This is a genomic window from Streptomyces sp. NPDC048825, from assembly GCF_043198355.1.
Lineage (GTDB): Bacteria > Actinomycetota > Actinomycetes > Streptomycetales > Streptomycetaceae > Streptomyces > Streptomyces xiangluensis.
The window spans coordinates 1-55,800 of the sequence record NZ_JBICUR010000015.1; the positions used below are offsets into that span (position 1 = coordinate 1).

General features: G+C 69.4%; 53 protein-coding genes and 3 pseudogenes (1 of these 56 only partly in view). 36 read left to right on the forward strand and 20 right to left on the reverse strand.

What is annotated here, in order from left to right; translation table 11 throughout:
* The coding region (locus ACGFNK_RS31310) for an NADP-dependent oxidoreductase (RefSeq protein ID WP_393421281.1) at positions 1 to 831 on the forward strand (831 nt) is incomplete at its 5' end.
* A gap of 32 nt (positions 832 to 863) precedes the next feature.
* The gene (locus ACGFNK_RS31315) at positions 864 to 1,814 is read left to right on the forward strand and encodes an alpha/beta hydrolase (protein WP_393421283.1); all 951 of its coding nucleotides are present in this window, start codon (positions 864 to 866) and stop codon (positions 1,812 to 1,814) included.
* 142 nt (positions 1,815 to 1,956) lie between these two features.
* On the opposite strand, the gene ACGFNK_RS31320 is transcribed toward ACGFNK_RS31315, so the two are convergent.
* Entirely contained in the window at positions 1,957 to 2,193 is a 237-nt protein-coding gene (locus ACGFNK_RS31320; protein WP_393421285.1) for a hypothetical protein, read from the reverse strand.
* An 89-nt stretch (positions 2,194 to 2,282) separates the two neighbouring features.
* Here ACGFNK_RS31320 and ACGFNK_RS31325 point away from each other — a divergent pair, with 89 nt between their 5' ends.
* The 3 genes and pseudogenes from ACGFNK_RS31325 to ACGFNK_RS31335 all read left to right on the forward strand — a co-directional run bounded on the left by ACGFNK_RS31325 (position 2,283) and on the right by ACGFNK_RS31335 (position 4,294).
* Positions 2,283 to 2,858, forward strand: a complete 576-nt coding sequence (locus ACGFNK_RS31325; RefSeq protein ID WP_393421287.1) for an SRPBCC family protein — start codon at positions 2,283 to 2,285, stop codon at positions 2,856 to 2,858.
* 64 nt (positions 2,859 to 2,922) lie between these two features.
* Positions 2,923 to 3,251, forward strand: a pseudogene (locus tag ACGFNK_RS31330) (IS110 family transposase); the annotation flags it as partial.
* A gap of 167 nt (positions 3,252 to 3,418) precedes the next feature.
* On the forward strand, positions 3,419 to 4,294 hold the full coding sequence (locus ACGFNK_RS31335) for an aldo/keto reductase family oxidoreductase (RefSeq protein WP_393421288.1): 876 nt from the start codon (positions 3,419 to 3,421) through the stop codon (positions 4,292 to 4,294).
* On the opposite strand, the gene ACGFNK_RS31340 is transcribed toward ACGFNK_RS31335, so the two are convergent.
* Positions 4,202 to 4,726, reverse strand: a complete 525-nt coding sequence (locus tag ACGFNK_RS31340; RefSeq protein ID WP_393421604.1) for a helix-turn-helix domain-containing protein — start codon at positions 4,724 to 4,726, stop codon at positions 4,202 to 4,204. The two genes, ACGFNK_RS31335 and ACGFNK_RS31340, sit on opposite strands and share 93 nt — an antisense overlap.
* A 187-nt stretch (positions 4,727 to 4,913) precedes the next feature.
* Between ACGFNK_RS31340 and ACGFNK_RS31345 the strand changes: the two genes are divergently transcribed.
* The 4 genes from ACGFNK_RS31345 (at position 4,914) to ACGFNK_RS31360 (ending at position 9,825) form a co-directional block, all read left to right on the forward strand.
* Positions 4,914 to 5,558, forward strand: coding sequence for an isochorismatase family protein (locus ACGFNK_RS31345; RefSeq protein ID WP_386344699.1), 645 nt, complete (start codon positions 4,914 to 4,916; stop codon positions 5,556 to 5,558).
* Positions 5,559 to 5,883: 325 nt separating this feature from the next.
* On the forward strand, positions 5,884 to 6,762 hold the full coding sequence (locus tag ACGFNK_RS31350) for an LLM class flavin-dependent oxidoreductase (RefSeq protein ID WP_393421290.1): 879 nt from the start codon (positions 5,884 to 5,886) through the stop codon (positions 6,760 to 6,762).
* A 315-nt stretch (positions 6,763 to 7,077) separates the two neighbouring features.
* Complete coding sequence (locus tag ACGFNK_RS31355) at positions 7,078 to 7,977, forward strand: alpha/beta fold hydrolase (protein WP_393421292.1); 900 nt, start codon at positions 7,078 to 7,080, stop codon at positions 7,975 to 7,977.
* A gap of 459 nt (positions 7,978 to 8,436) precedes the next feature.
* A complete protein-coding gene (locus ACGFNK_RS31360; RefSeq protein ID WP_393421294.1) occupies positions 8,437 to 9,825 on the forward strand; it encodes an erythromycin esterase family protein in 1,389 nt (462 codons plus the stop codon).
* Positions 9,826 to 10,516: 691 nt separating this feature from the next.
* On the opposite strand, the gene ACGFNK_RS31365 is transcribed toward ACGFNK_RS31360, so the two are convergent.
* From ACGFNK_RS31365 to ACGFNK_RS31385, 5 genes and pseudogenes are all read right to left on the reverse strand, one after another.
* Positions 10,517 to 10,888, reverse strand: coding sequence for a DUF4158 domain-containing protein (locus ACGFNK_RS31365; RefSeq protein ID WP_393421606.1), 372 nt, complete (start codon positions 10,886 to 10,888; stop codon positions 10,517 to 10,519).
* 260 nt (positions 10,889 to 11,148) lie between these two features.
* Positions 11,149 to 11,372: pseudogene (locus tag ACGFNK_RS31370) on the reverse strand (hypothetical protein); the annotation flags it as partial.
* A 1-nt stretch (position 11,373) separates the two neighbouring features.
* Positions 11,374 to 12,285, reverse strand: coding sequence for a MerR family transcriptional regulator (locus tag ACGFNK_RS31375; RefSeq protein ID WP_393421296.1), 912 nt, complete (start codon positions 12,283 to 12,285; stop codon positions 11,374 to 11,376).
* Between the two features lie 97 nt (positions 12,286 to 12,382).
* Positions 12,383 to 12,697, reverse strand: coding sequence for a helix-turn-helix domain-containing protein (locus tag ACGFNK_RS31380; protein WP_393421297.1), 315 nt, complete (start codon positions 12,695 to 12,697; stop codon positions 12,383 to 12,385).
* A 91-nt stretch (positions 12,698 to 12,788) separates the two neighbouring features.
* Positions 12,789 to 13,223 (reverse strand): amidohydrolase family protein, encoded by a 435-nt coding sequence (locus tag ACGFNK_RS31385; RefSeq protein WP_393421299.1) that lies wholly within the window; start codon positions 13,221 to 13,223, stop codon positions 12,789 to 12,791.
* A gap of 279 nt (positions 13,224 to 13,502) precedes the next feature.
* On the opposite strand from ACGFNK_RS31385, the gene ACGFNK_RS31390 reads away from it, so the two are divergent.
* Positions 13,503 to 13,886, forward strand: coding sequence for a hypothetical protein (locus ACGFNK_RS31390; protein WP_393421301.1), 384 nt, complete (start codon positions 13,503 to 13,505; stop codon positions 13,884 to 13,886).
* A gap of 129 nt (positions 13,887 to 14,015) precedes the next feature.
* Positions 14,016 to 14,853, forward strand: a pseudogene (locus ACGFNK_RS31395) (transposase family protein).
* 430 nt (positions 14,854 to 15,283) lie between these two features.
* Here the strand turns inward: ACGFNK_RS31395 and ACGFNK_RS31400 are convergent.
* The 3 genes from ACGFNK_RS31400 to ACGFNK_RS31410 all read right to left on the reverse strand — a co-directional run bounded on the left by ACGFNK_RS31400 (position 15,284) and on the right by ACGFNK_RS31410 (position 17,437).
* Entirely contained in the window at positions 15,284 to 16,270 is a 987-nt protein-coding gene (locus tag ACGFNK_RS31400) for a helix-turn-helix domain-containing protein (protein WP_393421303.1), read from the reverse strand.
* A 173-nt stretch (positions 16,271 to 16,443) separates the two neighbouring features.
* On the reverse strand, positions 16,444 to 16,755 hold the full coding sequence (locus ACGFNK_RS31405; protein WP_393421304.1) for a hypothetical protein: 312 nt from the start codon (positions 16,753 to 16,755) through the stop codon (positions 16,444 to 16,446).
* Positions 16,700 to 17,437, reverse strand: a complete 738-nt coding sequence (locus ACGFNK_RS31410) for a TnsA-like heteromeric transposase endonuclease subunit (protein ID WP_393421305.1) — start codon at positions 17,435 to 17,437, stop codon at positions 16,700 to 16,702. The genes ACGFNK_RS31405 and ACGFNK_RS31410 overlap by 56 nt, the downstream gene beginning before the upstream one ends.
* A 351-nt stretch (positions 17,438 to 17,788) precedes the next feature.
* On the opposite strand from ACGFNK_RS31410, the gene argC reads away from it, so the two are divergent.
* The 5 genes from argC to ACGFNK_RS31435 all read left to right on the forward strand — a co-directional run bounded on the left by argC (position 17,789) and on the right by ACGFNK_RS31435 (position 22,732).
* Entirely contained in the window at positions 17,789 to 18,817 is a 1,029-nt protein-coding gene (gene argC, locus ACGFNK_RS31415; RefSeq protein ID WP_393421307.1) for an N-acetyl-gamma-glutamyl-phosphate reductase, read from the forward strand.
* An 88-nt stretch (positions 18,818 to 18,905) separates the two neighbouring features.
* The gene (argJ, locus tag ACGFNK_RS31420; RefSeq protein ID WP_393421309.1) at positions 18,906 to 20,057 is read left to right on the forward strand and encodes a bifunctional glutamate N-acetyltransferase/amino-acid acetyltransferase ArgJ; all 1,152 of its coding nucleotides are present in this window, start codon (positions 18,906 to 18,908) and stop codon (positions 20,055 to 20,057) included.
* Complete coding sequence (gene argB, locus ACGFNK_RS31425) at positions 20,054 to 20,971, forward strand: acetylglutamate kinase (protein ID WP_393421310.1); 918 nt, start codon at positions 20,054 to 20,056, stop codon at positions 20,969 to 20,971. Before argJ ends, argB begins: the two co-directional genes overlap by 4 nt.
* A complete protein-coding gene (locus ACGFNK_RS31430) occupies positions 20,968 to 22,188 on the forward strand; it encodes an acetylornithine transaminase (RefSeq protein WP_393421312.1) in 1,221 nt (406 codons plus the stop codon). The genes argB and ACGFNK_RS31430 overlap by 4 nt, the downstream gene beginning before the upstream one ends.
* 7 nt (positions 22,189 to 22,195) lie before the next feature.
* Complete coding sequence (locus ACGFNK_RS31435; RefSeq protein ID WP_344393583.1) at positions 22,196 to 22,732, forward strand: arginine repressor; 537 nt, start codon at positions 22,196 to 22,198, stop codon at positions 22,730 to 22,732.
* Positions 22,733 to 22,784: 52 nt separating this feature from the next.
* Here the strand turns inward: ACGFNK_RS31435 and ACGFNK_RS31440 are convergent, their stop codons facing one another.
* From ACGFNK_RS31440 to ACGFNK_RS31470, 7 genes are all read right to left on the reverse strand, one after another.
* A complete protein-coding gene (locus tag ACGFNK_RS31440; RefSeq protein ID WP_393421608.1) occupies positions 22,785 to 23,522 on the reverse strand; it encodes an FAD:protein FMN transferase in 738 nt (245 codons plus the stop codon).
* 52 nt (positions 23,523 to 23,574) lie between these two features.
* A complete protein-coding gene (locus tag ACGFNK_RS31445; protein ID WP_393421314.1) occupies positions 23,575 to 24,708 on the reverse strand; it encodes an FMN-binding protein in 1,134 nt (377 codons plus the stop codon).
* Between the two features lie 19 nt (positions 24,709 to 24,727).
* Complete coding sequence (locus tag ACGFNK_RS31450; protein ID WP_386344677.1) at positions 24,728 to 26,107, reverse strand: ferric reductase-like transmembrane domain-containing protein; 1,380 nt, start codon at positions 26,105 to 26,107, stop codon at positions 24,728 to 24,730.
* A 162-nt stretch (positions 26,108 to 26,269) separates the two neighbouring features.
* A complete protein-coding gene (locus ACGFNK_RS31455) occupies positions 26,270 to 26,962 on the reverse strand; it encodes a L,D-transpeptidase (RefSeq protein ID WP_393421316.1) in 693 nt (230 codons plus the stop codon).
* Between the two features lie 146 nt (positions 26,963 to 27,108).
* Positions 27,109 to 28,905, reverse strand: a complete 1,797-nt coding sequence (locus tag ACGFNK_RS31460; protein ID WP_393421318.1) for a heme peroxidase family protein — start codon at positions 28,903 to 28,905, stop codon at positions 27,109 to 27,111.
* A gap of 261 nt (positions 28,906 to 29,166) precedes the next feature.
* Positions 29,167 to 29,754, reverse strand: a complete 588-nt coding sequence (locus ACGFNK_RS31465) for a pyridoxamine 5'-phosphate oxidase family protein (RefSeq protein WP_393421320.1) — start codon at positions 29,752 to 29,754, stop codon at positions 29,167 to 29,169.
* Positions 29,755 to 29,896: 142 nt separating this feature from the next.
* On the reverse strand, positions 29,897 to 30,790 hold the full coding sequence (locus tag ACGFNK_RS31470) for a hypothetical protein (protein ID WP_393421322.1): 894 nt from the start codon (positions 30,788 to 30,790) through the stop codon (positions 29,897 to 29,899).
* Positions 30,791 to 31,029: 239 nt separating this feature from the next.
* Between ACGFNK_RS31470 and ACGFNK_RS31475 the strand changes: the two genes are divergently transcribed.
* From ACGFNK_RS31475 to ACGFNK_RS31530, 12 genes are all read left to right on the forward strand, one after another.
* The gene (locus tag ACGFNK_RS31475; RefSeq protein ID WP_393421324.1) at positions 31,030 to 32,223 is read left to right on the forward strand and encodes an argininosuccinate synthase; all 1,194 of its coding nucleotides are present in this window, start codon (positions 31,030 to 31,032) and stop codon (positions 32,221 to 32,223) included.
* Positions 32,224 to 32,313: 90 nt separating this feature from the next.
* A complete protein-coding gene (gene argH, locus ACGFNK_RS31480; protein ID WP_393421326.1) occupies positions 32,314 to 33,747 on the forward strand; it encodes an argininosuccinate lyase in 1,434 nt (477 codons plus the stop codon).
* Positions 33,748 to 33,901: 154 nt separating this feature from the next.
* A complete protein-coding gene (locus ACGFNK_RS31485) occupies positions 33,902 to 34,873 on the forward strand; it encodes an aldo/keto reductase (protein WP_393421328.1) in 972 nt (323 codons plus the stop codon).
* A gap of 139 nt (positions 34,874 to 35,012) precedes the next feature.
* Entirely contained in the window at positions 35,013 to 35,561 is a 549-nt protein-coding gene (locus tag ACGFNK_RS31490) for a TetR/AcrR family transcriptional regulator (protein ID WP_393421330.1), read from the forward strand.
* Positions 35,558 to 37,096, forward strand: a complete 1,539-nt coding sequence (locus ACGFNK_RS31495; protein WP_393421332.1) for an MFS transporter — start codon at positions 35,558 to 35,560, stop codon at positions 37,094 to 37,096. Before ACGFNK_RS31490 ends, ACGFNK_RS31495 begins: the two co-directional genes overlap by 4 nt.
* A 125-nt stretch (positions 37,097 to 37,221) precedes the next feature.
* Positions 37,222 to 37,473: a hypothetical protein gene (locus ACGFNK_RS31500; protein ID WP_386344660.1), complete on the forward strand. Its 252-nt coding sequence runs from the start codon at positions 37,222 to 37,224 to the stop codon at positions 37,471 to 37,473.
* Entirely contained in the window at positions 37,470 to 38,528 is a 1,059-nt protein-coding gene (locus tag ACGFNK_RS31505; protein WP_393421334.1) for an AAA family ATPase, read from the forward strand. Before ACGFNK_RS31500 ends, ACGFNK_RS31505 begins: the two co-directional genes overlap by 4 nt.
* The gene (locus ACGFNK_RS31510; protein ID WP_393421336.1) at positions 38,525 to 39,448 is read left to right on the forward strand and encodes a DUF58 domain-containing protein; all 924 of its coding nucleotides are present in this window, start codon (positions 38,525 to 38,527) and stop codon (positions 39,446 to 39,448) included. The genes ACGFNK_RS31505 and ACGFNK_RS31510 overlap by 4 nt, the downstream gene beginning before the upstream one ends.
* Positions 39,449 to 39,512: 64 nt before the next feature.
* On the forward strand, positions 39,513 to 40,463 hold the full coding sequence (locus tag ACGFNK_RS31515; RefSeq protein WP_393421338.1) for a VWA domain-containing protein: 951 nt from the start codon (positions 39,513 to 39,515) through the stop codon (positions 40,461 to 40,463).
* A 284-nt stretch (positions 40,464 to 40,747) separates the two neighbouring features.
* Positions 40,748 to 41,902: a trypsin-like peptidase domain-containing protein gene (locus ACGFNK_RS31520; protein WP_393421340.1), complete on the forward strand. Its 1,155-nt coding sequence runs from the start codon at positions 40,748 to 40,750 to the stop codon at positions 41,900 to 41,902.
* 20 nt (positions 41,903 to 41,922) lie between these two features.
* Complete coding sequence (locus tag ACGFNK_RS31525) at positions 41,923 to 42,612, forward strand: response regulator transcription factor (RefSeq protein WP_386344653.1); 690 nt, start codon at positions 41,923 to 41,925, stop codon at positions 42,610 to 42,612.
* Complete coding sequence (locus ACGFNK_RS31530; protein WP_393421342.1) at positions 42,609 to 43,865, forward strand: sensor histidine kinase; 1,257 nt, start codon at positions 42,609 to 42,611, stop codon at positions 43,863 to 43,865. Before ACGFNK_RS31525 ends, ACGFNK_RS31530 begins: the two co-directional genes overlap by 4 nt.
* Positions 43,866 to 44,028: 163 nt before the next feature.
* Here the strand turns inward: ACGFNK_RS31530 and ACGFNK_RS31535 are convergent, their stop codons facing one another.
* Positions 44,029 to 44,700: a lysophospholipid acyltransferase family protein gene (locus ACGFNK_RS31535; RefSeq protein WP_386344651.1), complete on the reverse strand. Its 672-nt coding sequence runs from the start codon at positions 44,698 to 44,700 to the stop codon at positions 44,029 to 44,031.
* Between the two features lie 328 nt (positions 44,701 to 45,028).
* Here ACGFNK_RS31535 and ACGFNK_RS31540 point away from each other — a divergent pair, with 328 nt between their 5' ends.
* The 3 genes from ACGFNK_RS31540 (at position 45,029) to ACGFNK_RS31550 (ending at position 47,367) form a co-directional block, all read left to right on the forward strand.
* A complete protein-coding gene (locus ACGFNK_RS31540; protein WP_393421344.1) occupies positions 45,029 to 46,177 on the forward strand; it encodes a glycerophosphodiester phosphodiesterase in 1,149 nt (382 codons plus the stop codon).
* Positions 46,178 to 46,277: 100 nt separating this feature from the next.
* Complete coding sequence (locus tag ACGFNK_RS31545) at positions 46,278 to 46,817, forward strand: RNA polymerase sigma factor (RefSeq protein WP_393421346.1); 540 nt, start codon at positions 46,278 to 46,280, stop codon at positions 46,815 to 46,817.
* Positions 46,818 to 46,863: 46 nt separating this feature from the next.
* Positions 46,864 to 47,367, forward strand: a complete 504-nt coding sequence (locus ACGFNK_RS31550) for a GNAT family N-acetyltransferase (RefSeq protein WP_393421348.1) — start codon at positions 46,864 to 46,866, stop codon at positions 47,365 to 47,367.
* On the opposite strand, the gene ACGFNK_RS31555 is transcribed toward ACGFNK_RS31550, so the two are convergent.
* Positions 47,364 to 47,747: a hypothetical protein gene (locus tag ACGFNK_RS31555; RefSeq protein WP_386344706.1), complete on the reverse strand. Its 384-nt coding sequence runs from the start codon at positions 47,745 to 47,747 to the stop codon at positions 47,364 to 47,366. The genes ACGFNK_RS31550 and ACGFNK_RS31555 overlap by 4 nt on opposite strands.
* A gap of 54 nt (positions 47,748 to 47,801) precedes the next feature.
* Positions 47,802 to 48,161 (reverse strand): hypothetical protein, encoded by a 360-nt coding sequence (locus ACGFNK_RS31560; protein ID WP_386344645.1) that lies wholly within the window; start codon positions 48,159 to 48,161, stop codon positions 47,802 to 47,804.
* A gap of 146 nt (positions 48,162 to 48,307) precedes the next feature.
* Between ACGFNK_RS31560 and ACGFNK_RS31565 the strand changes: the two genes are divergently transcribed.
* From ACGFNK_RS31565 to ACGFNK_RS31585, 5 genes are all read left to right on the forward strand, one after another.
* On the forward strand, positions 48,308 to 48,943 hold the full coding sequence (locus ACGFNK_RS31565) for a GNAT family N-acetyltransferase (protein ID WP_386344644.1): 636 nt from the start codon (positions 48,308 to 48,310) through the stop codon (positions 48,941 to 48,943).
* Positions 48,944 to 49,094: 151 nt separating this feature from the next.
* Entirely contained in the window at positions 49,095 to 50,321 is a 1,227-nt protein-coding gene (gene cbiE / locus ACGFNK_RS31570; protein WP_393421351.1) for a precorrin-6y C5,15-methyltransferase (decarboxylating) subunit CbiE, read from the forward strand.
* Positions 50,322 to 50,723: 402 nt separating this feature from the next.
* Positions 50,724 to 54,197 (forward strand): nicotinate-nucleotide--dimethylbenzimidazole phosphoribosyltransferase, encoded by a 3,474-nt coding sequence (cobT, locus tag ACGFNK_RS31575; RefSeq protein WP_393421353.1) that lies wholly within the window; start codon positions 50,724 to 50,726, stop codon positions 54,195 to 54,197.
* Between the two features lie 226 nt (positions 54,198 to 54,423).
* Positions 54,424 to 55,656 carry a uroporphyrinogen-III C-methyltransferase gene (gene cobA / locus ACGFNK_RS31580; protein WP_393421355.1) on the forward strand — a complete coding sequence of 411 codons (1,233 nt, stop codon included), beginning with the start codon at positions 54,424 to 54,426 and terminating at the stop codon, positions 55,654 to 55,656.
* 64 nt (positions 55,657 to 55,720) lie between these two features.
* Positions 55,721 to 55,800, forward strand: the start of a protein-coding gene (locus ACGFNK_RS31585; RefSeq protein WP_393421357.1) for a TrmH family RNA methyltransferase. 739 nt of this gene lie beyond the right edge of the window; only the first 80 of its 819 coding nucleotides appear in the window; it begins with the start codon at positions 55,721 to 55,723; the stop codon falls past the right edge of the window.

Genomic DNA, 55,800 nt, shown 5'->3' on the forward strand with positions numbered 1-55,800 from the left:
TTCAACTCCGTCGACGGCAACATCCGCGGCGGCTTCATGCAAGGCCCCATCCCGGTGGTGCTGCCGCACACTCCCGGCCTCGACGTCGCCGGCACGGTCGACACGCTGGGCGAGGGCGTCGACGGCATCGCGGTCGGCGACCAGGTTGTCGGCTTCCTGCCGATGGACAAGCCCGGCGCCGCCGCGCAGTACGTCATCGCCCCGGCCGAGATCCTCGCGGCGGCGCCGAAGAGCGTCCCGCTGGCCGACGCCGCAGCGCTGCCGCTGGTGGGCCTGACCGCGTACCAGGCGCTGTTCGACCACGCCAAGCTGACGGCGGGTCAGCGCGTGCTGGTCAACGGCGCGGGCGGAGCGGTCGGCGGCTACGCCGTGCAGCTGGCCAAGAACGCCGGCGCGTACGTCATAGCCATCGCCGGCCCGCGCAGCAGCCAGCAGGTCAAGACGGCGGGTGCCGACGAGGTCATCGATCACACCACCACCGGGGTGACCGAGGCGGTGACCGAGCCGGTCGACGTCGTGCTCAATCTCGCGCCGATCGACCCGTCGCAACTGGCCGCGCTGCCCGCCCTGATCGCTCCCGGTGGAGTGCTGGTGAACACCACGGTGTGGATGCCCGCACCCAGCGACGAACAGCGCGGCGTGCGCGGCATCGACCTGTTCGTCCGCAGCGACGCCGACCAGCTGTCGCGGCTGGTGGCACTGATCGACTCCGGCGAGCTGCGCGTCGACGTCGCGCAGCGAGTGCCGCTGGCGGAGCTGCCGGCAGTCCACGCCCAGGCCGCCACGGGCGAGCTGCACGGCAAGGTCGTCATCGTCGCGACCGCCGCCTGACACCGACCGACCAGCCTCTAAAGGAAAAGACCATGACACTGTCCCTGGATCCCGAGATCGCCGAGGCGCTGGCCCCGATGGCCGGCGCGATGGCCGAGGTCAAGCCGCCGGCTGTGGGCGACATCGCGGGCCGCCGCGCCATGTGGGAACCGATCATCGGCGCCGCGGGAGCCGCGCAGCCGATCCCGGCCGACGTGACGACCCGCGAGCACTATGCGACCGCGGACGACGGCACACAGATCAAAATGCGCTGGTACGTCAAGGACGGCGCCGAGCCCGGCCCGGCCGTGCTGTTCTTCCACGGCGGCGGATACGTCTTCGGCCACATCGACCTGTTCGACGGCCCGGTCTCCCGCTACGTGTCCTCCAGCGGCGTGCCGATGCTGTCGGTCGAGTACCGCCGCGCCCCCGAGCACCCCTTCCCGACACCGCTCGAAGATGCCTACGCCGCACTGCGCTGGTTGCACGAACACGCCGCCGAGCTGGACGTCGACGCCAACCGCATCGGCGTGATGGGCGACAGCGCCGGAGGCGGCATGGCAGCCGCCCTGACCATCCTCGCCCGCGAGCGCGGCGGCCCGCGGATCGCCCGGCAGATCCTGCTGATGCCGATGCTCGACGACCGCACCACCACACCCGACCCCCACATCGAGCCCTATCTCCTGTGGTCCTACGACGACAGCCTCACCGCATGGCCGGCACTGCTCGGCAAAGCCGTCGGCGGCCCCGGCGTCCCGCCCACGGCAGCTCCCGCCCGTCTCGAGGATGCGACCGGCCTGCCTCCGGCCTACATCGAGGTCGGCCAACTCGACGTGTTCCGTGACGAGGACACCGCCTACGCGACCAAACTCAGCCGCGCCGGCGTGCCGGTGGAGTTCCACCTTCACCCCGGCGTCCCGCACGAGTTCGACTCCATCGCCTTCGACACCGACGTCGCGCGGCGTGCCATCACCGATCGGGTCCGGGTGCTCAAGTCGATCTGAGCCGTGACCAGCGGCCTGCTGTCACTTACCAACCCACGTCTCCAGCCACATATCGCTGCACTTCCTCAACGACTCTCAGTAAAAACGATCGCTGCTGCACCACCGCACGCCTACATAGGGGTGATGAGGAGACGCCTCCGTTTCAGGTGGCGGCGACAAGGCACGCAATACGGAACTTGAACCGTTCATCGAACGGTCCCTGGTTCAGCGAGGAAGGGGCCAGCCGGAATGCCGGGCTGTCCCTACCTCGACGTCTCCCCTGAACCGCCTCGGCGCCGGCACGCAGGTGCTCGTCCACCCCGTACTGCGCCAGGCTGCTGACCGCCGTCAGGAGGTGAAGCAGGCACTCGATGTTCCGGCCGGTGGTCGGGTCACTCACATCACGAATCTGCTTGCTTCCCATTCGAAGCATTTCATGTTCGTTAATGCTTCACAGTGGATTCACATCACCAAGACAGGAGAACATCGATGTCCGACAAGAAACCGATCGCGGGGAAGAAAACGACCGAGCCTCAGCAGGCCGCAGTGGTCCAGGCGATACCCCTCCTTATCGGCTCAACCGACAACACTGTTCCGATCACAGTCCAGCGGCGAACTTCGGTGGCGCCCGCCAACGCGTTCCGATTGATCGTTCCCATCGACCTGTCGAGCGTTTTCCACCGGGTGGCACCCTTTCCCGGTGTCAAAGGTGTGGCAAACCAGACCGAAGCATGGGATCACGTCGGTCCCACCAGGAACCCGCAGTTCGACGACGGGTCACAGGCCGACGAACAGTTGATCGAGTACACGGAAGGCTCTAGTTTTGCGTATCAGCTGACGGGATTCACGAACATCCTCTCTCGACTCGCGGCAGGCGTTCGAGGTGAATGGAACTTCAATCCCGACGGCGATGGCACCCTCATTCGGTGGACCTACGAATTCAAGCCTCTTCCGGGTCGTCGCTGGATTCTCGCCGGTCCATTCACTCCCCTCTGGCGCCGATACATGGTGGCCGCCCTCGCGAGGTGCCTGCAAGTGATCGAATCGGAAGAAAACCGCTCGTAGGCGTAGTTATCGAGCCCTTTACAATCCAGGGTGCAGTCGTGGCCTGAAGTCGCCGCTTTCTATCCTTGATCAGCGCAAACTCTTCGCCACGAGGATCGAGGAACTACTGGAGACCCACCCTCTTTCGAAGGTCCTGATCTCGATGCCCGGAATCGGGGTCAGGACCGTAGCCCGCATCCTCATCGACGCCGGCGACGCCAGCACCTTCCCGACCGCCGCCCACCTGGCCTCCCACGCAGGTCTGGCCCTGCGACCAGGAGTTCGGGCTCCTCGATCCGCGGTGAACAGCCCTCCCGCCGCGGCAACAAACAGCTGAAGCGGGCCTTCTTCCTCTCCGCGTTCGCCTCCCTGGCCGACCCGGCATCACGGGCCTACTACGACAAGAAACGCGCACGTCCGGCAGCGTCCCCATCTCATCCAGGTCGAAGAAGTACTGGACGTCGTCCCATGGCAGATCAGACACACCGCCATGCTGCCTGGGCTCACGTCTCTGATGCAGCCCGATTTCCTTGACGAACCACATAGGGGCACCCCCCACGTGCACGACGAAAGGCAACAGCATGAGCACACCCTCCCTCTCTCTTCCCGGCGGCACCTGGACTCTGGGTGACCTGACCGTCACCCGGTTCGGCTACGGCGCCATGCAACTGGCCGGCCCGTGGGTCATGGGGCCGCCCACCGATCGCGAGGGCGCCCTGGCCGTTCTGCGCGAAGCGGCGGTCGACCTCGGTATCACCCACATCGACACCAGCGACGCCTACGGGCCGCGCGTCACCAACGAGTTGATCCGCGAGGCACTGCACCCCTATCCCGAGTCGCTGCACATCGTGACCAAGGTGGGCGCGACCCGCGACGAACAGGGTGGCTGGCCCACGGCCCGGCGACCCGAAGATCTGCGCCGCCAGGTCCACGACAACCTCAAGTCCCTCCGGCTCGACGTACTCGACCTGGTCAACCTCCGACTCGGCAACGCCGAAGGTCCCCAGCCCGGCTCGCTCGCCGAGGCGTTCGAGACGCTCGTGGAACTCCAGCAGCAGGGCTTGATCCGCCACCTCGGGGTCAGCAACGCCACCGAGGAGCAGGTCACCGAGGCACAGAGCATCGCGCCGATCGTGTGCGTGCAGAACATGTACAACCTCGCCCACCGCCACGACGACAAGCTCATCGACCGGCTCGCCACCGAAGGCGTCGCGTACGTGCCCTTCTTCCCCCTCGGGGGCTTTACCCCGCTCCAGTCCTCGGCGCTCTCGGCGGTCGCCGCTCGATTGAAGGCGACACCGATGTCCGTCGCACTGGCCTGGCTGCTGCAGCGATCACCGAACATCCTGCTCATCCCCGGCACGTCATCGACAGCGCACCTGCGCGAGAACATCGCCGGCGCGGGACTCTCCCTCTCGCATGAGGACTTGACCGAGCTGGACGACATCGGCCGCTGAATGCCCCGTAGCTGAACGGCCCACAAGCCACAAGGAGTCGTTGCCGCCGCTGAGGGTCATGCGTCGGACGTATGACCGGGCGCTGCGCGTCGGCAACGACTTGGGATCGCCGGCCACCTGTGCCATCAGCGTGCGGGGACTGGGCACCGCGGCAAGGAACAACTGCTCCTTGGACCCGAAATGCCGTATCACCAGGCCGTGCGTCACCCCCGCCCGGCGTGCGACCTCTCGGATGGTCGTCTTGCCGAAGCCCAGCTCGGAGAAGGCGGCCTGTGCGGCTGCGACGATCGCGGCCCTGCGTTCTTCAGGGGCCCGTCGGCGGCTCGACGATCTCGCCGCTCGCGGTGTTGCTCCCTGTCGGCGATGGTCCCTCCATACCGAAAGTGCACATCCGGCTACTAATTCATGCCCGAGTAGAGAGTGACTGGCCAGACAAAAAGCTTACAAACCCGGCATAGTCTCCTGAGTTTCCAGATTTAGTGACCAATCTGGAAATTGGACCCGGGGTCTGCGCACCTTCGTTAGTGACCAAGCGGTCACCCGTGCGCTAAGGCACCTGCCCACCGCTGCGCGATCAACGCGTCGCTGTCCTCCTCTTTGATCAGAAAGAAGCCATGTCATGACTCCTGAGCCCCTCGCCCCCGCCACCACCACCGTCGTTCTCGTCGACTACGCAGTCGGTTTCGCAAACCTTCTGCGCTCCCACAACCTCGCTGAACACATCAACAACGTCGTGGGCCTGGCGAAGACGGCGAAGTGGTATGAAAGCGGTCTGGTCGTGACCAACGGCCAGTCGAGCAAGCCGTCCGGCCCGCTGTACCCGGAGCTGTTGGAGGCCATCGGTGACCAGCCGGTCATCGAGCGTGCCGTCGACTTCAACTCCTTTTTGGACGAGTCGTTCGCCCAGGCGGTCCGGGAGGAAGGCCGGGAGAACCTGGTGGTCGGCGGCATCGCCACGGACGGATGCGTGCTGCAGACGGTGCTGGGCGGCCTGCGCGAGGGCTACCGCGTGCACGTGGCCGTCGACGCATCCGCCAGCCCCTCGCTCGAGGCACACAACGCGGCGGTGCAGCGAATGGTCCAAGCCGGCGCAGTACCGGTCACCTGGTTCTCCCTGGCCGCCGAGTTCCAGCTCGACCCCAAGTTCCACGACGCCCCGCACCGCATGCGGCTGATGCAGGAGAACGTGCCGTCCATGGGCATGAGTGCCCGGACCTTCTTTCACGCCCTCGAACTGGGCAAGCGCGCCGCCACGGCCGTCTGAACCCCTGGGGGCGGGCTCCGGCCCGCCCCACCCTGCGGGGCCCGCCCCCCGGCCTTCAGGAACCAGTTTCCCCGCCGACCTCCAAGAACGGACATCCCCACATCCCTCCTGGCGGAAGCATCCGAACTCTACGGCGGCGTCATCCTCGGCCCGCCGCGCTGAACCGCTCACGGACCCGAGTGCCCGTGCCGGAACAGCCGCCCCCCCCTGGCTGCCGCCCGGTCTCGAAGGCACTGCCTCCGAGCCGACGGCGAGCCCGTTCCCTTTCCCGCTCCCGACCACCGCGGCCGATGTCGAGCAAGCGCCGGTCGCTCAGGAGACTTTCATGCCCCTCCCTGTCCTGTTCGGCGCGAACGTAGAGCCAAATGCCCTCCCCGTCGGCCGCTCCAGTGAGCAGGCACTACTCATCGATAGTCTCGGCCTCGACCTTCTCACCATCCAGGACCACCCGTACCAAGCGGCGTTCGACGACACCTGGACACTGCTCACCTTCCTGGCCGCGCGGACGCGACATGTCACGCTCGTCCCGACGGTCAGCTCCCTGCCGTTGCGCCCGCCGGCGCTGCTGGCCAAGGCTGCGGCGACCTTGGACAGACTGACCGGCTCCCGGGTCCAGCTCGGCCTGGGCGCCGGCGCCTTCTGGGAAGCCATCGAGGCCATGGGCGGCTCCCGTCGCACGCCGAAGGAGGCCGTCGACGCACTTGAAGAGGCGATCACCGTCATCCGGGCCATGTGGAGTGGCGAGCGCAGTGTGCGGACGCACGGCGGGCACTACTCGCTCGCCGGCGTCCACCCCGGCCCGGCGCCGGCCCCCGGTCTGGGGCTGTGGCTGGGCTCGTACGGGCCCCGCATGCTGGCCCTGACCGGTGCAAAAGCGGACGGCTGGCTTCCCTCGCACGCCTACCTCGGACTCGACGCACTGCCCACGGCTGTCCGCCGCATCGACGACGCAGCCCTGCTGGCGGGCCGCGATCCGGACACGATCCGCCGGGTCTACAACATCGCCGGTGTCATCCAACCGGAGTCGGCCGGCCCGTTCCAGGGGCCCGCCGCCCAGTGGACCGAGCGCCTTGTCACACTCGTGCGCACCGTCGGCATGAACGGTTTCGTCATCTGGCCCCTACGAGATCACGGCCAGCAGATCCGCGCGTTCGCCGCCGAAGTCGTACCCGCAGTCCGCGAAGCCCTCGCACGGAAGACCTGACCACTCCGTGTCCTCGGGCCGGGCAGCACTCCTGGCACAACGGCACCGGCTGTACCCGTCAGAGTCCTTCCTTCCCCCCAGAGCAGCGTCTTGCTTCTCACCGGCCACAAGGGCGGCACGGTGAACTGCCCCTGTCCACCCCGCCCTCAGCAACGCCGACCACCCAACGATTCCCGCATCCGCTGCGCCGTCGAGCGCACCGGAGCCCGCGTCACCTCCACCGACCAGGTACTGGCCGAGCGCTCCGCCGGCTCTGCCGGCCCTCACGGACAGAAATTCCTGGTCTTTCTCTTCGACCCAGCCCCAGGTGATCCCATGAGCGACGAAACACCCCTCCCCGACGGATTCGAAAGCATCACCGTCACGGCGAACGGCACCCGGCTGCATGCCGTGGTCGGCGGGTCCGGTGAACCCGTACTCCTTCTGCACGGCTGGCCCCAGACGTGGCGAGCCTGGCGACACCTCATGCCGGCCCTCGCCGCGCACGGTTACCGCGTCGTCGTACCCGACCTGCGCGGCATGGGTGCCTCTGACCGTCCCCTGAGCGGATACGACAAGGACACACAAGCAGAGGACATGCGCGAACTCCTCGCACAGCTCGGCATCCACGGCGGCGTGCGCATCGTCGGGCACGACATCGGTGGCATGGTGGCCTTCGCCTACGCCCGCCGCCACCCCGAGGAAGTCGAACGCCTCGTCCTCGTCGAACTCGCCCTCCCCGGCTTCGGCTTGGAGCAGGCGATGGACGTGGCCTCCGGCGGTCTATTCCACTTCGGCCTCTTCATGACCGAAGAACTGCCCGAGCTGCTCCTCGAAGGCCGGGAGAGCGACTTCCTCACCTGGTGGTTCGACTGGTTGTCCGCGGTACCCGGAACCTTCCCGCCGGAAGAGGTCGACACCATCGCCTCCTCCTACCGCGGATACGAGGCACTGCGCGCCGGCTTCGCGCACTACCGCACCCTCCTTGACGACGGCCGCGTCAACCGGGCCTGGCACGAAACCGGAGGAACCCTTCCCATTCCCGTACTCGCCGTCGGCGGCGAGCACAGCTCAGGCGCCCTACTCGCCGACAGTCTGGACACGGCCGCGCCGCACCTGACCGGTGCGGTGATTGAGGGCAGTGGCCACTTCGTGCCCGAGGAACGTCCCGATGCCTTTGCCCGCGAGCTGCTCCCCTTCCTGTCTGCCCCGCCCCGACCCGCCGGGCACATCTGACTGGACTGGAAACGGCGACCTGTTGAACTACTGATCGGCTGCACATCGCGGCGCGATGAGCCTGAAAGAGGAAAGCGGCGTTGGGTGTGAGGGGACTGGCGGACAGGCTGGCGGCAGCACGAGCCGATGCGCCAGTGGCCCGGTAACCGGAGCGAGCCATGTTCCACCGGATGCTGTCGGCAGCGGCAGACGCTCCCCTTGTTGCGTACCTGTACACCCGGGAGGTATCGGTAAGTTCACGTTGCTGCGCCATGCCGCCCGGCAGGCGGAACTCGCCGGCCGCAACGTGGTGCATCTCGTCGTCCCCTGTATCTGCTCTTCGCCCGCGACCGGCTCCACCAGGCGGCAAAGCCACGACGTACGGGCGGTGGCCCGAGTCCCGGGGTAGTGCCTGCGGTACTTGGAGATGGGCAGCACACGGGTTGGTGACGGACCCTGTGCGCACGGAAATCTGTACGCATGACGCGACGCAAGGCAGTAATCATCCCCTCGGTCCTCCTCTCCCTCAGCGCGCTGACGGTCGCCACGCCTGCCATGGGCGCCACGGCGCACGGTTCACCGGCCCCGGCATCGAAGGCATCTGCCTCCTGGCAGAGCGGCGAGAGTGTGGTGGCCGGCATCGACCGCAGCTCCCACCCCCTGCGGACCACGAACCCCACGGGCAGTCTGCGGGACCTCGACGCGCTGGGCCGCATGCTCAAGGGCACCGAGGTGGTGGGACTGGGCGAGGCCACCCACGGTTCGCGGGACTTCTTCCGCATGAAGCACCGGGTCTTCCGCTATCTGGTCGAGGAGAAAGGCTTCCGGACCTTCAGCCTGGAACTCCCCTGGAGCAGCGGTGTGCGGATCGACGAGTACGTGGTGCAGGGCAAGGGCAACCTCAAGGACATCGCCCGTGAGGAGTTCCAGGGTTCCTACCGGATCTGGAACAACCAGGACTACATCGACCTCATCAGGTGGATGCGGGACTACAACCTCCACCACCCCGGCGACCCGGTGCGTTTCATGGGCAACGACATGGGCTATGCCGGCCCGGAACTGTACGCACGGGTCATCGACTACGTATCCCACGAGTACCCGCAACTGCTGAAGCAGGCGACCGAGTTGTACCGCGGTCTGGCCCCGACAACCGACGCCGGCACCTTCGCCGAGGAGTACTACAAGCTGCCGCTCGCCGAGCGCCAGGAGCGGGCGGAGCGGACCCGGAAGGTCTACGACCTCCTGCGCGCACAGCGCCCCGGCCCCGGTGACAAGCAGAACCATCTGTGGATGACACAGCACGCCCTGGCCATCCACCAGATGGCCAGGGGCCTGTCCTTCGACATCGGCGACGAGGAGCAAATCGCCCAGATGATGAAGCTCCGCGACCAGGTGATGGCCGAGAACGTGGAGTGGTGGCACCAGTACACCGGGAACAAGATTCTGCTGTCGGCCCACAACACCCACGTGTCCTACGACTCGTTCGACACGCGGTACCCCAAGACTCAGGGCTCCTTTCTCCGCGACGCACTGGGCAGCCGCTACGCCAGTATCGGCTTCTCGTTCTACAAGGGTTCCTTCATCGCGTTCGGCACCGACGACAACGTGATGCGCAGCTACCACGTGGACGGCGCGAAGCCGGGCTCCAACGAACAGACCCTGGACAAGGCCCGCCGGGACGACTACATCCTCGACATGCGCAAGGCCCCCGAGCCGGTGCGCGAGTGGCTGGACAAGGAGCGTGGCACCTGGAACATCGGCGCCGGATGGCCCGACCCCGTGGAATACACGGCCGCATTCGGCAAGGCCCACGACATCCTCATACACCTGCACGACATCCAGGCCACCACGTACCTCGGCACACCCTGACACCCCACCACCGACACACCTGGGGGAGGGCCGGAACGTTCCGGTTCGCCACGCGTCGTGGCGGCCGGGACCGTTGCGGCAGCCAGGCACGTCTCCGAGTAGCGTTCGCATGGCACGCCGGTACCTCACTGCTCCGGGGCACCGCAGATCAGATTCTGGGCGATTTCGTGCAGCATGCAAGGTGGCGATGTCGCTCTCGATCCGTTGTGCGGCGGCCGACAGCACAGGCAGGACCTCCCCGACGCATACGTCCTCGCTGCGACGGCTGCGGTGCGTGGCGACATTCACGGCCGCGACCCCGTGCCGGGCGTGATCCGGCACGGGGCACCGTGACGGACCGAAGCCCTTCCGCCGAGATTCGCCGCCCCAAGCCACTCGGCGTACTCAGCCGGTAGATTCTTCGCTCCGCGCCGACGTGTCCGAGGTGATCAGGTACCTGCGTACGTTTGCCCGGAACAGGCCAGTGGTTGGTCCTCGCGACGACGCCGGCGACTTGACGAAATCGCAGCCGAGCGCTGTCTTGGCCGACCTGATGCGGTCGACCCGCGCGAGTACGGCTCCCGCACCACAGCAACGTCCAATGCCGACCGACAGGAATGGCCGCAGCCGTTCCCACTCGGGCGTCTGTCAAGTCTCCCCACCCCATGCCTGATGCAACGAGCCGACAATCGGACTGTCCCAGGTGAGCTGGTCATGGGAGTGTCGACTGAACACGCAGACGCCCGCCCCGGGGTGGGGCGGGCGCTGGACGACGAGCGGCGTCAGTTGAGTCCGCGACGGTGAGCTTCCCGACGGATCCACGCCGCTTGGCCACCACCTGCTCCGGCACGTCCTCCAGCGTCGGGAAGTACCCCATGCGCTGACACAGCTTCAGCGTCAGCAGCACGGCCAGCAGATGCTCGTCCCCGTCCGTGGCCCCGGCCGCCCACTCCAGCTCATCGCGAGTCGGCGAGAAGAACAGATGCAGCTCGTGCGCGGTGATCAGCCGCTTGAACCGCGGGGGTACGCGGTCCGCTCGATCGAGGTCACAATCCTGCCCAGGGCCAAGACGCCAGCTAAACATCACCACCAACGACACTCCGCCGAACGGATGACGGCCCGGGCGCTCAGGGCTTCAAGATCAGCTCATTGCTCCCTTGACGCGTACGTGGGTCACACCCCTGGATCCCCGTGGGTTTAGGGAAACCGGAGGTCCTTCAGCGCGAACCCACGGGTCCACCGGTGTGCGACAGGCCAATGCATCCGTGGGTTCGGGTGAAACACGAGGATGCTGAGCGATCCGAAGGGTCTCGGCGGTGACGTCGGCCTGGATGTCCTCGGTCATCACGACCGCCTGCCGAACTGCCAGTTGTGCACCCAGGGTCGGCGTACCGGTCCGGGGTCGGAATGGCGCGTGCCGTGTCCGGGTCCGGCCTTCGGACCAACGCCACCGTCCCCAGCCGGGTGGCGCCGTTGTCGGACAGCCGCGGCCCGTAGGCGATCAGCTCGTCCCGGTCGAGCGGCACCGCGAGGTGGGCGGCCTGCCCCGTGCCGAGGCCGAGTACCAGGTCAGGTCTGATCCGCGGCGCGCAGGGCCCGCGCCAGCCATTCCAGCTCCTCGGTCGCGTCGGGCGACGAATCCTGCCCGCGCACACGGGCGACGAGCCTGCGGTAGTGCTCCGCTCCTGCCTCGATCCCGGCTTCCAGGCTGCGCAGCACGGCGGCCCGATCGGCGTCACCGAACAGCTCGGACAGCACCTCGGCCGCTGCCGGCCCCTCGGGAGCGACCCCGCCTTTTCTGACCTCCGCGACGGTCTGCACGATCTGCCTGGCCCACCAGATGGACGCCCCGGGGGGACGGCCCTGCCCCGGTACGGGCGTGTTGAGCTCCATCCATGTGCGCAACCGGGCGCGGAAATCGGGGTCCCGCACCAATTCGGCCAGTTCGATCCAGGCGTCGACCTGCTCAGGTGTGGGATCGTCGGGCAATTCGATGCTGAAGGTGCGCATGCGGTCGCGCAGGCGGCGGGGGTCGTCGAGGCCGCCGAACACCTCCTCCTTGAACTCGTCGATGATCTGTTTGCGCTCGGCGGCGGAAAGCCGCGCCAACCGGTTCATCAGTGCTGTCTCCTCAACGGTCGAACCCCGTTTCGCCACGGTGGACAGGACGGCCCGGCTCACCTTGAGTGAGCGGATCTGCGCATCGAGCGCGGCCACATGCGCGTCGGCGACCTCGGCGACCGTGGTGCGGCCGCTCAGGACGCGGCACACGTCGTCGAGCCCGAGGCCCAGCTCCCGCAGGGTGCGGACCAGCTCGACGCGGGCCACGGACTCGGCGTCGTACAACCGGTAGCCGCCCGCGGAGCGGGCCACAGGCGGCACCGCCCCCTCGTCCGACCAGAAGCGCAGGGTACGCACCGGAAGTCCGGTGCGGTGCGCGAGCCGGCCAATGGTGAGCACGTCGGGGCGTTCGTCGTCCATGAGTAAGATCCTGAACCCTCCGGCGGCTGGAGACTCAAGCGCCTCAGTGCGACATCCCGTGAGTTCTCCAGAGCTCTGCCGAGCTTTCTCACCACCGTCAGCGCCGACAGCATGCGCCTCCTCGCCTTCGACCAGACTGCAGACTGATCAGATCGGACGAGAAAGCTTCAGGAATCACCTGATGCACCCCGACCGGCTTACCGCGCGGACGCATGACCAGCGCCTCCCGCCCACCGGCCTGCCACTTCGCCCACCAGATGTCGACCGCCTTCAGCGACACCCCGAACACCGCCGCCACATCCTCACGGCCCCGCCCCGCCGCCAACGCCGCCAACGCGGCCACCGCGGGCAGCCGCAGGGCCTCCTGCGCCGACGGCGAAAGGCGCCGCGCTTCCCCCACCAGATCGTTCACACTCCTCCAACGGCCCAGAACCTGAACCGCTTCTGATCAATAGATGTAGCGCGAGGTGGTGAAGCGGGCATGGACGTCAACCAGCGAGCGCTCAGGCATCATGCCCTCCCGTCACGTCGGCCGGTGTCAGGCGGTGGCCCCGACGCCACACCGCGCGGGTGTTGAGCGTCGCGGAGAGCTGCGAGGTCGGGTCACCGTCCACGAGCACCAGGTCCGCCGAGGCGCCGGGCTCGATCCGCCCGCGGTCGGTCAGGCCGAACCGGTCAGCGGTACGCCGTGTCGCCGCAGTGAGCGCCTCGACCGGACTCAGCCCGCCGGCCTCGAGCAGGCGGAGCTCGTCGTGCAGGCTGGCGCCGTGAGCGAGGCCCGGGGCACCGAGGTGGGCCGCATCGGTACCGGCCAGGACCTCGACGCCGGCGGCGTGGAGCAGCCCGACCACGCAGGTCGACGGCCAGGCGGGGGCCAGCGCCGCAAACTGGAAATAGCGACCAGCGTAGGAAGTTCTCCACGGATCTGAACGGCCCAATTACGGGAGCGCGCTATGCCACCCTCCGGCAACAGTGGGACGTGCAGGCCGCCAGCCGCTACCACCGTCGCTGAGCACTGTGCATCGTGAATTGCAGGTCACGGGGCTGGTGTGCGCGCTTCTTGCCGCGCTCGCGCTGGCCCGAGGCCGGTGTCCACGTTGAAGATCGTCTGACCTGGCGGCTGGGCCGTTCTCGGGTTCTGCTGCGCTCACCGTGGCGTCGCTCCTACGGTCCGTCACCGGGCCGGTGCGCCGGGATGGCGTGGGGAGGGTGCGGGGATGCAGGATCTGGAGCGGATCACGGATCGCCGCAGTGAACTGGATACGCTCGCCGAGGAGTTGGCCAAGCACCTGCAGGAGGTCCAGGCCGAGCGGGAGGAGTTGGTGATCGCCGAGCGGGTCCTGAACCGGCTGGCCGAGCAGGACCGGGCCGCGGAGGAGGCCGCCGCGACTGTTGCCCCAACTCCCGCCCGGGTGGCGGGACGGGCGATGCTGCTGATCCCGCACCGCAGCGAGAATCCCGACGAGGCCGCGCTGACTACCGCAAGATCCTGGCGATCGTGCGGGCCGCCGACGGCCCGGTGCAGGTCAGGGGTGTCGGCGAGGAACCGTGCCTGGAAGTCGCGGTGCGCGGCAAACTGGAACCGCTGCGCGCGAAGATGACCAAACTCGCCGACCGCGGCTGGCTGCACAAACGACCCGACGGCAGGTTCACCGCACGCCCGTAGCGGCGCCGGACGCGGGAATCGCCAGGACGTAACCAGCGGGCCCCCGACGGCAGTTGAGTTTGGTGTGAAGAAAAACAACGGTCTCGCCGAGGGCCCTGACGGCCTTGTCTACACCGCCCGCTTGCCGCTGTCGAGTACCACCTTGAACTGGCTCGCCGACCTGATACGCGGCCGTCTGAAGAAGATCGGCTCGCGGTGTCGGGCGCTGCCCGCCGGGAGGATCGCCGCCATCGTGCTGGCGGTGCTGCGATGTGACCAGCGGCCGGGTGACCTGGCCGGCGGCAACGGGATACACCGCACCACCGTGACCCGGTGGGTCAGGGAAGTCGTCGCTTTGCTGGCCGCCCGCGCCCCACGCCTGGAGAGGGCCCTGAAGAAGATCGCCCGAATGGGCGGCGGGGTGGTCCTGCTGGACGGCACGCTGATCCGCACCCGACGCCGCACCGGGACACAGAACCGGAAGCACTACTCCGGCAAACAGAAATGCCATGGCCTGCTCGTGATCGCACTCCGACGACAGAGGCCGACTGCTCTGGGCCTCCGCGGCCCGGCCCGGGCGGACCTCGGAGATCACCGCCTGCCGACACGCCCAACTCACCGCCAAGCTGCGGGCAGCCGGCCTCGGCGCCATCGCCGACCTGGGCTTCATCGGCCTCGACGACAGCGATCCCGACGCCGACCCAGCGGTGATCACCGGCTACAAGGCCGCCCGGAACCGTCCTCTGACACGTGGTCAGAAGTTGTCCAACACGGCGCTGGCCGCGGTCCGGGCGCCGATCGAGCACGGCTTCGCGCACCTGAAGAACTGACGGGTCCTCCGCAAGGTCCGCACCGACCCGAAGTGGGCGACCGCCCTGGTGAGGGCCATGCTGGTCCTGACGAACCGCGAAGTCTCCCGCTGACCGGCGATCTTCCCCGAAGTCATCCGCCCGCGACAGCATCCCGAACCCGGCGCACGCCAGCCCCGTGACCTGCAACTTCACGATGCACAGTGCTCATTGGGCTGGGACGCGTCGCGAACGCCAAGTCTCAAACTGGCGTGGAGGCGAACAGCTTTGAGTCCGTGCTCGGTTTCATCGTCGCTGAAGTTGTGTTGCACAGCCAGGGGACGGGAGCGGTCTCGTTGACTCATGGTGACCATGATGGCAAAGCCGCTCCGTAGTACTTTGACTGTCCGAAGAAGCGGGCGGGGTTTTCGTCCATGATCGTCTTCGAGTGTGCTGGTCTTTAACTCGTGGTGTTCTGCGGGGTGGTGACATTTGGTAAATACAGTACGGTCAACTTCCCGGCGTCATCGGTCAGTTCATGCATCAGGCCCTGTTTCAGGTCGGTTCAGCGTGCGGCCGATCCGGTCGAGCGGGCATATTCGGTCGGCGTTTGGCCGTAGTGTTTCTTGAAGGCGCGGATGAAGTGGCTGCTGTCGACGAAGTGCCAGTGGGCGGCGAGTTCCGAGATGCTCCACCGGCCGGATGGCGATGTGAGGGCGAGCCGGGCTTCTTCCAGCCGCCGGTGGCGGATGTAGGCGGTCACCGACTCTCCTACCGTGGCGAATGCCCGCTGCAGGGTGCGTACGGAGACGTTGAGCTCGCGTGCCAGCATCGTCGGGGACAGCTCGGGATGGGCGAGATGGCTGTTGGCGAGGTCCTTCGCGGCCCGGGTGAGTGCGGGAGCCAACTGTGGTTCCACGTCGTCGAAGCGGCGCACCGCCACGGCCTTGGCCAGTTCGATCAGGGTGCTGTGGGCGGCGTGCACACCGGCCGGGCCGAGGTCGGTGGCCGTCTTCTGGATCATGTTCGTGTGGGCCGTCAGCAGGCGCATCTCGGCCGTGTCCGCCGGCCCGATGACAGTCCGGTTCCCGAGCAGGGATCTGAGCGTCGCGGAGGGCAGGAAAAGGAACTGCGCCGTGGTGTGCGGCGCCGTCTCGAAGGGCATCTGCCGCCCAAAGTGCCGGAAAAGGAACTGCCCGGTCGATACGGTGTGCTCGTCGCGATCGGGCAGGCCGCCCAACGTCCATGCGCCGCGCCGCAATACGTGGATCTCCACCAGGTCCCGATCACCGCCCGCGGGGTCCGCGATCCGGGTGGCCGACGCCATGTGGAGGTCAGCGATCACCACATCGCGCACCCGGGCGACGGATCCCTTGAGCCGGAAGTCGGCGATCGTGGCCGGGCTGAAGGCCGGCAGGGGGAAGACATCGCCGATCTGCGTCTGCCATCCACGACGGAAGGCATCGAATCCTCGCGGTGCGGCACCCGGGACCCTGGAATCCACGGCGAACGCCCCGGGCGCCAGGTCGGTCACCGATCCAGTGCTGTTCATCTCCGGTGATCCACCTCGTGTTCGATGTTCCGACGCCTTCTTGTGGCGTACATGTTCTGTCCCGACGCCGCTGCGGTTCAAGTGCCTGCCGTGCCGAGTTCCTAATGCCGTGACCGCGAACGTTCACGGTGTCGGCGGCCATGCCGTCGGCCTGCCGGTGTGGCGGTGGGAGTTCAGCCGACCTCGTTGCGGACGGCGAAGTCGAAGTCGGTGGCGGTCAGGCGGAAGGTGTCAGCTGCCTCCGTCGCGTCCATGTGGAACGGCGCGTACCACTGGTAGTCCATCTCGGCCATCTCGCGGGCGATCGGCACGATCAGCCCGGCCGTACGCATCACGAAGTGCGGCATGATGAGCCAGCGGAACGAGCGGGTCTCCGCCCGACCGTCGCCATCCACGAGGACGAGTCGGCCGAGTTGGCCGTGGACGTCGTCAACCGTCCACTCGACGCCATTGAGCGCGACCTGCCTGCCCGGCGCGATCTGCAAGAACCCCCTCGCTGCCATCACACCGCCAGACCAGTGAGCTGTGGCGCAAGGGACTGCCCAGGTCAACGCCGAGCTCGCGTTGCCAGAGCAGCCGGACGATGTTCGCCCGGCCAACGGAAGGCACGCTCGTCGCGTCCGCCAGCTCGGAGAACGCCATCGCCCGCCCCTGCTGCCCGCTGATAGCGGTGAGCAGCTGCTCGCGCATACCGAGAAGGTCCCTCGCCGGCCGCCGACGCGAGGACAAGTGATCAAGAACGCTCCAGACGTGCGGGCGCCAGCCCGCGACCACCGAGTACCGCCAGCCGCAGGCGGCCGCCACTTCCCTGGCCGCCGCAAACTTCAGCGCGTCCTCCTCCTTGATCAGCTCCATCGGGCGGACGTCCAGCAACCACATCCCGCCGCCGATCACGGCCAGGAAGTCCGGGATGTGCCAGGCATGCCCGCCCGCATGCTCGAAGTCCAGCCGGAACGGCTGCGACAGCACTTCCGATGCCCTCAAGAAGTCCAGCGCGACCAGCAGGCACACTTCCTCCAGCGACTCGAAGCCATGCTTCCAGCCCGTTGACGCCATCACCTCCAGGCCGGGACGGTGCCGCTGCTTCGCCCGCCACGTGAACCCCCGCATCGGCCGGGACGACATCACCGGTACGTGAGCCATATCGGACCTCGTCCGCACCGACATGCCACGTCGAACTCCACCGACGCGGCCAGTCGTGCCCGAGCTGCAGCCGATTCCGCAGTCGAGCGTCCCCGTCGTACGCCGTGACAAGGTGGTCCAGCTGACTTGAGTCCGACGGGATCTTCGCTATCGCTGCCTCGCCCACTCATCCAGAGAAGCACCACTCGACCGGCAACGTGGGCGTTTCTTCAGTACTGGCCGCAACACAGCGTGACGGGACCAAGATTTGCCAACTGGCGTGCTCCATGTGCCAACTAAAAATCTCGGTCACACCCTGGCGGCCTGCGCACATCGTCACACATTGCATAAACGTGCAGCGAAACGTATAGTCATGCCATCAAGGAGGAGGCTTCCATGGTGGTACGTGCGGCGGTGGCCGGAGCGAGTGGGTACGCGGGCGGGGAACTGCTGCGGCTGCTCCTGGTGCACCCCGAGGTCGAGATCGGTGCTCTGACCGGCAACTCCAACGCGGGGCAGCGCCTCGGTGCGTTGCAGCCGCATCTGCTGCCGCTCGCCGACCGTGTGCTCCAGGAGACCAGCCCCGACGTCCTCGCCGGGCACGATGTCGTCTTCCTCGCTCTGCCTCATGGGCAGTCCGCCGCTGTCGCCGAGCAGCTCGGTCCGGACGTTCTCGTCGTGGACATGGGTGCCGACTTCCGGCTCAAGGACGCGGGGGACTGGGAGAAGTTCTACGGTTCCGCGCATGCCGGGACCTGGCCTTACGGGCTCCCCGAACTGCCGGGTGGCCGCGCCGCGCTGGAGGGGTCCAAGCGCATCGCGGTACCCGGCTGCTACCCGACCGCCGCCTCGCTCGCCCTCGTTCCGGCGTACGCGGCCGGGCTCGCCGAACCCGAGGCCGTGATCGTCGCCGCCTCAGGGACCTCGGGCGCCGGCAAGTCGCCCAAGCCGCACCTGCTGGGCAGCGAAGTCATGGGGTCCATGTCGCCGTACGGCGTCGGTGGCGTCCACCGGCACACCCCCGAGATGATCCAGAACCTCGGCGCGGCAGCCGGCGAGCCCGTCACCGTCTCCTTCACACCGACCCTCGCCCCGATGCCGCGCGGCATCCTCGCCACGTGCACCGCCAAGGCCCGCCGCGACGTCACCGCCGAGTCCGTGCGCGCCGCGTACGAGAAGGCGTACGGCGACGAGCCCTTCGTGCATCTGCTGCCGGAAGGGCAGTGGCCGGCGACCGCGTCCGTCTACGGTTCCAACGCCGTTCAGATCCAGGTCGCGTACGACGGGGCCGCGCACCGCATCATCGCGATCAGCGCCATCGACAACCTCACCAAGGGCACCGCGGGCGGCGCGGTGCAGAGCATGAACATCGCCCTCGGGCTGCCCGAGGACACGGGTCTTTCCACGATCGGAGTCGCACCGTGAGCGACGCACGTGCAGCCGCCGGGCCGCAGACAACGACGAAAGCCGCACCTCTGCGCTGCACGGGCGGAGAAGCGAACAAGGAGGCACAGTGAGCGTCACCGCTGCCAAGGGCTTCACCGCCTCCGGCATCGCAGCAGGCATCAAAGAGAGCGGCAACCCGGACCTCGCCCTCGTGGTCAACAACGGGCCCCGTCTGGCCGCCGCGGGCGTCTTCACCTCCAACCGTGTGAAGGCCGCGCCGGTGCTGTGGTCCGAGCAGGTCCTCAAGGGCGGCCTCGTCTCCGCCGTGATCCTCAACTCCGGTGGCGCCAACGCCTGTACGGGACCCAAGGGCTTCCAGGACACGCACGCCACCGCCGAGAAGGTCGCCGAAGTACTCGGTCACAACGCCGGTGAAGTCGCCGTCGCGTCGACCGGGCTCATCGGCCTGCTGCTCCCGATGGACAAGCTCCTCAAGGGAGTTGAGACCGCCGCCGCGTCCCTGAACGAGCACGGCGGTGAGAAGGCCGCCATCGCCATCAAGACCACCGACACCGTTCACAAGACCTCGGTTGCCGAGGGGAACGGCTGGACCGTCGGCGGGATGGCCAAGGGCGCCGGGATGCTCGCTCCCGGCCTCGCCACCATGCTCGTCGTCCTCACGACGGATGCCGACGTGGAGAGCGACGTACTGGACAAGGCGCTGCGCGCGGCCACCAAGGTCACCTTCGACCGCGTCGACTCCGACGGCTGCATGTCCACCAACGACACCGTGCTGCTGCTCGCCTCCGGGGCCTCTCAAGTCACCCCGGAGTACGGGGAGTTCGCCGAGGCCGTACGGAAGGTGTGCGACGACCTCGGGCAGCAGCTCATCCGGGACGCCGAGGGTGCCGGCAAGGACATCAAGGTCGAGGTGATCAACGCGGCGAGCGAGGACGACGCCGTCGAGGTGGGCCGCTCCATCGCCCGCAACAACCTGCTCAAGTGCGCGATCCACGGCGAGGACCCCAACTGGGGCCGCGTGCTCTCGGCGATCGGTACCACCCGAGCGGCCTTCGAGCCGGACCAGTTGAACGTCGCCATCAACGGCGTATGGGTCTGCAAGCACGGCGGTGTCGGCGAGGACCGTGACAAGGTCGACATGCGCTACCGCGAGGTGCACATCGTCGCCGACCTCGCGGCCGGCACCGAGACGGCCACCATCTGGACCAACGATCTCACCGCCGACTACGTCCACGAGAACAGCGCGTATTCGTCATGAGTACTACTCGCAAGCACACCGCCCTGCCCAAGGCGCAGATCCTCATCGAGGCGCTGCCCTGGCTGGTGCGGCACAACGGCAAGACCGTCGTCATCAAGTTCGGCGGGAACGCCATGATCGACGAAGACCTGAAGGCCGCGTTCGCGCAGGACGTCGTGTTCCTGCACCACGCCGGCCTCAAGCCCGTCGTCGTGCACGGCGGCGGGCCGCAGATCAGCGAGGCCCTGGACCAGCACGGCATCGTCAGCGAGTTCAAGGCGGGCCTCAGGGTCACCACCGAGGACGCCATGGACGTCGTACGCATGGTCCTGGCCGGACACGTGCAGCGCGAGCTGGTCGGGCTGCTCAACCAGCACGGGCCGCTCGCCATCGGCATGACCGGCGAGGACGCGCACACCATCACGGCCACCAAGCACCAGCCCGAGATCGACGGGGAGTTGGTCGACATCGGGCGGGTCGGCGAGATCACCGCAATCGACACAGGCGCGATCGAGGCACTGCTCGAGGACGGCAGGATCCCGGTCATCTCCTCGATCGCCCGTTCCCAGGACGACGGACATGTCTACAACGTCAATGCTGATACGGCGGCTGCGGCACTCGCTGCGGCACTTGGCGCCGAAACACTCATGGTCCTCACGGACGTCGAGGGCCTCTACGAGGACTGGCCGAACTCCGACGAGGTGATCAGCCGCCTCACCGCGAAGCAACTGGAGAAGCTGCTGCCCGAGCTGGCCAGCGGCATGGTCCCGAAGATGGAGGGCTGTCTGCACGCCGTGCGCAATGGCGTGCACACCGCCCGCGTGATCGACGGGCGCGTCCAGCACTCGATCCTGCTGGAGATCTTCACCGACGAGGGCATCGGCACGATGGTCGTGCCGGACGAGGACGACAAGAAAAAGGGGGACGCGGCGTGAGGGGCAATGAGGAGCTGACTACGCGCTGGCAGGGCGCGCTCATGGACAACTACGGCACTCCACGGCTGCCCCTCGTCCGCGGTGAGGGCACCAGGCTCTGGGACGCCGACGGCAAGGAGTACCTCGACTTCGTCGGCGGGATCGCGGTGAACGCGCTCGGCCACGCACATCCCGCGATCGTCGAGGCCGTCAGCAAGCAGATCGCCTCCCTCGGCCATGTCTCCAACCTCTTCGTGGCCGAACCGCCCGTCGCGCTCGCCGAACGGCTGCTCCAGCTCTTCGGGCGTGACGGCCGCGTGTACTTCTGTAATTCCGGTGCGGAGGCCAACGAGGGCGCCTTCAAGATCGGGCGACTGACCGGGCGTTCACACATGGTCGCCACGCAGGGCGGCTTCCACGGCCGGACCATGGGCGCGCTCGCCCTCACCGGTCAGCCGGGCAAGCAGGAGCCGTTCCTGCCGCTGCCGGGCGACGTCACGCATGTCCCGTACGGCGACGCGAAGGCGCTGGCCGCCGCGGTCACCGAGGACACGGCGCTGGTGATCGTCGAGCCGGTCCAGGGCGAGAACGGAGTGGTCGTACCGCCCCCCGGCTACCTCAAGGCGGTTCGGGCCATCACCGCGGCCACCGGCACGCTCCTCGTCCTCGACGAGGTGCAGACGGGCGTCGGACGGACCGGGCACTGGTTCGAGTACCAGGCCCACGAGGGCGTCCTGCCCGACATCGTCACGCTGGCGAAGGGACTCGGCGGCGGGCTGCCCCTCGGCGCGACCGTAGCCTTCGGCCGCGCCGCCCAGCTGCTGAAGCCCGGTCACCACGGCACCACCTTCGGCGGGAACCCGGTCGCGTGCGCCGCCGGTCTCGCCGTCCTCGACACCATCGGGGCCGAGGGGTTGCTGGAGAACGTGAAGCGGACGAGCGAGAAGCTACGGGCCGGGGTGGAGGCACTGGGCCACCCAATGATCGACTATGTCCGTGGCTCGGGCCTGCTCCTGGGTATCGTGCTCACCGAGCCGCTCGCGCCTCAGGCGCAGCAGGCGGCTCAGGACGCCGGCCTTCTGGTGAACGCGCCCGCCCCCGATGTCGTACGGCTGATGCCGCCGCTGAACATCGGCGATGACGAGGTGGACGTCTTTCTCCGGGCACTGCCCGGCGTCCTCGACGCAGCGGCTGACGCGGCCGCGGCAGCCAACGGGGATGGACGAGCCGGAGAATGAGACGACGATGAGTCAGGCGCAGGATCACGAGCATGCCGGGCCTGCCGTACCGCAGACCCGCACCGCACGCCACCGCCGGATCGTGGACATCCTCAACCGGCAACCGGTGCGCTCCCAGAGCCAGTTGGCAAAGCTCCTCGCCGACGACGGGCTGACCGTCACGCAGGCGACGCTCTCCCGGGACCTGGACGAGCTGAACGCGGTGAAAATCCGCAACACCGACGGCGACCTCATCTACGCGGTCCCGAGCGAGGGCGGCTTCCGCACCCCGCGCGCACCGCTGGGCGGGTCCGCGAAGGAGGAGCGGATGCGGCGCCTGTCCGCGGAGCTGCTGATCTCCGCGGAGGCCTCCGCCAACCTCGTGGTCCTGCGCACGCCGCCCGGCGCCGCGCAGTTCCTCGCCTCTGCCATCGACCAGGCCGAACTGCACGACATCCTCGGCACGATCGCGGGTGACGACACGCTGCTGCTGATCAGCCGTGACCCGACTGGTGGGCAGGCGCTGGCTGATCATTTGCTGCGTCTGGCCCAGAACCACCACTGAGAACCACTGACGCGTACGGTGAGCACGCGCTCGCTCGTACGGGGCTGAAGCCTCACCCCAGGCGTGCGCCCAGTCCGCCGGTGCAGCGGACCTCGTCGCCCGCCGTGATGAGCAGCGCCTCGACGTCCGGGAGGGACTCCAGCCAGCTGAGGGCCTGCCGGGAACCCATCGCGAAGGCCGCCGTCGCCCAGGCGTCCGCCCAGGTCAGCCGGGGGCTCACCACGGTCACGGCCACCAGGTCGGTGACCGCGGACCGGCCGGTGCCGGGGTCCATGATGTGGACGCCGCGCTCGGCGGAACCCGAGGTGGCGACGGCCAGTTCGGCGGCGCCCGCCGCGGAGACGACCGCCGCGAGGGAGCCGGGGCGCAGCGGGTCCGAGACGCCGACCCGCCAGGGCCGCTCGGGCCCCGGCGTGCCGAGCAACTGGACGTCGCCACCGCCGTTCACGCTGACGCCGCTCGCCCCGGCAGCCATCACATGCCGGGCCGCGCGCTCGACCGACCAGCCCTTCACCAGACCGGTCGGGTCGACGACACCGCCGTACTTCGTGCTGAACCAGCCGTCGCTCAACCGCTCGGCCTCGGCGCACAGTTCGAGGACTTCGGCGACCTCCGGGTCGCACTCCTCGACGGTCAGCTCCTCCCGGCCGAGCCGCGAGATCTGGCTGTCCTCTTTGTAGGTGCTGAACACCGCGTCCACCACGTGGAGTTGGGCGATCGCCTCCTCCAGCGCGGTCTGCACGGCCGTTGCTTCGCCCCCGCGCACGTCGAACGAGACGACCGTGCCCATCACCTCCTCCGCGTGACGCACCGCGGGGGGCGCCTGCGCGGGATCCGCCACCTCAGCCACCGACCTGGTCCAGGGCGTTCTGGAGGGACTTCTTGTAGCCGGCGCTGGTGTAGGAGGCGCCGGAGACGGCGTCGATGTCGGCGCTGCTCGCGGCGACGGCGGCCTGGTTGAGCTTGGGGATCGAGTTGGCGCTGACCTGGTCGCTGCGTCCGCCCTTCGGCTTCTGCACCGCCTCGGCCTTGGTGATCTTTCCGCCGTTGTAGGTGATACGGACCTGGACGGGGCCGTACTGGGTGTCGGCCACGCTTCCGGTCACGATGCGCGCGTCGGCTGCCACGTCGGTGGACCCGCCGCCCCCGCTGCCATCGCCGGAGCCTGCGGACCCGCTACCGCCACTGCCGGAACCGGCCTGGCCGGAGCCGGCAGCGGAGCCGCCACCGGACTGAGGAGCCTTGTCGAGAGCCGATTGAAGCGACTTCTTGTAGCCGGCGCTGGTGTAGGTGGCTCCGGAGACGGCGTCGATGTCGGCGGTGCCCGCGGTGACGGCGGCCTGGTTGAGCTTGGGGATCGAGTTGCCGCTGATCTGGTCGCTGCGTCCGCCGGTCGGCTTCTGCACCGCCTCGGACTTGGTGATCTTGCCGCCGCTCATGGTGACGCGGACCTGGACGGGACCGTACTCGGTCGTGGCCACGTCTCCGGTGACCGTCTGAGCCTGGGCCGAGCCGGAGGACGAGCCGCCGCCGCCACCCGACTGGGCGGCCTTGTCTATTGCCGACTGGAGGGACTTCTTGTAGCCGGCGCTGGTGTAGGTGGCTCCGGAGACGGCATCGATGTCGGCGCTGCCCGCGGTGACCGCCGCCTGGTTGAGCTTGGGGATCGCGTCGGCGCTGATCTGGTCGCTGCGTCCGCCCTTCGGCTGCTGGACCGCCTCGGACTTGGTGATCTTGCCGCCGCTCATGGTGACGCGGACCTGGACGGGGCCGTACTCCGTCGTGGCCGCGGTTCCGGTGACGGTGCCGTCCTGGACGGCCGACTGCTGCGCGCCGCCCTGTGGCGCCGCGCCGCCCTGCGCGGATGCGGACGATGACGGGTCCGACGCCGGCTTCAGCGAGAGGACCAGGACGATCCCGGACACGGTGGCGGCGGTGGCGAGCATGGCACGCCGAATGGGGTGACTCTTCTTCATCGCTCCTGACTCCCGTCGCTCACATCTCGAACGACTCGTGATGGATGCGGCGGGCCGGTACGCCCGCGCCGCGGAGTGCTTCGTAGACCTGCTGTGCGAAGCCGGGCGGCCCGCACAAGAAAACGTCGTGGCGGTCGACGTCCGGCAGCTTTCTGCGCAGGGTCTCCGCCGAGATGTCGGGGCGCTCCCCGTCCGGGCTGTTGACCGCGTACATGAGCCGGGCGCCGCGCTCGTCGGCGATGGCGGCGAGCTCGTCCCACAGGGCCAGGTCCTGGGTGCTGTTGGCCCGGTACAGCAGCGTCAGATCGCCGGGCGAGCCGGGCAGCGTCTCGAACAGTGCCCGCATCGGGGTGATCCCGACACCGCCCGCGATCAGCAGCACCTTGCCGCTTCGGCGCCGGGAGGCGGTCATCGCGCCGTACGGGCCCTCGGCCCATACGCGGGTACCGGGCTCCAGTTCGCGCAGCCGGGAGCTGTGGTCGCCGATCGCCTTCACCGTGATGCGCAGCATGTTGGGGCGGGGCGCCGCCGACAGGGAGTACGGGTGCGAGCTGAGCCGCATGCCCGGGGACAGGAACCGCCACCGGAAGAACTGCCCGGCCTCGGCACCGATGCGGTGCAGCCGCCGTCCCGAGATCAGCACCGAGACGACCCCGGGTGCCTCCTCGACGACATCGGCGACGCGCATACGGTGCCGCATGTTCAGCCGGATCGGCACGAGCACCCGGTACCAGAGCGCGAGCGCGGTCACGGTCCCGTACAGCGCGTACCAGGCCGTGGTCGCGGCGGGCTGGACGGCGAAGTCGTTGCCCGTGGACAGCTGGTGCCAGAAGGACAGGTACACGGCCGCGTAGGTGAGCAGATGGACGTGGTACCAGGTGTCGTACGGGATCCTGCGCCGGATGCCGCCGATGGAGATCAGGCCGATGAACAGCAGCAGGCTCGTGCCGATCGCGGCCTTGCCCATGTCCGGCAGCGTGTTCACCGAGTCGATGGTCTGCTGGACGATCCCGGAGAAACCGAGCCCGGCCTGCAGCGCGTAGCCGTACATGGTCAGGATGAGATGCGCGAGGACCAGGCAGAGCGTGTAACGCCCGCTCATCGCGTGCCAGCGGGCGACTCGGTCCGAGCCGACGCGGCGCTCCAGCGCGGGCACCCGGGCCATCTGCAACACCACGAGGGCCATCAGATAGCCGGCCAGCAGACCGGTGATCCGGCCGGCGTTGAGTATCCGGTCCGTGTTGTTGGCGATGGCAGGAGTGTTGCTCCACCACAGCCAGACCACCCCCACCGCACCCGCCCAGACAGCGAGCAGCAGCGGGACTGCGGGATTGCGGCGAGGGCGGATACGGCGCAACGTCTGGCGCCGCGCAGCGCGACCGCCGGCGATCGTACTCACGGTTCCTCCGTGGGACTGGCGAGAGGGGGAGTGGCCCTTGGCCCAGAGGTACGTCCCGGGACGGCAGCTTGTTCAATGGACCAGGGAACAAGGGGTGAACTGCTGCGACGCGCGGTAACCCGGTGGCGGCACGGAGGGCCTGCGCAAAGGGCCTGGCCGACCTCAGTAGCGGACGATCGAGGTCGGACCGCTCGCCGTCCCGATTGCGATGTGCGGCCTGCGCGCCGGATCCGCCCAGTCCAGGATCCGCTGCATGGCGTCCCGCGGTACGGACACACAACCGGCCGTCGCCCCACGCCCGTTGACATGAAGGAAGATCCCGGCGCCGCGCCCGCGCACGGGCCGCTCGTAGTTGAAGCCGATGACGAGCGCGTACGCGTACCGCGTTCCGTACGAGATCAGGTGCTCGGACTCGGCGGCTCGACAATCGGCGGCACGGGGCTCGGTCCACCGGTTGTATGCGCGGGAGTCGTTGTCCTGGCACCACCACGAATTCTGGTGAACGCGGCGGTACGGGACTTTGGTCCCACCGGGCGCGGCCTTGATCCCGAACGCGTACGGAAGGTCGTAGAGCCCGGTGGGTGTCGTGTTCGTCCCCTGTCGGCGCGAGCCGCCCTCGACCAGCCCCTTGGCGCCGAAGCGCGCGGCTGAGGAACCGGCCTTCACCCAGCGCCCGTCGCGCCGGTTCCACCACGTGAGGGTCCCGGTCGTCGAAGACGGGCGCGAGGCCTGCGCGGTGATGAGCTGGGTGCCGCCGCCGGTGTCCGCCATCCGCTCGGGAAGGGCAGGCGGGCCACTCGGGGCCAGGGTGAGGAGGGACGCGGACACGAGGAAGACGGCGGCACCGAGACGCATGAATCGGACGCTACGGGGAGGCAGCGGCAGGGGCAGCCCGGGTAGGCCTTACAGGCGCCGTCCGTTGGTGTACTCGCCGGTGTTCCCGTGGGTTCCGGGCGGCCGGCCACGGCGCCCGGAACCCACGGTGTCCCCGGGGTCCGCGCTCACAGACCCGGCGGGGGACCCAGCGGGTTGAGAAGTTCGGCCTTGCCCTCGAACGCGTAGAGCAGCAGATCGCTCATCCGGAAGGTGCTCTGGTCCACAGCGAGGGTGGGACGCCACTCGGGATCACGGACGATGGAGTGCTTGCTGCCCTCCATGGCCCGGTGGAAGACCTCGGCGACGATACGGCCGCCGACCCCGGTGAGCCGGCCGCCGCCCTTCACTTCGGCCTCCCTGAGGATGTAGAACCACAGGGGAGTCTTGGTCCTGACCAACTCCAGGTCCTCTGGGCTCAGTTCCGCCAGCGACGCACCGTCGCCGCTGCCCCGCTCGATCTCGTCCTCGGTGAGCCGCTCGTCCTCGTCGAGCTTGAAGAACTCCGCCATCTCCTGGCCGGTCGCGAGCTTGAGCATGTTGGCCCGGGTGAGGTTCCGGAAGGCGAGATTCCGCTCGATCTCCGGGACCGTGGCCCCCCGGGCGCCGAACGACCCGAGCGGGAGTTGCTTGAGCACGTCGACCAGCAGGGTGTCGATCCGCTTCGCCAGGTTGAACTGGTCCGCGGTCCTCATGAGCTCCTTGCGGCCGGTCTCGCTGAAGTCGAAGAGCCGGGGGAGATCGGCGACCCAGTTGGTCGGCAGACGCTCCGCGGTGCCCGCGTCCGGGTTGTCGTCGTCGGGCGGGAAGGGCTGGAAGTTCCCGCTGGTCGCGGAGAAGACGAAGATCAGCCGCAGCGTCGCGGGAGCGATGACGCCGGGGCCTTGTCCGCTGTTGAACACCCGGTTCCACTCGTACTCGGCGCGGACCATGCTGTGGCCCAGGCGGAAGGCCGCCACCGAGAACTCGATGGGCATGGTGGGCGCGTCGCCGGGCTGAAGGGTTCGGTACGCATCGTCGTCGACAGCGCCGTCGTCGTACCTGATTTCGGGCGCCACATCGAAGTACCTGCGACCGTGGGTGAAGACGTCGTCCACGATCTGGTCGTCGACGATCTGGATCAGGTAGTCCGTGCGCAGCATCCACTGGTAGTGCTTGACGACCAGTTCGCGCGCGGTGTCGAAGAGCACCGCGCTGTCCGTCCCCTTTGCGGCCAGGTCGCTGACGACCTTGTTGTGGAAGCGGATGAAGGCGCAGTGGATCTGGGCGACGGCGAGGTTCTCGTCGTTGCGGGGATCGGGGATCAGCGCTGCCCGCCGCTCCCCGATCGACGAGCCGATGCCGATCCTTGGCAGGTCGAACCCGTCCAGTTCCTGTTGCGGGACATCGTTGACGCCGTCCGGGGCTCCTCCCACCGGCTGGGTCCTGCCGGTGCGCAGCCGGATTCCGTCGGGCCCGTAGAACTTCCGGTCCTGCGGCTTCTGCGGCCCCCGCCCGTACAGGCTGTCGAGGTCCAGGGCGGGAGAACGGCCCTGGATGAGTTCCTCTACGGTGACGTCCTGCTCCAGGTCCCGGATGGTGGCGTCGAGCGTCAGATCGTGGTCGACGAACTGCCCCAGGTAGGTGAATCCCGCCGGAATGGCGGGGCGGGAGGAGTCCGGCGACTCTCCGGCAGGGCCGGCGGGGTCGGGCGTCATCGCCTTGGCCAGCGCCTCGCGCACTGTCCTGCTCGTCACCGTGGTCCCGGGCACGGGGCTCAGGCGGGAGAAGCGGAACTTGCGCAGCGAGGCGATGGTCGACGGCGTCGACGGTTCGACCGGGGCGTCGCTGCTCGTGCCCGGATCGTTGAAGATGCCCTCGCCGAGGACGTAGTAGGAGTTGCGGACATGGCGTTTGTTCTGAGGTTCGCGTGCGGGTCGGAACATGGATCCCCCATCTGTTCCTGATGTCGTGCTGTCCCTGTGTTCCTTGTGGGCTCAAGCCCCGGGTCCGGACACTTGGCGACTTCTCCGGACGTCCCCTGACAGCGCCTTGGGCGCGCTGGCGCCGAGCGTAGGCGCTGCGAACGGTGGAGGGGAGAATTCCGTCAAATGGCCCAACAGCCTTGTGTGGCAAGAAGGTCCGCAAACCACGCGCATTCGTGCATGGCGGAACGGAATGTCACAAGGTTCTCAAGGTGTACGAGCTCAGGCTGGGGTGGGAGGCAGTGGCAGGGGTAGCCCGGGCAGGCCGTCCAGGCTCGTCGCTATGTGCTCCTTCTTCCCGAAGTACTCGCTCAGTGAGGTGTCGTCCTCGCGTGCGAAGCGCTTGGCGTGCAGCTCGCGGTCTTCGTCGTACGTCATGAAGGGCACCGCGTAGCCGCAGGTGTCGCGGATGAGTTCGGCGGTCACGACGATGATCGCGCGCAGGCCGTGCGGGGTCGGGTCGATGTCCGGGAAGTGGGCGAGCAGTTCCTTGAAGCGCGGATCGTCACGGAAGACGGGCTCGCCGCGGCCGTGTACGCGGACGATGTTCGGCGGGCCCTGGAAGGCGCACCACATGAGGGTGATCCGGCCGTTCTCCCGCAGGTGGGCGATCGTCTCGGCGTTGCTGCCGGCGAAGTCCAGGTAGGCGATGGTGAGTTCGTCGAGGACCGCGAACGAGCCCTTGAGGCCCTTGGGGGAGAGGTTGACCGTGCCGTCCCCGGACAGGGGCGCGGTCGCGGTGAAGAAGAGGGGCTGCGCCTCGATGAACGTACGCAGCCGGCCGTCTATGCGCTCGTAGGTCTTTCCCATGCCTAACAATTATTGGGGCAACTCCTTTGGCTGTCTAAGGAATTGCGCCCTCTGGGAACTGCACACAGGTCAGGCGAAGGCTCCGTGGCCGCCCCGGCCCAGCGCTCGGGGCGGCCACGGAGGGCTTACTCGGTGGCGTCAGTTACTGGTTGAGCTCGCAGGCCGCGAGGGCTTCGAGGCCCTCGGGCTTCTCGGCTGCGCGGCCGATCGCCGTTTCGATGCGGTTCAGTGCGGCTACGCGCTTGTCCTCGAGCGGGCCGAGGATGGCGTTCTGGACGAAGTTGGGGCCGCCCTGGCCGACGGTGTCCACGAGGCGCTGGTTGGCCTCGGAGATCTGGGTGTCGAGCTGGGTGAGGTTGCTGTCCACCTCGGCCTGTGCGGAAGCGGGGATCTCGGCGGGGAGGCTCGGCTCGACATCGGGGCAGCTGATCGCGCCCGCGGCGCCGGCGTTGCCCGCGTCCTCGGCTCCGGCCCCGTTCTCGTCGTTCTCCGCGTTTCCGGCGTCCCCGGCTCCGCCCGCGTTCTCGCCGGCCGCGCCGGTCGCCGCCTCGGTCGGCTCCTCCTCGGCCTCGCCGCCCGCTTCAGCCGCGCCACCCGCGTTGAGCTCGCAGGCCGCGAGGGCTTCGAGGCCCTCGGGCTTCTCGGCTGCGCGGCCGATCGCGGTCTCGATGCGGTTCAGTGCGGCTACGCGCTTGTCTTCCAGCGGGCCGAGGATGGCGTTCTGGACGAAGTTGGGGCCGCCCTGGCCGACGGTGTCCACGAGGCGCTGGTTGGCCTCGGAGATCTGGGTGTCGAGCTGGGCGAGGTTGCTGTCCACCTCGGCCTGCGCGGAGGCCGGGATCTCGGGGAGACTGCCTTCCACGGCCGGACAGTTCACCGTGCCGGGCGACGCGTTCGTGGCGGCCTGGCCGCCGTTGTTCGACGTCTCTCCGGCCAATGCCGATCCGGCAATCACGGCACCGGACAACACCACCGCGGCGGCGCCGCCGATCATCGCCACGCGGCGCTTGTGGTACTTCGGGAGAGCCCTGGACATGCGGAAGCCTCGCTCTGGTCGGGGGTTGGGCCGCCCGTGGTCGATCGGACGGCGTACTCCAGCTGTCGTTTACAAACGCGGCGCCTGCGTTCAGCGGGAGATACGGGAAACCGATTTCCCTCGTTCAAACGAAACCTGAGATTTGTTCGCGACCTTCTCCGCCAGACCCCGCGATTGACGAATCATGCGGACTCCTGCATACTCATGCATGTCAGCGAATGCACTGTGAGGAGAAACCCGTGACCGAGCGCGTCGTACTCGCCTACTCGGGCGGCCTGGACACCTCCGTCGCCATCGGCTGGATCGCCGAGGAGACGGGCGCCGAGGTCATCGCCGTTGCCGTGGACGTCGGCCAGGGCGGCGAGGACCTGGACGTCATCCGCAAGCGCGCGCTCTCCTGCGGTGCCGTAGAGGCCGAGGTCGCGGACGCCAGGGATGAGTTCGCCGAGGGGTACTGCCTCCCGGCGATCAAGGCCAACGCCCTCTACATGGACCGCTACCCGCTGGTCTCCGCCCTCTCCCGGCCGACGATCGTCAAGCACCTCGTAGCCGCCGCCCAGAAGCACGGCGCCACCACGGTCGCCCACGGCTGCACCGGCAAGGGCAACGACCAGGTCCGCTTCGAGGCCGGCATCGTCGCCCTCGCCCCCGACCTCAAGTGCATCGCCCCGGTCCGCGACTACGCGATGACCCGGGACAAGGCGATCGCCTTCTGCGAGGAGAAGGGCCTGCCGATCGCCACCACCAAGAAGTCGCCGTACTCCATCGACCAGAACGTCTTCGGGCGCGCCGTCGAGACCGGCTTCCTGGAGGACATCTGGAACGCCCCGATCGAGGACGTCTACGAGTACACGCAGAACCCCGCGCTGCCGCGTGAGCCCGACGAGGTCGTCATCACCTTCAAGGCGGGCGTCCCGGTCGCCATCGACGGCAAGCCCGTCACCGTCCTGCAGGCCATCCAGCAGCTCAACGAGCGTGCCGGCGCCCAGGGCATCGGCCGGATCGACATGGTCGAGGACCGCCTCGTGGGCATCAAGTCCCGTGAGGTGTACGAGGCTCCCGGCGCCATCGCGCTGATCACGGCCCACCAGGAGCTGGAGAACGTCACCGTCGAGCGCGAACTCGCCCGCTACAAGCGGCAGGTCGAGCAGCGCTGGGGCGAGCTGGTCTACGACGGCCTGTGGTTCTCCCCGCTCAAGCGCGCCCTGGACGGCTTCATCAACGAGGCCAACCAGCATGTCTCCGGCGACATCCGGATGACCCTGCACGGCGGTCGCGCCGTCGTCACCGGCCGCCGCTCCGAGTCGTCGCTGTACGACTTCAACCTCGCGACGTACGACACGGGTGACTCCTTCGACCAGTCGGCGGCGAAGGGCTTCATCGACATCTACAGCCTGTCGTCGAAGATCGCGGCGAAGCGGGACCTGGCGTAAGCCTCGCTCGTACCGACCTGACAGCCGCCTCCTCACCTGCAAGGGTGGGGAGGCGGTCGCACATTCACCATTCTCCGAGGAGTAGAGCAAGTGAGCAGCAACAGCGGTGACGTACGGCTCTGGGGCGGCCGTTTCGCCGACGGTCCCGCCGAGGCCCTGGCGAAGCTGTCCGCGTCCGTCCACTTCGACTGGCGGCTCGCGCCCTACGACATCGCCGGTTCGCGGGCCCACGCGCGCGTGCTGCACAAGGCGGGGCTGCTCACCGACGACGAGCTGACGCGGATGCTCGCGGGACTCGACCAGCTCGAAGCCGATGTCGCGAGCGGCTCGTTCGTCGGCACCATCGCCGACGAGGACGTCCACACGGCCCTGGAGCGGGGCCTGTTGGAGCGGCTGGGCCCGGACCTCGGCGGCAAGCTGCGCGCGGGCCGGTCGCGCAACGACCAGGTCGCCACGCTCTTCCGGATGTACCTGCGCGACCACGCCCGCATCATCGGCGGCCTCATCGCCGTCCTCCAGGACGCCCTGATCGGCCTGGCCGAGGCCCACCCGGACGTCGCCATGCCGGGCCGTACGCACCTTCAGCACGCCCAGCCGGTGCTGTTCGCCCATCACGTACTGGCCCACGCGCAGGCCCTCTCCCGGGATGCCGAGCGCCTGCGCCAGTGGGACGACCGGACGGCGGTGTCACCGTACGGCTCGGGGGCCCTGGCCGGCAGCAGCCTCGGCCTGGACCCGGAGGCGGTCGCGAAGGACCTGGGCTTCGAGCACGGCAGCTCGGGCAACTCCATCGACGGCACGGCTTCCCGTGACTTCGCCGCCGAGTTCGCCTTCATCACCGCGATGATCGGCGTCAACCTCTCCCGGATCGCCGAGGAAATCATCCTCTGGAACACGAAGGAGTTCTCCTTCGTCACCCTTCACGACGCCTTCTCCACCGGCTCGTCGATCATGCCGCAGAAGAAGAACCCGGACATCGCGGAGCTGGCGCGCGGCAAGTCGGGCCGCCTCATCGGCAACCTGACCGGCCTGATGGCCACGCTGAAGGCCCTCCCGCTCGCGTACAACCGCGACCTCCAGGAGGACAAGGAGCCGGTCTTCGACTCCTGCGACCAACTGGAGGTTCTGCTCCCCGCGTTCACCGGCATGATGGCGACCCTGACCGTCAACCGCGAACGCATGGAGGAACTGGCTCCCGCCGGTTTCTCACTCGCCACGGACATCGCCGAGTGGCTGGTCAAGCAGGGCGTCCCGTTCCGCGTAGCGCACGAGGTGGCGGGCGAGTGCGTAAAGGTGGCCGAGTCCGAGAACAAGGAACTGGACCAGCTGACCGACGACCAGTTCGCAAAGATCTCCGCACACCTGACCCCCGAGGTCCGCTCGGTACTGAACGTCCCCGGCGCCCTGGCCTCCCGCAACGCCCGAGGTGGCACGGCCCCCAGCGCGGTGGCCGTGCAGCTGGCAGAGGTGAAGGCCGACGTGGCAGCGCAGCACGAGTGGGCAACGGCGAAGGAGAAGCGGTAGGCGAGCGCCGGGGAGCGCCCCTTTCCAGGGGCGCAGCCCCTCTGGGTGACGGGGGAGGGTAGGGGCGGCGGGGGCGAGAAACACCTGTGGGGAACCCGCCGCGAGTTACGTTGGTCGAGCACCCCGTACCGGAGCCGACCGAACGGAGCCCGCGATGCCCTTCGCACGTCTCGCGACCGCCACGACGCCCACCTGCCACATCGGCCTTGGCCTGGCCGCCGTGGGCCGCCCGGGCTACATCAACCTGGGCCGCGATCGTGACCTGCCGGAGGCACGTAGCGTCGACGCCCTACGAGACCGCACCCACGAACTCCTGGACGCCGCCTACGCCCAAGGCGTCCGCTACTTCGACGCAGCCCGCTCGTACGGCCGCTCCGAGGAATTCCTGGCCGACTGGCTGCGCACCCGCCCCGACATCGACGACGTAGTCATCGGCAGCAAGTGGGGCTACACCTACACCGCCGACTGGCGCACGGACGCCGAGGAACACGAGGTCAAGGACCACAGCGTCACCACGTACGAGCGCCAGCGCGCCGAGACCGCCGACCTGCTCGGCGACCGCCTCGACCTCTACCAGATCCACTCCGTGACCCCGGACAGCCCGGCCCTCACCGACAAGGAACTCCACGCCAAGCTGGCGGAAGCCGCCGCCCAGGGGCTCACGATCGGCTTCTCCACCAGCGGACCGGCCCAGGCCGACGCCATCCGGGCCGCGCTCGCCGTGACCGTCGACGGCGAGCCCCTCTTCCGTACCGTCCAGGCCACCTACAACGCCCTGGAAACGTCCGCCGCGCCCGCACTCGCCGAGGCCCACGACGCCGGGCTCACCGTGATCGTCAAGGAGGCCATGGGCAACGGCCGCCTCGCCGGTCCGCAAGCCCCCGAAGCGGTACGCGCCGTCGCCGAGGCGGCGGAACTCGGCGCCGACGCGATCGCCCTCGCCCTGATCCTCCGGCAGCCCTGGGCCGGCATCGTCCTCTCGGGTGCAGCCACCGTCAACCAGCTCGTCTCGAACCTGCACGCCGCCGTCGTCGACCTCGACGACGAACAAGTGGCCCGACTGGCCGCACTCGCCGAGGAGCCGGGCGCGTACTGGGAGCGACGCGGGCAGCTGCCCTGGCACTGAACATCCGCTCGTGGCACTGAGCACCCACTCCTGCCACTGAGCACCCACTGATCGACGGAGTGCATCACCAGGTACGCATGGATGAGTCACGTACGCCTTGAATGAGACATCAATGTCTCACATGAGTTATCGTCGTCTCATGGCTGTCGATCGTGCACATGTACTCCGCAGCGCCGCCGCGCTGCTCACCCGTAAGTCCACCGCCACGATGGACGAGGTCGCCAAGGCGGCCGGGATCAGCCGGGCCACGCTGCACCGCCAGTTCGCCGGACGGGACGCGCTCGTCCGGGCCCTCGAAGCCCTCGGCATCGAGGAGTGCGAGGCCGCGCTGGACGCGGCGCGGATCGCTGACGGGCCCGCGAGCGAGGCCGTACGCCGGCTGGTGCGCGAGATCGAGCCCGTCGCTGGACTGCTCTCCTTCCTCTACACGGAGAACCAGCTCTTCGAGGGCGAGCAGCAGAACGAGGGTTGGGAGCGGCTCGACGCCCAGATCGCCGCCCTTTTCCGGCGTGGCCAGGAGAGCGGCGAGTTCCGTATCGACCTCACCCCGGCCTGGCTCACCGAGGCGCTGTTCGGACTGATCGCGTCCGGCGCCTGGGTCGTCCTGAGCGGCAAGGTCGCCGCCAAGGACTTTCACCACATGATCGTCGAGCTGTTGCTCGGCGGCGCACTCCGGAGGGAATCATGACCAGCACGCAGCAGTGGACGGCGGCGACGGCGGTGGAGAAGCGCCCCGGGCGCTGGCTCGCGCTGGCCGTGCTCGTCCTCGCCGTGCTGCTGGTGGCCGTCGACGCGACCGTGCTGGGGCTCGCCACCCCGTACATCAGCGAGGACCTGAAGCCGTCCGGCACGCAGCTGCTGTGGATCGGTGACGTCTACTCGTTCGTGATCGCCGGCCTGCTTGTCTCGATGGGCAGCCTCGGTGACCGTATCGGCCGTAAGAAGCTGCTGCTCATCGGCTCGGTCGCGTTCGGTCTGATCTCCGTGCTCAACGCCTATGCGAGCACTGCGGAGTTGATGATCGTGGCGCGGGCGCTGCTCGGCGTCGCGGGCGCGACCCTGATGCCCGCCACGCTCGCGATCATCCGCCACCTCTTTCACGATCCGCGTGAACGCAGCCTAGCCATCGGCATCTGGGGTGCGACCTCCTCCGCGGGAGTGGCGATCGGCCCGATCGGCGGCGGATTCCTGCTGGAGCACTTCTGGTGGGGCTCCGTCTTCCTCATCAACCTCCCCGTGATGGCGGTCCTCGTTCTCGTCGGCATGAAGTTGCTGCCCGAGTCCCGCAATCCCGAGCCCGGCCCGTGGGACCTCAGCAGCGTCTTCCTGTCCCTCGTCGGCATGGTCGGCATCGTGTACGGGGTCAAGGAGGCCGCCGCGCACGGGGTGAGCGGGCAAGCGGCTGCGGCGGGTCTGCTCGGCGGCGTCGCGCTCTTCGGCTTCGTGCGCCGTCAACTCGCCCTGGATTCACCGCTGCTGGACATGCGGCTGTTCCGCCACCGTGGCTTCTCGGCTGCCGTGCTCGCCGATCTGCTGACCATTCTCGGTCTGTCCGGGCTGGTCTTCTTCCTCTCGCAGTATCTGCAACTCGTCCAGGGGATGCGGCCGTTGATGGCGGGTCTCGCCGAACTGCCCGCCGCGGTGGGCGCGGTGGCGGCCGGTTTGATCGCAGGCACGGTGGCGCGCCGGTACTCGGTGCGTTCCGTCGTCGCGTGCGGGCTCGCCGCGATCGGCCTCGCGCTGGCCACGCTCACACTGCTGCGCGAGTCCACCGGCTACCCGCTGCTCGGCTGCGCGCTGCTGTTCGTGGGCGTCGGCGCGGGATTCTCGTTCACCGTGACCGCCGACGTGATCCTCTCCAGCGTGCCCAAGGAGCAGGCGGGCGCCGCGTCCGCGGTCTCCGAGACGGCGTACGAACTCGGCGCCGCCCTCGGTATCGCGCTCCTCGGCTCCATCGTCACCGGCGTGTACGCCGGCTTCACAGCTCCGGCCGGTACGCCCCCGGAGGTGGCCGCCGCGGCACACGAGTCCCTGGGCGGTGCGGTGGAGGCGACGGCGGGCCTGCCGAACGCGGAGGCGCTGCTGGATGCCGCCCGCGCGGCCTTCGTCGACGGGCTCGCGTTCGCGGCGGGCGCCGGCGCGGTGGTGCTGCTCGGCGCGGCGGTGGCGGCGTGGTTCCTGCTGCGGGGGCAGCGGCTGGAGGGCGGGGCGGAGCACCCGTAGGCGCCGTGCCGGTGCACAGCTCGAATCACCTGGTCAGGGATTCCTTTAAGCTCGCTTTCGCCTTCACCTGATGGTCTTGGTCGCGTACCCGATGTCGTCCCACACGGCTGAAGGAGCCACCGACCATGACACGTCGTACCCGTAAGACAGTTTTCGTCGCCGCCACCATGCTGGCCGCCGCGGGTCTGGCCGGAGGCGGCGTCGCCATCGCCGCCGACGGTGACGAACCGCCGCGCGACAAGGTCGAGTTCGTCGTCGAGGAAGGCACGTCCAAGAGCGGAACCAGCCTCTACGACCGGGAGGACTGCCCCGAGAAGGACGGGACCGGCGGCAGCAGCCCGTCCGAGTCCACGGGCGATCCCGCCGAAGCGCTGTGACCGCCGCACTCCCGTCCCCTGGAGGCCACGAGGGCCGCGAGAGCCTTGACGGCCGTGAGAGCTTCGACGGCCGGGAAGGCAAGCTTCTCGAGGAGGCGCTCTTCGAGGTCAAGCGGGTGATCGTCGGCCAGGACCGCATGGTGGAGCGGATGTTCACCGCGGTCCTGGCCCGTGGGCACTGCCTGCTGCAGGGCGTGCCGGGTGTCGCCAAGACGCTCGCCGCGAAGACCCTGGCCGAGGTCGCGGGCGGAAAGTTCGCGAGGCTCCAGTTCACCCCGGACCTCGTACCGTCCGACATCTCCGGCACCCGGATCTACCGGCAGTCCAGTGAGAGCTTCACCGTCGAACCCGGCCCCGTCGTCGCGAACTTCGTCCTCGCCGACGAGATCAACCGCGCCCCCGCCAAGGTGCAGTCCGCGCTCCTCGAAGTGATGGGCGAGCACCAGGTCTCCATCGGCGGCACCACCATCCCCGTCCCCGAGCCGTTCCTCGTACTCGCCACCCAGAACCCCATCGAGTCCGAGGGCGTCTACCAACTCCCCGAAGCCCAGCGCGACCGCTTCCTGCTCAAGGTGGAGATCGCCGCCCCGAGCGAGTCCGAAGAGCTCGCCATCCTCTACCGGATGAGCGTCGACCCGCCGCGGGCGCGCCCCGTCCTCACCCCGGAGCGGCTCATCGCGCTCCAGCGCACCGCCGACGAGGTGTTCGTGCACCACGCGATCGCCGAGTACGCGGTACGGCTGATCGTCTCGACCCGTGAACTCGCGGGCCGCGACGGCCGGCTGGCGCACGGTGCGGGACCTCGCGCCACCCTCGGCCTGGTCGCCGCCGCCCGCGCGCTCGCCCTGCTGCGCGGCCGGGGCTACGTCCTTCCCGAGGACGTACACGATCTGGCCCACGAGGTCATCGCGCACCGGCTCGTGCTGTCCTTCGACGCGCTCGCCGACGGCGTCACCGGAGCCGAGATCGTCGACGAGGTGCTGGCCGCGGTGGAGCAGCCACGGGTCAGTCCACGCCACGACCTCGGGCCCGACCCGGAGGGGAACGCGGCATGAGCGGCAGCACTCCGAGCCTGCGCGAACTCACCCCCGAACAAGCCCTGAAGCACCTGGAGTTGCTCTTCACCCGCCGCCCCGACGGCCTCCTCCAGGGCGATCACACAGGGCTGGTGCCCGGTCCCGGCAGCGAGGTGTCCGAGACCCGTCCGTACGTCATCGGGGACGACGTACGCCGGATGGACTGGAGCGCCACCGCGCGCACCACCGTCCCGCACGTCCGGCTCACCCTCGCCGACCGTGAACTGACCACCTGGATCGTGCTCGACGCCTCCGCGAGCATGGACTTCGGCACCGCGCACATGGAGAAACGGGATCTGGCCGTCGGCGCCGCCGCGGCCGTCGCCTTCCTCACCGAGCGGGCCGGGAACCGGATCGGCGCCCAGATCACCGGACCCGACGGTATCCGGCGGATCCCGCCGCGCACCGGCCGCGCCCACCTCCTCAGAGTCCTGCGCGCCGCCCTGGACCGTCCCCGCGTGGCACCCGGCCCGGCCGCCGCCGGTCAGAGCCTCGCCGACGCCCTGTACGCGCTGCGCACCCTGCCCGGCCGCGGCCTAGTCGCCGTCGTCTCCGACTTCCTGGAGACCGGCTGGGAGCAGCCGCTGCGCATCATCGCCCACCGCCACCAGCTGCTCGCGGTCGAGACGGTCGACCCCCGCGAACTGGAGCTGCCCGACGTCGGGTTGCTCACCGTCGTCGACCCCGAGACCGGCCGCAAGCGTGAAATACCCACCAACGCACGGCGGTTGCGCGAGCGGTACGCCGCGGCGGCGCTGGAACAGCGGGCGTTGATCAAGGCCTCCATACGCCGGGCGGGCGCGGCTCATCTGCGGCTGCGCACGGATCGCGACTGGGTGCGTGATGTCGTACGCCATGTCGCGGCCCAGCGGCGCAGGGCCGGAGGCGGTGCCGCGTGAACGCCCGGCCCGCGCAGGTGAGGGACACATCACCGCCGTCCGCATCCGTCCTCCGGGAGCTGCCATGAGTCTGCGTTCCCCCGGCTGGCTGCTGCTCCTGGTGCCGCTGCTCGGGCTGATCGCCGTTTATCTGGTGGTGCAGCGCCGACGCGGCCGGTACGCCGTCCGGTTCACCAACCTCGATCTGCTGGACAAGGTCGCGCCCAAGCAGCCCGGCTGGCGCCGGCATGTCCCCGCGGCCGCCTTCTGCGCCATGCTCTGCCTGCTGATCGTCGGCTTCTCCCGGCCCACCACCGACGTTCAGGTACCGCGCGAACGGGCCACGATCGTCGTCGCCTTCGACGTCTCGGCCTCCATGGAGGCCACCGATGTCGAGCCGACCCGCTTCGAGGCGGCCCAGCAGGCGGCCCTCGCCTTCGTCGACCGGCTGCCCGAACGCTTCAACGCGGGGCTTGTCCCCTTCAGCGGCACCGCGAACGTGGCGGTGCCGCCGACCACCGACCGGGCCGCACTGCGCACCGCCATCGAGCGGCTCACCACCGGCGAGGGTACGGCGATCGGCGAGGCCGTCGTGGCCTCGCGCGATGCCGTGCGCATGCTCGACCGGGAGGCCGAGCGGCGCCCGCCGCCCGCGCACATCGTGCTCCTCTCGGACGGCTCCAACACCACGGGCCGCTCCATCGAAGAGGCGGCCCGAGAGGCGGCCGGCGACCGGATTCCGGTCTCGACGATCGCGTACGGCACGGAAGGGGGCACCATCGAGCTGCCCTCGGGCGACAGCATCCCCGTCCCTGTGGACGGCCCCGCTCTGGAGAACCTCGCTTCCAGCACGGGCGGCGACTTCCACGAAGCCGCGACAGGAGAAGAACTCCAGGCGGTGTACGAGGACATCGGCAGCTCCGTGGGGCACCGCACGGAGGAACGCGAGGTCTGGCAGTGGTTTGTGGCTGCCGGGCTGCTTGCGGCACTTGCCGCCGCAGCGACGTCTCTGCTCTGGTTCTCGAGGTTGCCGTGACGCTCGGCCGGGTTCGGGCGGTTCGACGCTGCGGGTCCGTTGTGGCTGGTCGCTCCCCCCACTCTCGGCTTCGCTCGAGCGGGGGGACCCCCATCGCGGCGGAGCCGCATATGTCACAGCCCCGCGCCCCTTTATGCGGCGCGGGTCACGCCCGCGCGGCAGGGGCGCATGTGTCGCCGCCCCGCGCCTCGAAAGGGGCTCGGTACCGCACCGGACTTCGGCAAGTCCGCTCACTACGGCCCCGACCAGTTCCCGTTCCGGTCCGTGACCAAGGAGGAGCTTTCGTGTCCGACAACCGATACACCGGCCACCCGGGACCCGCGGCCCCTCCGGGCCCCGGGCCCGACGGCCGCGGCCATCCGTACGGTGACGCCGGAAGTGCGGACGACGGCTGGTCGAGGCCGGAGGGCGGCGACCGGTACCCCGGTCTGGCCGCAGCGCGCGGCGGCCCCTTCGACGGCGCGGGCGTCGGCGGCGCGGACCCGGTCGCGCCGTCGCACGAGCCGGACGCCGGTGCGAAGCCGGGCGCTCAGGCCGGCGGCCCATCCTCGGGTGGGCCTGCCGACCCCCCGCATGTCGGCCTCGGCGAGCCCCGCGGGCCCGCGTTCGTGCCGGGCCGGCCGCCGCCGGCCTTCGGGCCGCTGCCGCAGGCGGATCGCACACCGGAGGTGTATGCGTCCCCGTACGCCACTCCGCAGGCACCGGCACAGCGGGCTCCCCGTAAGCCGCGGCCGGTCGTCGCGGCGGTGATCGCCGCCGTGCTCGCGGGTGGGGCCGCGGGGTACGCGGCCGGGGGCTTCGGCGAGTCGGACTCCGACGCGCCCGCCGCCGCGCAGGACGTCGGTGGGCTTGAAGCCGTCGCCGCGCGGGTGCTGCCCAGTGTGGTGTCGATCCAGACGGACGACGGGCAGGGCTCGGGGTTCGTTTTCGACGAGCGTGGCCGGATCCTTACCAACGCCCATGTGGTGGCGGGCAGTTCACAGGTGTCGATCGAGCTGCAGGACGGCCGTCGGCTTCGTGCGGACGTGCTCGGCGATGATCGCGCCAACGACGTGGCCGTCCTCGAACCCGAGACGGCACGCGGTCTGCGCGCCGCTGATCTGGCCACCGGCGCCCGGCCCGGCGTGGGCGACACCGTCCTGGCCATCGGCTCCCCGCTGGGCCTGAGCGGAACCGTCACCTCCGGCATCGTCAGTGCCCTGGACCGCTCCGTACGGCTCGGCGAGGGCGGCGAGCGACGCCCCGCCCTGCAGACCGACGCGTCGATCAACCCGGGGAACTCCGGCGGACCCCTGGTGGACGCAAGGGGGCGCGTCATCGGCATCAATACGGCCATCGCGACGTTGGACCAGCAACGCGGTGGTTCCATAGGGATCGGGTTCGCGATCCCGGTGGCCGACGCCAGGGAAGCCGCGCAGGCGATCATCGACGGAAGTTAGCGGCAGGGAGTGGAGCAGCCATGAGGCTCCTGGTGGTCGAGGACGAAGAAGACCTGGTCGTCGCGCTCAAGGTCGGCCTCGTCAGGGCCGGGTACGCCGTCGACGTCGCCCCGGACGTCGACACGGCCACGGAGAAGCTGGCCGTGAACGACTACGACCTCGTCCTGCTCGACCTCAATCTGCCGGACGGCGACGGGTTCTCGGTGTGCCGGGCGGCACGAGCGACGCCGGGCGGACCGCGCATCCTGATGCTCACCGCCCGGGACCGGCTCGCCGACCGGGTCCGCGGCCTCGACGAGGGCGCCGACGACTACCTGGTGAAACCCTTCATGCTGCCCGAGCTCCTCGCCCGTATCCGCGCCCTGCTGCGCCGCGAGGACGGCGGCACCTCGGTCGTCGAGGTCGGCGAACTCCGCCTGGACACTGCCCGCTTCGAGGCCTTCCGCGGGGACCGCCCACTCCACCTCACCCCCAAGGAGTTCGGCGTCCTGCACTACCTGATGACCCGCCCCGGCCGCGTCGTACCGGCCGAGGAACTGCTCGAACACGTCTGGGACGAGAACGCCGACCCGTTCACCAACACCGTGCGGGTCACGGTCGGCTCACTGCGCCGGAAGATCACCGGAGACGAGGAGCCCCTCATCGAGACGGTGATCCGGCAGGGCTACCGGCTCAAGGAGGACAACGGGCTCAGGGAGGATGCGCGATGAACGGCCACCGCCGCCGGGGCCGGCTGATCGCCGCACTCCGGCTCGTGCGGGCGAAGCTGCGCCTGCCCGCCTTCACCCACACCATCCGCTTCCGTCTCACCGTCCTCTACTCCGGCCTGCTGTTCGTCCTCACCGCCCTCGTCCTCGGCGCGACCTACATCGCGGTCGAGCGCAGCGGCGAGGCGCACCCCGTCAGCAATTCGTTCCCGGCGAAGAAGTACATCAACGGCGTCTACATGGGCGAGTTCGACGCCGTGAAGCTCAAGGAGGTCGAGGCCGCCGTCAACTACTCCACCCTGGACAACCTCCGCCGCTCCTCCTTCTTCGTCCTCGGCGGCCTCGGCGTCACCAGCCTCGCCATCGGCTGGATCCTCTCCGGCCGCGTGCTGCGTCCCGTACGGGCCATCTCCCGTACGGCAGCCGACATCCAGGCCACCGACCTCTCGCAGCGCATCCGGCTCGACGGGCCGAAGGACGAGCTGCGCGACCTCGCCGACACCATCGACTCCATGCTCGACCGGCTGGACGAGGCCTTCCGCGCCCAGCGCCAGCTCATCGACGACGCCTCGCACGAACTGCGCAGCCCGCTCGCCATCATCCGCGCCAACCTGGACGCGGTGCTGACCACCGAGGAGTCCGACGAGGCGGAACGCAGGGCCGCCGCCCGCAGCGTGGACCGTGCGACGACGCGTATGACCCGGCTGGTCGAGGACCTGCTGGCGACGGCCCGCCGTACCGCGCCCGCGCTCGCCGACGCCGACGTGGACTTGGCCGCGGCGGCCGGCGAGGCCTGCGAGGAGTTCGCGCCGCTCGCCGCCGAGCGCGGTCTCGTCCTGCACCGCAACCTTGCCACGGGCCTGACGGTCATCGGCGACCACGACGCGCTGCGCCGGGCGATGGGCAACCTGCTCTCCAACGCCGTACGACTCGCTCCGCCCGGCACCCGAATCACCATCGCGGCAGGCCGCTCGGAGGGCTGGCTGTGGACGTCGGTGCAGGACGAGGGCCCCGGCATCCTCGACGACGACCAGGTACGAGTCTTCGACCGCTTCTGGCGAGCGAAGGGAAACGGCGGCGGCCGCGACCGCCACGCGGGACTGGGCCTCGCCATAGTCCGCCAGATCGTGGAGTCCCACGGCGGCCAGGTCCGCCTGTTCTCCCGGATGGGAGAGGGCTCGACGTTCGTCCTGTGGTTCCCCGCACCGGGTGTCGAGCACGTGGACGGCGGACCACCAGAAGAAAGGCCCACCTGACTGCGCGACGTTCAGGGGCGCGCCCCTTAAGGGGCGCGGGGCTGTTTCAATTTGCGGCTCCGCCGCGCGGGCGCGACCAGCCACGACGAACCCGCAGCCGACAAATAACTTGCAGTTCCCGGTGCTTAGTCGCCCCAGCCCAACCCAGCGGAGGCGCTTACGCTTACGCCGCTTTGGCCTTCGTGGCGTACATGTCGACGTACTCCTGCCCCGACAGACGCATGACCTCCGCCATCACCGAGTCGGTGACGGCACGCAGCACGTACCGGTCGCGATCCATGCCCTCGTACCGCGAGAACTCCATCGCCTCACCGAAGCGAACCGTGACGCGCCCGGGGCGCGGCATGCCCGCGCCGCCCGGCTGGAGCTTGTCGGTGCCGATCATCGCGAACGGAACGACCGGCGCGCCGGTCATCAGGGTCAGGCGAGCGATGCCCGTACGACCGCGGTAGAGGCGGCCGTCGGGGGAGCGGGTGCCCTCCGGGTAGATGCCGAAGATCCGGCCCTCCTCCAGGATCCGGCGGCCGGTCATCAGCGCCGCGACCCCGCCGTTCGCACCGTCCCGGTCCACCGGGATCATGCCGACACCGGTGAAGAACCAGGCCATCAGGCGGCCCTTGAGGCCCTTCCCGGTGACGTACTCGTCCTTGCCGATGAAGAAGACCTGACGGTTGCAGACCAGCGGCAGCACGATCGAGTCGATGAACGTGAGGTGGTTGCCGGCCAGGATGACCGGTCCGGAGCCAGGGATGTGCTCCGCGCCTTCCACTCGTGGGCGGAACATCAGGCGCATGATCGGTCCGAGCACTGCCTTGATGAGCGCGAAGCGGGACAACGGGCCCTCCGGTGTCAAGGGAAAGAGAAGAGTCTCTGCAGGTGAGGACGATACTCGCGGCACCCGGGGTATTGCACACCGGGTTCACGCAGTGGATACGCACTGTCGCTACTTGTTTACCTGGGGTGGCGCGCTGTTGCACGCCCGACACCTGGACGAGATGTGTGACAAATGCCGCATCCATCAGGCCCGGGTGCCCCAACTCCGGCACCTGATACGACACTCAGCATCATCCGTGTATTCCGTCCCAGGTCTCCCATCCGTCACCCAAGGGCACCTACGATCGTCCGGATTTGGCAGGTGCAGGGCAGCAACCGGAGGAGCGCTCATGGGGACGCAGGGGTTGGACGAGCAGGGTCGGGGCACGAGACGGCGGGCGCTGCTCGGGGCCGCGGTGCTGGGTGCGGGAGGAGCGGCCATCGGACTGCCCGGCACGGCCGCAGCCGCCGAACGCGGCTACAAGAGCCTGCCGGTGCCGACGATCATCGGGCACCGCGGGGCCAGCGGCTACCGGCCGGAGCACACCCTGGGCGCGTACCAACTGGCCCTCGACATGGGCGCGCACGTCATCGAGCAGGACCTCGTCCCCACCAAGGACGGCCACCTCGTGTGCCGCCACGAGAACGACATCACCGGCACCACCGACGTCGCGAGCCGCCCCGAGTTCGCCGGCCGCAAGACCACGAAGAGCGTCGACGGCGTGTCCTTCACGGGCTGGTTCACCGAGGACTTCACGCTCGCCGAACTCAAGACGCTGCGCGCCAAGGAGCGCATCCCGGGCAACCGCCCGCACAACACGCTGTACGACGGCCGCTGGGACGTCCCCACCTTCGAGGAGGTCCTGCGCTGGGCCGAGCGGGAGAGCCGTAAGCGCGGCAAGGAGGTGTGGCTGCACGTCGAGACCAAGCACCCCACCTACTTCCGCGGCCTTGGCCTCGGCCTGGAGGAGCGGCTCGCCAAGCTGCTGCGCAAGTACGGCAAGCACAAGAAGAACTCGCCCGTCTTCCTCCAGTCCTTCGAGCCCAGCAGCATCCAGCGGCTGAACAAGCTGGTCGACAACCCGCTCGTCGTGCTGCTGTCCTCCGCGAACAGCCGTCCCTGGGACTTCGTCCAGGCGGGCGACCCGCGCACCGTCGCCGACCTCGTCAAGCCCGAGGGCCTGAAGTGGATCGCCTCGTACGCGCAAGGCCTCGGCCCCACCCTCGACCTGATCATCCCGAGGGACGCGAGCGGCAAGCTCACCAGGCCGACCACCCTGGTCGACGACGCGCACGACGCGGGGCTGATCCTGCACCCGTACACGATGCGCAACGAGAACAGCTTCCTGCCCGCGGACTTCAGGAAGGGCGCGGACCCGAACGCCTACGGCGACGTCTTCGGCGCCTTCGAGGTCTACTTCGCCACCGGCATCGACGGCGTCTTCACCGACAACCCGGACACCGGCCTCCTCGCCCGCGAGGACTTCGTCAACGGCTGAGGTCAACGGCTGAGCCACGATGCAGCAGTTGGGGTGATAAACGGTCGCTCCGGGCAACCTCTCCCGGGGCGGCCGGGTCGTGCCGCATATGACGCATGACATGTCTGCCACGGATATGGCTGCCACGTATATGTCCGCCATGGGTATGGTCGGCGCGCTGAGCCCGCTGCTCGCCGCCGAGGCATCCGCGGAGGCGCATGCCTCCGGGGTCGAGCCCGGCGACCTCGAACAGGCCGTCTGGCTGCGGCTCCTGGAGCGCCTCGACGAGGACGGTCCGCCCTCCGACCCTGCCGACTGGCTGCGCATCGCCGTCCGCACCGAGGCCCGCCGCACCCGTCGCACCACCGGCATCGAGCTGCCGTACGCCACCGAGCCCGCCGACGACAGCGGCCCGGACCCGGAGCAGCTCGCGCTCACCGCGGCCCGGCGCCGCGCCCTGCACTCCGCCGTACGCCGGCTCCCCGGCCGCTGCCCGCGTCTGATGGCTGCCCTCTTGTCCCCGCAAGACCTGACATACCGGGAGATCGCAGGGGAGTTGGGTATCTCACAGGGCAGTCTTGGTCCGGAACGTTCCAGATGCCTGGGATGTCTGCGTCGAATGCTCACCGCGGAGGTTGCGGCCGACGAACCGCGGGGATAGGAGTGAGGGACAACCGGCGGAACAGGTGAGCGGGAGGCATGCACACATGGGCATGAGCGTGACCATCTCGGGGGCGACCGAGCAGGACGCCGAACAGATCCTCAAACTGCAGTTCCTCTGCTACCAGAGCGAGGCCGAGCTGTACGGCGACTACAGCATCGAGCCCCTCACCCAGAGCCTCGCCTCCCTCAAGGCGGAACTGGCGAGCGGCACGGTCCTGGCGGCCCGGCTCGGCGACGAGGTGGTGGCCTCGGTGCGCGGCTCCGTGGACGCGGACGGGACGGCGCGCATCGACAAGCTCATCGTTCACCCCCGCATGCAGCGGCACGGCCTGGGCGGACGGCTGCTCCACGCCATCGAGGCCAAGCTCTCCGAGGGCGGCGCGGTCAAGAGCTTCCAGCTGTTCACCGGGCACCGCAGCGAGCACAACCTCCAGCTCTACCGGAGGCACGGCTACGAGGCCGTGGCCAGGCGGCGCATCCACGAGCGCCTCACGCTGGTGACGCTGGCCAAGCCGGTGGAGGCGGGCGCGTTCGTCGCGAGTGCCTAGCTCCGCTCCGCGGCAGGCGCCCTGGTACGCGCCTTGCGCAGCCAGAACATCGCCGTGACCGGGAGCAGTACGGGGATGAACAAGTACCCCATGCCGTAGTCCGACCACACCGTGGCGTCCGGGAAGGCGGAGGGGTCCGCGAGGGTCCAGGTGCCCACGGTCAGTACGCCCGCGAGCTCGGCGGCGCAGCACACCAGCGCCGCCTTGCGGGCCGTTTCGCCGCCGCGGACCAGGGAGTACGTGATGAAGCCGTATACGAGGCCGGCGACCGCCGACAGCGAGTAGGCGAGCGGCGCCTTGTCGAACTCCGTCGCGATCTGCACGACGGAGCGCGAGACTGCGCCGACGACCATCACGCCGTACAGCCAGACCAGCAGCATGCCCGGACCGCTGATGAGCCGCGTCCGCGCGGGCTTCTCCTCGGCCACAGGTCCTCAGCCTCCCCAGATGTCATAGAGCCGCACCTGAAGCACGGCGAGCACCACACCACCGGCCGCGACCGTCACCGAGCCCCAACGGGTGCGCTCCGCAAGCGACATGAAGCCCGCCGCCGGGATGCAGGCGAACGCGCCGATCAGATACGCCACGAAGATCGTCGTGCCCTGCTCCGGCTTCTCACCGCGCGCCAGCTGGACGATCCCGACCACCATCTGCACCAGGGCGAGCAGTGACACCACCGCCATACCGATGAAGTGCCAGTCCTTCGTCGGCTGGTCGCGATAGGCGGCCCAGCCGCACCACGCGGCGAGCACGAGCGCGGCGACGGTGGTCGCCCACGTCAGGGCATCAAGCATGCTCAGACCCTATTACGGGCCAAAAGAGGCGGCGCCCTCGCCCCGGCCCGTGCTCCTGACCGCCCCGTGGTGCAGTTCGGTGCGCTGATGCTGCATGCTGGGCAGTTCAGCAGGCCCGACGGTCCCTGAAGGTTACGGAGCGGCGCATGACGAACACCTTCCCCGACATCTCCCTCAGCACGGAGCGGTTGGTGCTGCGCCCTCTCGAGGACGACGATGTTCCCGCGCTCACCGAGATGATGAACGACGAGCTGGTCGTCGCCTGGACGCCGGTGCCCCAGCCCTTCACCGAGGGTGCGGCCCGTACCTGGGTCACCGACGAGGCACCCGTCGAGCGCACCGAAGGCCGGGGTATCGCCCTCGCCGTCACCGAGTTCCTCACCCAGCGTCTGGTCGGCGTCATCCAGCTGAGCAAGGCCAACTGGCATGTACGCGCCACCGAAATGTCGTACATCATCGCGCCCTGGGCGCGCGGCGAGGGCTACGCCTCCGAGGCCGCGCTCGCCACCGCCCAATGGCTGCTGCGCGACCAGAAGTTCGAGCGCCTGGAGCTGCGTACGGCGGCCGACAACACCGCCTCCCAGCAGGTCGCCCAGAAGATCGGCTGTATCAGCGAGGGCGTCCTGCGCGGTGCCTGTATAGCCAGGACCCGCACGGAGGACGGCGGCTGGGCCGACCTGCGTACGGACTACATAGTGTGGAGCCTGCTCCCCGAAGACCTCGACGGCGTCGGCGAGGAGTCCGCCGACTCCGGCGGTTTCACGTACTCCGACTGGAACTAAACGGAAGGGCGGCCGCCGCGACCCCCACCCACATCACCACAAGTCACCAGGTACGCTCACGGGGCTCCGCACTCCCCCACTCTCGGCTTCGCTCGAGCGGGGGGACCCCCATCACCACACGACCTGCGAAGACTTCAGGAGACTGACGACGATGGCCGACCGGGTCACGGTGATCGGCTGGGACGGCTCGCCACTGACCGACGCGGCGCGCTCCGCACTCGGCGCCGCCACACTGGTGGCCGGCGCGGCCCATCACCTGGCGCTGCCCGAAGTGCCCCTGGCCGCCGAACGCATCCGGCTCGGCAGCGTCGGCCTCGCCGCCCGCCGTATCGCCGGACACCGCGGCAGCGCCGTGGTCCTCGCCGACGGCGACCCGGGCTTCTTCGGAGTCGTACGCACCCTGCGCGCCCCCGAGTTCGGCCTCGAGGTCGAAGTGGTGCCCGCCGTCTCCTCGGTCGCCACCGCCTTCGCCCGTGCCGGAATGCCCTGGGACGATGCCCAGGTGGTCGTCGCCCACCGCCGCACCCTGCGACGCGCCGTGAACGTCTGCCGCGCCCACACCAAGGTCGCCGTCCTCACGTCGCCCGGTGCCGGACCGGCCGAACTCGGCCTGCTGCTCGAAGGGGTTCACCGCACCTTCGTCATCTGCGAGGAACTCGGCACCAACCGCGAACAGGTCACGATCCTCACCTCCGACAAGGCCGCCGACCACACCTGGCGCGACCCGAACGTGGTCATCGTCATGGGCGGACCCGTCGCCCCGGCCGAACGCGGCGGCTGGATCGCCGGACGCGACCCGGGCGCCGGCCCGCGCGGCTGGGCCCTGCCCGCCGAGGCGTACGGCGGCGCGGTCGGCGAGGGCGAGAACGAGCCGCTGCGAGCCGCTCAACTCGCCCATCTGGGGCCGCGCGTGGGCGACCTCGTATGGGACATCGGCTCCGGCAGCGGCGCCTTCGCCACGGAGGCCGCGCGCTGCGGCGCCGGGGTCATCGCCGTGGACCGCGACCGGGACGCCTGCGCCCGCACCATGGACGCCGCCCGCCGCTTCGGCGTACAGCTCCAGATCGTGCAGGGCACCGCGCCGCACATCTTGGAGAACCTGCCCGAACCCGATGTCGTACGCGTCGGGGGCGGGGGCGCCGCGGTGGTCTCCGCCGTCGCCGACCGGCGCCCCCAGCGGATCGTCACGCACGCCGCGACACGCGACGCGGCCGAACTCATCGGCAGGGACCTGACGGAGCACGGCTATCAGGTCGAGTGCGCGCTTCTGCAGTCCGTCGAACTGGACACCCGCGCCTGGACGGAGAAGGAACGCAGCGTTGCTTTCCTGCTTACAGGCAAGCAGGTGCGGCGCGATGGGGGTACCCCCAGGCGTTAAGCACTGGGGGAGCCTCGTTGAGGGGTGGTGGTCGGGCGACGGGCGGGATGCCCGATAGCGCCCCGTGATCCTGTTGTCGTACCGCTCGCGGTAGGCTGGCCGACCGTTGTACTGCGTCGGCTTGTCCGAAATTTCGTCGGTCAATGTCCGGAAAACGGGCCCGATTTGGGGTGCGTGTGGTACGGCGGACCGGAGGGCGCGCAAACGTGGCGCAGTCCACAGCGGGCCATGGCGGATCACGCTGCCATGGTGACCGGCCGACCGCGACAATGCCTGTTAATGGCTTTGTCGACTGGCCGTTCGTGCCGCCCGGCACGCATGCTCGTTCTTCACTGCGGGCGGTCGACGCACCGCTCCGGACGAGCAGGTCGTAGAGCACAAACCGATGGGCGAGGGGTACGCATGACCGACACCGGCCAGGTCCCGGGCGAAGGACTGCCGGAGAGCGCAGGCGTGGTGGAGCAGCCGGGCGCCCAGGCGCCGGGTGCGTACCCCTCCTACCTCTCCGAGACTTCCGCCGAGGACCACGAAGACCTGTTGCTGCTGCCGGGCGCCCAGGGCGCCTGGGGCAACGAGGTCCCTCCGCCACCACCGGATCCCGTCCCCGAGGTTGTGCACGAGCCCGGGCCGCACGAGATGTCGGGCCGGGACAGCGGCTCGGTCGACTTGGGAGGGGTCCGGCTGCCGGAGCCCGAGCGCGCCCCTGCGTCCGTTCCTGAGTCCGCGCCACAGCCGCCCGCAGCCCGTCGTCCGCTGCACCTCGGTCCGCCGACACCGGACAGCGCCGGGAGCCCGGTGCGCTCGCTGGCCGACCGTGGTCCGGCTGGGGCGACGCCTTGGGGAGTCCAGGCCCAGGCGGGCCCTGAGGTGGGTGTTGCAGAAACGGTCGTCCGTGGTGCTGAGGATGGCGACGGAGCGCGGCAGGGCTCCGAAGGCGTGGGGATCGGTGAGGTTCCTCAGGCCGGGGTGGGCCAGGAGGTTGCCGCTCCGCAGGCCGTTGAGGAGGCGGCTGGTGAGGGGGCTGCTGGTGCCGATGCCGCCCAGAGTTCCGAAGCCGCGCAGGCTTCCGCCGATGTGCCGGTGACGGAGTCCGTACAAGCTTCCGAGGTCACGGGCCCGGCCGGAGTCCCGGACGCCGCGGAGGAGTTCGCGCTTGCGGCTGCGCAGAGCCCGGAGGCCGAGCAGTTCCCGCAGGAGCCCGCTCCGGAGGCTGCGCAGGTCCCGGATGACGCGATCCGGGCATCGGAACCCGCACAGTACGAGGAACCGGCTCAGTACGCGGAACCCGCACAGTATGAGGAATCCGCACATCTTGAGGCTCCCGCGCAGGCGCCGCACACGGCAGACCACGCCGAAGCCGCGCACTTCCAGCCCGCACCGGCGGTCTCGCACTTCCCGCCGGCGCCCGAGCCCCAACTGCCCGCGCACGCCGCCGAACCGCAGTTCCCGGAGTACGCCGAGCAGCTCGCGGAAGCCGAGCCGCAGGCCCCGGTCACCGGCGCGGACGAGGTGGCACAGCCCGTGGTCACCGAGGAAGCCGCGCAGTTCACGGATGATGCGGAGGCGCCGGCTCCGTCCGACGCCCCGACCCCGGATCCCGCCGAGCCGCAGCTGGTCACGCCCGCAGACGCCGCCGTACCCGCGCAGGCCCCTGAGCAAGCCCAAGCGGGCCAGCCCGTCGGCCAGTTCGTGCCCGTCGAAGGCACCATCCCGACGACGCCCCACCTCGCCCCGACACCCCCGCACGCCATGACTTTCCCGCCCCTCCCGGAGGCAGAACACCCCGCTCAGGCGGAACCGGCACCGGCCGCCGAGGAGGAGCCCGCACCCGCCGCCGCGGAGACCGCCGAACCCCCGGCCCCCGAGAACCCCGTGGTCACGCTCCCGGCTCCCCGCGAGGCCGAACAGACCGACCAGGCTGAACCTGCCGTCGCCGGACCGGAGGCAACTCCCGTGCCAGAGCCCTCCGTTGAGGACGCCGAGGATGCCGAGGCCCCGGAGCAGCAGCAGCCCGTAGCAGCTCAGCGGGCGGAGGACCTGGACACCCTGGCTGCCGCCGACCAGCCCGATGAGGCTGAGCAGGCAGAACAGAGCGAGCAGGAGGAGAGCACGGCCCCCGCAGCGGATGTACGCGAGTCCCCCGGCCCCGCCGCGCCCGGCTACGACGACGCCGAGCGTGAGGCCGTCCTGCGCGTCATGCGCGAGCGCCGCGACATCCGCAACGGCTTCCGCAGTGACCCCATCCCGCACGAGGTACTGCTCCGCGTACTGGAGGCGGCGCACACCGCGCCGTCCGTCGGCCACTCCCAGCCCTGGGACTTCGTCGTCATCCGCTCCGCCGACACACGGCGCACGATGCACGAACTGGCCATGAGGCAGCGCGACGCGTACGCGAAGTCGCTGCCGAAGGGCCGCGCGAAGCAGTTCAAGGAACTGAAGATCGAGGCGATCCTCGACACCCCGGTGAACATCGTCGTCACCGCCGACCCGACCCGCGGCGGCCGTCACACCCTGGGTCGCCACACACAGCCGCAGATGGCCCCGTACTCCTCCGCTCTCGCGGTCGAGAACCTGTGGCTGGCCGCTCGCGCCGAGGGCCTCGGCGTCGGCTGGGTCAGCTTCTTCGACGAGCGCGAGATGGTCCGCACCCTCGGCCTGCCCGAGCACCTGGAGGTCGTGGCGTACCTCTGTGTGGGCTACGTGGACGAATTCCCGGAGGAGCCCGAGCTGCTGCAGGCCGGCTGGTCCAAGCGCCGCCCGCTGTCCTGGGTCGTCCACGAGGAGACGTACGGCCGCCGCGCCCTGCCCGGCGAGGAGCCGCACGACCTGCTCGCCGAGACCGTTTCCAACATCCGCCCGCTGGACGCGAAGGCGCTCGGCGAGGCGTGGGAGCGCCAGAAGCGCATGACGAAGCCCGCGGGCGCCCTCGGCATGCTGGAGATCATCTCCGCACAGCTGAGCGGTCTGTCCCGGATGTGCCCGCCCCCGATCCCGGAACCGGCCGCCGTCGCGATCTTCGCGGGCGACCACGGTGTGCACGCCCAGGGCGTCACCCCGTGGCCGCAGGAGGTCACCGGCCAGATGGTGGCCAACATCCTGGGCGGGGGAGCGGTCGTCAACGCCTTCGCAAGCCAGGTCGGCACCGAGGTCTGCGTCGTCGACGTGGGAGTCGCCTCCGACCTGCCCGCGACCCCCGGCCTCCTGCCGCGCAAGGTCCGGGCCGGCACCGCCGACATGACGACCGGCCCCGCGCTGACCCGCGAGGAGGTCAAGCAGGCCATCGAGGTGGGCATCGACACGGCCCGCGACCTGGTGGCCGCGGGCAACAAGGCCCTGATCACAGGTGAGATGGGCATCGCGAACACCACCGCGTCCGCCGCCCTGATCGCGGTCTTCACGGACACCGACCCCTCCGAGGTCACCGGCCGCGGCACCGGCATCAACGACGAGACGCTGGCCCGCAAGACCGAGGTCGTACGCCGCGCCATCCAACTCCACCAGCCGGATCCCGCCGACCCCATCGGCGTCCTCGCCGCGGTCGGCGGCCTCGAACACGCCGCGATGGTCGGCCTGTTGCTGGGCGGCGCATCCCTGCGTACGCCGGTGATCCTGGACGGCGTAAGCGCCGGCGCCGCCGCCCTGGTAGCCCGCGCCATCGCCCCCGAGGTCCTGGCAGCCTGCATCGCAGGCCACCGCAGCGCCGAGCCGGGCCACGTAGCCGCCCTCAACAAACTGGGCCTCCGCCCCCTGGTAGACCTGGACCTCCGCCTGGGCGAAGGCACAGGCGCCCTACTGGCCCTCCCCATGGTCCAAAGCGCAGCAAGAGCAATGCACGAGGTAGCAACGTTCGACTCGGCAGGGGTAACCGAGAAGTAAGCGAACCAGACTCCGGAGTCGGTGGTCTGTGCCCAAGAGCGCTGCCCACCCACCCCACCGGGGGCCCGGGGGCGGAGCCCCCGGTTTCGGGAAGGGACGGGCGTGGGGAAAGAAAACCCACCCGCCCCAGCCACCCACCACCCCGCACCTTAAAATCCGCATGTCAGGGGCGCTCCAGAGCCGCAGGGCCCCGCCCCCGCACCGCCGCATGAGGAGCCGCACCTCCATGGCCGAACACCCCGCCTACCCCGTAGGCCTCCGCCTCACCGGCCGCCGAGTAGTAGTCCTCGGCGGTGGCCAGGTGGCCCAGCGCCGCCTCCCGGCCCTGATCGCAGCAGGCGCGGACATCCACCTCGTATCCCCAACAGCCACCCCCTCCGTAGAGGCAATGGCAGACGCAGGCGAACTCACCTGGGAGAGGCGCCCCTACGAGGAGGGCGACCTGGCCCAGGCCTGGTACGCCCTCATCGCCACCAGCGACACGGAAGCGAACACAAGAGCCTCGGCCGAGGCAGAGGCCCACCGCGTCTGGTGCGTACGCTCCGACGACGCGGACGCAGCCACAGCCTGGACCCCCGCGACAGGCCACAGCGAAGGCGTCACGGTGGCCGTACTCACGACGAACGCCCGAGGCCGAGACCCCCGCCACACCGCCGCCATCCGCGACGCGGTGGTCGAAGGCCTCCGCGACGGCACCCTCGTGGCCCCGCACCACCGCACCCGCACCCCCGGCGTCGCCCTGGTCGGCGGCGGCCCCGGCGACCCGGACCTGATCACGGTCCGCGGCCGTCGCCTTCTCGCCGAGGCGGACGTGGTCATCGCGGACCGCCTGGGCCCCCGCGACCTGCTCGCCGAACTCCCGCCGCACGTCGAGGTGATCGACGCGGCGAAGATCCCGTACGGCCGTTTCATGGCCCAGGAAGCGATCAACAACGCGCTCATCGAGCACGCGAAGCAGGGCAAGTCCGTGGTCCGTCTCAAGGGCGGCGACCCCTTCGTCTTCGGCCGTGGCATGGAGGAGGCCCAGGCGCTCGCCGAGGCGGGTATCGCCTGCACGGTCGTCCCCGGCATCTCCAGCTCGATCTCGGTCCCGGGCGCCGCGGGCATCCCGGTCACGCACCGAGGGGTGGCCCACGAGTTCACGGTCGTCAGCGGGCACGTCGCCCCCGACGACGAGCGCTCCCTGGTCGACTGGCCGGCTCTGGCCAGGCTCCGCGGCACCCTGGTCGTCCTGATGGGCGTCGACAAGATCGGCGCCATCGCACGCACGCTGATCGGCAACGGCAAGCCGGCCGACAGCCCCGTGGCCCTCGTCCAGGAGGGCACGACGGCCGCCCAGCGCCGGGTCGACGCGACCCTCGAAACGGTGGCAGAGACCGTACGCGCCCAGGACGTGAAACCCCCGGCGGTCATCGTCATCGGCGACGTGGTGAACGTGGGCCCGGAGACCTCCGCGTAACCCGGGGTAACCCAACCCTGTCCGAGCCGTTGGCACCGCACCCAGGACAAGGCAGTATCACCCTGTGGCCGATCTCATCACCGTTGAGGAACCCGACGACCCGCGCCTGCGCGACTACACAGGCCTGACCGACGTCGAGCTGCG

Bases quoted from the DNA above. Each gene is read 5' to 3' on its own strand.
- ACGFNK_RS31315 (WP_393421283.1), top strand. From the start codon at position 864: ATGACACTGTCCCTGGATCCCGAGATCGCCGAGGCGCTGGCCCCGATG.
- ACGFNK_RS31325 (WP_393421287.1), top strand. From the start codon at position 2,283: ATGTCCGACAAGAAACCGATCGCGGGGAAGAAAACGACCGAGCCTCAG.
- ACGFNK_RS31335 (WP_393421288.1), top strand. From the start codon at position 3,419: ATGAGCACACCCTCCCTCTCTCTTCCCGGCGGCACCTGGACTCTGGGT.
- ACGFNK_RS31345 (WP_386344699.1), top strand. From the start codon at position 4,914: ATGACTCCTGAGCCCCTCGCCCCCGCCACCACCACCGTCGTTCTCGTC.
- ACGFNK_RS31350 (WP_393421290.1), top strand. From the start codon at position 5,884: ATGCCCCTCCCTGTCCTGTTCGGCGCGAACGTAGAGCCAAATGCCCTC.
- ACGFNK_RS31355 (WP_393421292.1), top strand. From the start codon at position 7,078: ATGAGCGACGAAACACCCCTCCCCGACGGATTCGAAAGCATCACCGTC.
- ACGFNK_RS31360 (WP_393421294.1), top strand. From the start codon at position 8,437: ATGACGCGACGCAAGGCAGTAATCATCCCCTCGGTCCTCCTCTCCCTC.
- ACGFNK_RS31365 (WP_393421606.1), bottom strand. From the start codon at position 10,888: ATGTTTAGCTGGCGTCTTGGCCCTGGGCAGGATTGTGACCTCGATCGA.
- ACGFNK_RS31375 (WP_393421296.1), bottom strand. From the start codon at position 12,285: ATGGACGACGAACGCCCCGACGTGCTCACCATTGGCCGGCTCGCGCAC.
- ACGFNK_RS31390 (WP_393421301.1), top strand. From the start codon at position 13,503: ATGCAGGATCTGGAGCGGATCACGGATCGCCGCAGTGAACTGGATACG.
- ACGFNK_RS31400 (WP_393421303.1), bottom strand. From the start codon at position 16,270: ATGAACAGCACTGGATCGGTGACCGACCTGGCGCCCGGGGCGTTCGCC.
- ACGFNK_RS31410 (WP_393421305.1), bottom strand. From the start codon at position 17,437: ATGTCGGTGCGGACGAGGTCCGATATGGCTCACGTACCGGTGATGTCG.
- argC (WP_393421307.1), top strand. From the start codon at position 17,789: ATGGTGGTACGTGCGGCGGTGGCCGGAGCGAGTGGGTACGCGGGCGGG.
- argB (WP_393421310.1), top strand. From the start codon at position 20,054: ATGAGTACTACTCGCAAGCACACCGCCCTGCCCAAGGCGCAGATCCTC.
- ACGFNK_RS31435 (WP_344393583.1), top strand. From the start codon at position 22,196: ATGAGTCAGGCGCAGGATCACGAGCATGCCGGGCCTGCCGTACCGCAG.
- ACGFNK_RS31440 (WP_393421608.1), bottom strand. From the start codon at position 23,522: ATGGGCACGGTCGTCTCGTTCGACGTGCGCGGGGGCGAAGCAACGGCC.
- ACGFNK_RS31445 (WP_393421314.1), bottom strand. From the start codon at position 24,708: ATGAAGAAGAGTCACCCCATTCGGCGTGCCATGCTCGCCACCGCCGCC.
- ACGFNK_RS31455 (WP_393421316.1), bottom strand. From the start codon at position 26,962: ATGCGTCTCGGTGCCGCCGTCTTCCTCGTGTCCGCGTCCCTCCTCACC.
- ACGFNK_RS31460 (WP_393421318.1), bottom strand. From the start codon at position 28,905: ATGTTCCGACCCGCACGCGAACCTCAGAACAAACGCCATGTCCGCAAC.
- ACGFNK_RS31465 (WP_393421320.1), bottom strand. From the start codon at position 29,754: ATGGGAAAGACCTACGAGCGCATAGACGGCCGGCTGCGTACGTTCATC.
- ACGFNK_RS31470 (WP_393421322.1), bottom strand. From the start codon at position 30,790: ATGTCCAGGGCTCTCCCGAAGTACCACAAGCGCCGCGTGGCGATGATC.
- ACGFNK_RS31485 (WP_393421328.1), top strand. From the start codon at position 33,902: ATGCCCTTCGCACGTCTCGCGACCGCCACGACGCCCACCTGCCACATC.
- ACGFNK_RS31490 (WP_393421330.1), top strand. From the start codon at position 35,013: ATGGCTGTCGATCGTGCACATGTACTCCGCAGCGCCGCCGCGCTGCTC.
- ACGFNK_RS31495 (WP_393421332.1), top strand. From the start codon at position 35,558: ATGACCAGCACGCAGCAGTGGACGGCGGCGACGGCGGTGGAGAAGCGC.
- ACGFNK_RS31500 (WP_386344660.1), top strand. From the start codon at position 37,222: ATGACACGTCGTACCCGTAAGACAGTTTTCGTCGCCGCCACCATGCTG.
- ACGFNK_RS31510 (WP_393421336.1), top strand. From the start codon at position 38,525: ATGAGCGGCAGCACTCCGAGCCTGCGCGAACTCACCCCCGAACAAGCC.
- ACGFNK_RS31515 (WP_393421338.1), top strand. From the start codon at position 39,513: ATGAGTCTGCGTTCCCCCGGCTGGCTGCTGCTCCTGGTGCCGCTGCTC.
- ACGFNK_RS31525 (WP_386344653.1), top strand. From the start codon at position 41,923: ATGAGGCTCCTGGTGGTCGAGGACGAAGAAGACCTGGTCGTCGCGCTC.
- ACGFNK_RS31530 (WP_393421342.1), top strand. From the start codon at position 42,609: ATGAACGGCCACCGCCGCCGGGGCCGGCTGATCGCCGCACTCCGGCTC.
- ACGFNK_RS31540 (WP_393421344.1), top strand. From the start codon at position 45,029: ATGGGGACGCAGGGGTTGGACGAGCAGGGTCGGGGCACGAGACGGCGG.
- ACGFNK_RS31545 (WP_393421346.1), top strand. From the start codon at position 46,278: ATGTCTGCCACGGATATGGCTGCCACGTATATGTCCGCCATGGGTATG.
- ACGFNK_RS31550 (WP_393421348.1), top strand. From the start codon at position 46,864: ATGGGCATGAGCGTGACCATCTCGGGGGCGACCGAGCAGGACGCCGAA.
- ACGFNK_RS31555 (WP_386344706.1), bottom strand. From the start codon at position 47,747: ATGCTGCTGGTCTGGCTGTACGGCGTGATGGTCGTCGGCGCAGTCTCG.
- ACGFNK_RS31560 (WP_386344645.1), bottom strand. From the start codon at position 48,161: ATGCTTGATGCCCTGACGTGGGCGACCACCGTCGCCGCGCTCGTGCTC.
- ACGFNK_RS31565 (WP_386344644.1), top strand. From the start codon at position 48,308: ATGACGAACACCTTCCCCGACATCTCCCTCAGCACGGAGCGGTTGGTG.
- cbiE (WP_393421351.1), top strand. From the start codon at position 49,095: ATGGCCGACCGGGTCACGGTGATCGGCTGGGACGGCTCGCCACTGACC.
- cobT (WP_393421353.1), top strand. From the start codon at position 50,724: ATGACCGACACCGGCCAGGTCCCGGGCGAAGGACTGCCGGAGAGCGCA.
- cobA (WP_393421355.1), top strand. From the start codon at position 54,424: ATGGCCGAACACCCCGCCTACCCCGTAGGCCTCCGCCTCACCGGCCGC.